At 55.0% G+C, this 56889-nt stretch carries 54 protein-coding genes, 3 tRNA genes, 1 other RNA gene and 1 pseudogene (2 of these 59 running past the window's edge); 24 read left to right on the top strand and 35 right to left on the bottom strand.

What is annotated here, in order from left to right; all coding sequences use genetic code 11:
* The 7 genes from ACERJC_RS12760 to idi all read left to right on the top strand — a co-directional run.
* Positions 1-1015, top strand: the 3' end of a protein-coding gene (locus ACERJC_RS12760; protein ID WP_371895122.1) for a molybdopterin-dependent oxidoreductase Mo/Fe-S-binding subunit. 1856 nt of this gene lie to the left of the window's left edge; 1015 of the gene's 2871 nt are visible here — the last part of the coding sequence; the start codon falls outside the window, past its left edge; it ends in the stop codon at positions 1013-1015.
* A gap of 162 nt (positions 1016-1177) precedes the next feature.
* Positions 1178-2578: a nucleobase:cation symporter-2 family protein gene (locus tag ACERJC_RS12755; RefSeq protein WP_152402161.1), complete on the top strand. Its 1401-nt coding sequence runs from the start codon at positions 1178-1180 to the stop codon at positions 2576-2578.
* Between the two features lie 17 nt (positions 2579-2595).
* Positions 2596-3912: a guanine deaminase gene (guaD, locus tag ACERJC_RS12750; protein WP_373671832.1), complete on the top strand. Its 1317-nt coding sequence runs from the start codon at positions 2596-2598 to the stop codon at positions 3910-3912.
* A 32-nt stretch (positions 3913-3944) separates the two neighbouring features.
* Entirely contained in the window at positions 3945-5312 is a 1368-nt protein-coding gene (ghxQ, locus tag ACERJC_RS12745; RefSeq protein ID WP_152402158.1) for a guanine/hypoxanthine transporter GhxQ, read from the top strand.
* 61 nt (positions 5313-5373) lie between these two features.
* Positions 5374-6822 (top strand): nucleobase:cation symporter-2 family protein, encoded by a 1449-nt coding sequence (locus tag ACERJC_RS12740; protein ID WP_373671831.1) that lies wholly within the window; start codon positions 5374-5376, stop codon positions 6820-6822.
* 1 nt (position 6823) lies between these two features.
* Positions 6824-6949, top strand: coding sequence for a hypothetical protein (locus ACERJC_RS12735; RefSeq protein ID WP_286632275.1), 126 nt, complete (start codon positions 6824-6826; stop codon positions 6947-6949).
* Positions 6950-7082: 133 nt separating this feature from the next.
* Complete coding sequence (gene idi / locus ACERJC_RS12730) at positions 7083-7628, top strand: isopentenyl-diphosphate Delta-isomerase (protein ID WP_152402154.1); 546 nt, start codon at positions 7083-7085, stop codon at positions 7626-7628.
* A 67-nt stretch (positions 7629-7695) separates the two neighbouring features.
* Here the strand turns inward: idi and lysS are convergent, their stop codons facing one another.
* From lysS to xerD, 5 genes are all read right to left on the bottom strand, one after another.
* Entirely contained in the window at positions 7696-9213 is a 1518-nt protein-coding gene (gene lysS / locus ACERJC_RS12725; protein ID WP_046486929.1) for a lysine--tRNA ligase, read from the bottom strand.
* Between the two features lie 9 nt (positions 9214-9222).
* A protein-coding gene (prfB, locus tag ACERJC_RS12720; protein WP_152402150.1) for a peptide chain release factor 2 occupies positions 9223-10321 on the bottom strand; the annotation gives its coding sequence in 2 pieces (ribosomal slippage) (positions 9223-10245 and positions 10247-10321; 1098 coding nt in all).
* 105 nt (positions 10322-10426) lie between these two features.
* Positions 10427-12160 carry a single-stranded-DNA-specific exonuclease RecJ gene (gene recJ / locus ACERJC_RS12715; RefSeq protein WP_373671830.1) on the bottom strand — a complete coding sequence of 578 codons (1734 nt, stop codon included), beginning with the start codon at positions 12158-12160 and terminating at the stop codon, positions 10427-10429.
* A 5-nt stretch (positions 12161-12165) separates the two neighbouring features.
* Positions 12166-12879 carry a bifunctional protein-disulfide isomerase/oxidoreductase DsbC gene (gene dsbC, locus ACERJC_RS12710; protein WP_152402146.1) on the bottom strand — a complete coding sequence of 238 codons (714 nt, stop codon included), beginning with the start codon at positions 12877-12879 and terminating at the stop codon, positions 12166-12168.
* Between the two features lie 23 nt (positions 12880-12902).
* A complete protein-coding gene (xerD, locus tag ACERJC_RS12705; RefSeq protein ID WP_152402144.1) occupies positions 12903-13799 on the bottom strand; it encodes a site-specific tyrosine recombinase XerD in 897 nt (298 codons plus the stop codon).
* 100 nt (positions 13800-13899) lie between these two features.
* Between xerD and fldB the strand changes: the two genes are divergently transcribed.
* Positions 13900-14421, top strand: coding sequence for a flavodoxin FldB (fldB, locus tag ACERJC_RS12700; protein ID WP_102603584.1), 522 nt, complete (start codon positions 13900-13902; stop codon positions 14419-14421).
* 85 nt (positions 14422-14506) lie between these two features.
* Here fldB and ACERJC_RS12695 read toward each other — a convergent pair whose 3' ends face one another.
* Both ACERJC_RS12695 and sdhE read right to left on the bottom strand, forming a co-directional pair.
* Positions 14507-14914 (bottom strand): protein YgfX, encoded by a 408-nt coding sequence (locus ACERJC_RS12695; protein WP_152402141.1) that lies wholly within the window; start codon positions 14912-14914, stop codon positions 14507-14509.
* Entirely contained in the window at positions 14895-15161 is a 267-nt protein-coding gene (gene sdhE, locus ACERJC_RS12690; RefSeq protein ID WP_152402139.1) for an FAD assembly factor SdhE, read from the bottom strand. The genes ACERJC_RS12695 and sdhE overlap by 20 nt, the downstream gene beginning before the upstream one ends.
* Before the next feature lie 256 nt (positions 15162-15417).
* On the opposite strand from sdhE, the gene ygfZ reads away from it, so the two are divergent.
* On the top strand, positions 15418-16398 hold the full coding sequence (gene ygfZ, locus ACERJC_RS12685; RefSeq protein ID WP_373671829.1) for a tRNA-modifying protein YgfZ: 981 nt from the start codon (positions 15418-15420) through the stop codon (positions 16396-16398).
* Between the two features lie 173 nt (positions 16399-16571).
* Here ygfZ and trhA read toward each other — a convergent pair whose 3' ends face one another.
* Both trhA and yqfB read right to left on the bottom strand, forming a co-directional pair.
* The gene (gene trhA, locus ACERJC_RS12680; RefSeq protein WP_046486956.1) at positions 16572-17231 is read right to left on the bottom strand and encodes a PAQR family membrane homeostasis protein TrhA; all 660 of its coding nucleotides are present in this window, start codon (positions 17229-17231) and stop codon (positions 16572-16574) included.
* 162 nt (positions 17232-17393) lie between these two features.
* Positions 17394-17705 (bottom strand): N(4)-acetylcytidine aminohydrolase, encoded by a 312-nt coding sequence (gene yqfB / locus ACERJC_RS12675; protein ID WP_373671828.1) that lies wholly within the window; start codon positions 17703-17705, stop codon positions 17394-17396.
* Positions 17706-17756: 51 nt separating this feature from the next.
* Here yqfB and ACERJC_RS12670 point away from each other — a divergent pair, with 51 nt between their 5' ends.
* A complete protein-coding gene (locus ACERJC_RS12670) occupies positions 17757-18485 on the top strand; it encodes a MurR/RpiR family transcriptional regulator (protein ID WP_152406257.1) in 729 nt (242 codons plus the stop codon).
* A 120-nt stretch (positions 18486-18605) separates the two neighbouring features.
* The gene (gene bglA, locus ACERJC_RS12665; protein WP_373671827.1) at positions 18606-20039 is read left to right on the top strand and encodes a 6-phospho-beta-glucosidase BglA; all 1434 of its coding nucleotides are present in this window, start codon (positions 18606-18608) and stop codon (positions 20037-20039) included.
* A gap of 94 nt (positions 20040-20133) precedes the next feature.
* Here the strand turns inward: bglA and ACERJC_RS12660 are convergent, their stop codons facing one another.
* From ACERJC_RS12660 to gcvT, 4 genes are all read right to left on the bottom strand, one after another.
* Entirely contained in the window at positions 20134-20877 is a 744-nt protein-coding gene (locus ACERJC_RS12660; protein WP_373671826.1) for an SDR family oxidoreductase, read from the bottom strand.
* Positions 20878-20941: 64 nt separating this feature from the next.
* Positions 20942-23815 carry an aminomethyl-transferring glycine dehydrogenase gene (gene gcvP / locus ACERJC_RS12655; protein WP_373671825.1) on the bottom strand — a complete coding sequence of 958 codons (2874 nt, stop codon included), beginning with the start codon at positions 23813-23815 and terminating at the stop codon, positions 20942-20944.
* Between the two features lie 217 nt (positions 23816-24032).
* Complete coding sequence (gene gcvH, locus ACERJC_RS12650; protein WP_152402127.1) at positions 24033-24422, bottom strand: glycine cleavage system protein GcvH; 390 nt, start codon at positions 24420-24422, stop codon at positions 24033-24035.
* Between the two features lie 25 nt (positions 24423-24447).
* Entirely contained in the window at positions 24448-25542 is a 1095-nt protein-coding gene (gcvT, locus tag ACERJC_RS12645; RefSeq protein ID WP_178824757.1) for a glycine cleavage system aminomethyltransferase GcvT, read from the bottom strand.
* 316 nt (positions 25543-25858) lie between these two features.
* On the opposite strand from gcvT, the pseudogene ACERJC_RS25525 reads away from it, so the two are divergent.
* Positions 25859-25918, top strand: a pseudogene (locus tag ACERJC_RS25525) (hypothetical protein); the annotation flags it as partial.
* Positions 25919-25991: 73 nt separating this feature from the next.
* Here ACERJC_RS25525 and ubiI read toward each other — a convergent pair.
* The 4 genes from ubiI to ygfB all read right to left on the bottom strand — a co-directional run bounded on the left by ubiI (position 25992) and on the right by ygfB (position 30384).
* On the bottom strand, positions 25992-27194 hold the full coding sequence (gene ubiI / locus ACERJC_RS12640) for an FAD-dependent 2-octaprenylphenol hydroxylase (protein WP_373671824.1): 1203 nt from the start codon (positions 27192-27194) through the stop codon (positions 25992-25994).
* A gap of 91 nt (positions 27195-27285) precedes the next feature.
* On the bottom strand, positions 27286-28464 hold the full coding sequence (ubiH, locus tag ACERJC_RS12635; RefSeq protein ID WP_152402121.1) for a 2-octaprenyl-6-methoxyphenyl hydroxylase: 1179 nt from the start codon (positions 28462-28464) through the stop codon (positions 27286-27288).
* The gene (pepP, locus tag ACERJC_RS12630; RefSeq protein ID WP_373671823.1) at positions 28464-29777 is read right to left on the bottom strand and encodes a Xaa-Pro aminopeptidase; all 1314 of its coding nucleotides are present in this window, start codon (positions 29775-29777) and stop codon (positions 28464-28466) included. The genes ubiH and pepP overlap by 1 nt, the downstream gene beginning before the upstream one ends.
* Positions 29778-29805: 28 nt before the next feature.
* Positions 29806-30384 (bottom strand): UPF0149 family protein YgfB, encoded by a 579-nt coding sequence (gene ygfB, locus ACERJC_RS12625; protein ID WP_152402116.1) that lies wholly within the window; start codon positions 30382-30384, stop codon positions 29806-29808.
* Positions 30385-30550: 166 nt separating this feature from the next.
* Between ygfB and zapA the strand changes: the two genes are divergently transcribed.
* The 3 genes from zapA to ACERJC_RS12610 all read left to right on the top strand — a co-directional run bounded on the left by zapA (position 30551) and on the right by ACERJC_RS12610 (position 31737).
* Positions 30551-30880, top strand: coding sequence for a cell division protein ZapA (gene zapA / locus ACERJC_RS12620; protein WP_286632283.1), 330 nt, complete (start codon positions 30551-30553; stop codon positions 30878-30880).
* Between the two features lie 41 nt (positions 30881-30921).
* Positions 30922-31105, top strand: a non-coding RNA gene (gene ssrS / locus ACERJC_RS12615) — 6S RNA.
* Positions 31106-31125: 20 nt separating this feature from the next.
* The gene (locus ACERJC_RS12610) at positions 31126-31737 is read left to right on the top strand and encodes a 5-formyltetrahydrofolate cyclo-ligase (RefSeq protein WP_373671822.1); all 612 of its coding nucleotides are present in this window, start codon (positions 31126-31128) and stop codon (positions 31735-31737) included.
* 374 nt (positions 31738-32111) lie between these two features.
* On the opposite strand, the gene serA is transcribed toward ACERJC_RS12610, so the two are convergent.
* Positions 32112-33344, bottom strand: a complete 1233-nt coding sequence (gene serA, locus ACERJC_RS12605; RefSeq protein WP_152402111.1) for a phosphoglycerate dehydrogenase — start codon at positions 33342-33344, stop codon at positions 32112-32114.
* A 267-nt stretch (positions 33345-33611) separates the two neighbouring features.
* Positions 33612-34271, bottom strand: coding sequence for a ribose-5-phosphate isomerase RpiA (gene rpiA / locus ACERJC_RS12600; RefSeq protein ID WP_042322083.1), 660 nt, complete (start codon positions 34269-34271; stop codon positions 33612-33614).
* 160 nt (positions 34272-34431) lie between these two features.
* On the opposite strand from rpiA, the gene argP reads away from it, so the two are divergent.
* On the top strand, positions 34432-35325 hold the full coding sequence (gene argP, locus ACERJC_RS12595) for a DNA-binding transcriptional regulator ArgP (protein WP_061075288.1): 894 nt from the start codon (positions 34432-34434) through the stop codon (positions 35323-35325).
* Positions 35326-35332: 7 nt separating this feature from the next.
* Here the strand turns inward: argP and ACERJC_RS12590 are convergent, their stop codons facing one another.
* Genes ACERJC_RS12590 through serB form a run of 4 tightly spaced genes read right to left on the bottom strand, consistent with a single transcriptional unit; the run spans position 35333 to position 39871 of the window.
* Complete coding sequence (locus tag ACERJC_RS12590; RefSeq protein WP_373671821.1) at positions 35333-36232, bottom strand: LysR family transcriptional regulator; 900 nt, start codon at positions 36230-36232, stop codon at positions 35333-35335.
* Positions 36233-36254: 22 nt separating this feature from the next.
* Positions 36255-37487 carry a multifunctional transcriptional regulator/nicotinamide-nucleotide adenylyltransferase/ribosylnicotinamide kinase NadR gene (gene nadR / locus ACERJC_RS12585; protein WP_373671820.1) on the bottom strand — a complete coding sequence of 411 codons (1233 nt, stop codon included), beginning with the start codon at positions 37485-37487 and terminating at the stop codon, positions 36255-36257.
* A gap of 21 nt (positions 37488-37508) precedes the next feature.
* Positions 37509-38891 carry a DNA repair protein RadA gene (radA, locus tag ACERJC_RS12580; RefSeq protein WP_152402104.1) on the bottom strand — a complete coding sequence of 461 codons (1383 nt, stop codon included), beginning with the start codon at positions 38889-38891 and terminating at the stop codon, positions 37509-37511.
* 11 nt (positions 38892-38902) lie between these two features.
* Positions 38903-39871, bottom strand: coding sequence for a phosphoserine phosphatase (gene serB, locus ACERJC_RS12575; protein ID WP_152402102.1), 969 nt, complete (start codon positions 39869-39871; stop codon positions 38903-38905).
* Between the two features lie 116 nt (positions 39872-39987).
* Here serB and ACERJC_RS12570 point away from each other — a divergent pair, with 116 nt between their 5' ends.
* Entirely contained in the window at positions 39988-40632 is a 645-nt protein-coding gene (locus ACERJC_RS12570; protein ID WP_373671819.1) for a YtjB family periplasmic protein, read from the top strand.
* Between the two features lie 25 nt (positions 40633-40657).
* The gene (lplA, locus tag ACERJC_RS12565; RefSeq protein ID WP_373671818.1) at positions 40658-41674 is read left to right on the top strand and encodes a lipoate--protein ligase; all 1017 of its coding nucleotides are present in this window, start codon (positions 40658-40660) and stop codon (positions 41672-41674) included.
* 99 nt (positions 41675-41773) lie between these two features.
* Here the strand turns inward: lplA and deoD are convergent, their stop codons facing one another.
* The 4 genes from deoD to deoC form a co-directional block, all read right to left on the bottom strand.
* On the bottom strand, positions 41774-42493 hold the full coding sequence (deoD, locus tag ACERJC_RS12560; RefSeq protein WP_061075292.1) for a purine-nucleoside phosphorylase: 720 nt from the start codon (positions 42491-42493) through the stop codon (positions 41774-41776).
* A gap of 105 nt (positions 42494-42598) precedes the next feature.
* Positions 42599-43822: a phosphopentomutase gene (gene deoB / locus ACERJC_RS12555; RefSeq protein WP_046487016.1), complete on the bottom strand. Its 1224-nt coding sequence runs from the start codon at positions 43820-43822 to the stop codon at positions 42599-42601.
* Between the two features lie 51 nt (positions 43823-43873).
* Complete coding sequence (deoA, locus tag ACERJC_RS12550; RefSeq protein ID WP_046487019.1) at positions 43874-45196, bottom strand: thymidine phosphorylase; 1323 nt, start codon at positions 45194-45196, stop codon at positions 43874-43876.
* A gap of 122 nt (positions 45197-45318) precedes the next feature.
* The gene (deoC, locus tag ACERJC_RS12545; protein ID WP_371895111.1) at positions 45319-46098 is read right to left on the bottom strand and encodes a deoxyribose-phosphate aldolase; all 780 of its coding nucleotides are present in this window, start codon (positions 46096-46098) and stop codon (positions 45319-45321) included.
* 261 nt (positions 46099-46359) lie between these two features.
* Here deoC and ACERJC_RS12540 point away from each other — a divergent pair, with 261 nt between their 5' ends.
* Positions 46360-47907, top strand: coding sequence for a YjjI family glycine radical enzyme (locus ACERJC_RS12540; protein WP_373671817.1), 1548 nt, complete (start codon positions 46360-46362; stop codon positions 47905-47907).
* Positions 47882-48745, top strand: coding sequence for a YjjW family glycine radical enzyme activase (locus tag ACERJC_RS12535; RefSeq protein ID WP_373671816.1), 864 nt, complete (start codon positions 47882-47884; stop codon positions 48743-48745). The genes ACERJC_RS12540 and ACERJC_RS12535 overlap by 26 nt, the downstream gene beginning before the upstream one ends.
* Before the next feature lie 127 nt (positions 48746-48872).
* Here ACERJC_RS12535 and ACERJC_RS12530 read toward each other — a convergent pair whose 3' ends face one another.
* The 8 genes from ACERJC_RS12530 to ACERJC_RS12495 form a co-directional block, all read right to left on the bottom strand.
* Entirely contained in the window at positions 48873-49649 is a 777-nt protein-coding gene (locus ACERJC_RS12530; protein WP_373671815.1) for a metal-dependent hydrolase, read from the bottom strand.
* A complete protein-coding gene (locus tag ACERJC_RS12525; RefSeq protein WP_152402084.1) occupies positions 49646-50719 on the bottom strand; it encodes a patatin-like phospholipase family protein in 1074 nt (357 codons plus the stop codon). Before ACERJC_RS12525 ends, ACERJC_RS12530 begins: the two co-directional genes overlap by 4 nt.
* A gap of 121 nt (positions 50720-50840) precedes the next feature.
* Positions 50841-51002, bottom strand: coding sequence for a DUF1328 domain-containing protein (locus tag ACERJC_RS12520; protein ID WP_003019081.1), 162 nt, complete (start codon positions 51000-51002; stop codon positions 50841-50843).
* A 125-nt stretch (positions 51003-51127) separates the two neighbouring features.
* Complete coding sequence (gene osmY / locus ACERJC_RS12515) at positions 51128-51745, bottom strand: molecular chaperone OsmY (RefSeq protein ID WP_178826297.1); 618 nt, start codon at positions 51743-51745, stop codon at positions 51128-51130.
* Between the two features lie 407 nt (positions 51746-52152).
* Positions 52153-53742 (bottom strand): peptide chain release factor 3, encoded by a 1590-nt coding sequence (gene prfC, locus ACERJC_RS12510; protein WP_178825928.1) that lies wholly within the window; start codon positions 53740-53742, stop codon positions 52153-52155.
* Between the two features lie 92 nt (positions 53743-53834).
* Positions 53835-54512 (bottom strand): pyrimidine 5'-nucleotidase, encoded by a 678-nt coding sequence (gene yjjG, locus ACERJC_RS12505; RefSeq protein WP_178825930.1) that lies wholly within the window; start codon positions 54510-54512, stop codon positions 53835-53837.
* A gap of 14 nt (positions 54513-54526) precedes the next feature.
* Positions 54527-54973: a ribosomal protein S18-alanine N-acetyltransferase gene (gene rimI, locus ACERJC_RS12500; RefSeq protein ID WP_152402075.1), complete on the bottom strand. Its 447-nt coding sequence runs from the start codon at positions 54971-54973 to the stop codon at positions 54527-54529.
* Positions 54942-55355 carry a DNA polymerase III subunit psi gene (locus tag ACERJC_RS12495; protein WP_152402073.1) on the bottom strand — a complete coding sequence of 138 codons (414 nt, stop codon included), beginning with the start codon at positions 55353-55355 and terminating at the stop codon, positions 54942-54944. Before ACERJC_RS12495 ends, rimI begins: the two co-directional genes overlap by 32 nt.
* Before the next feature lie 102 nt (positions 55356-55457).
* Here ACERJC_RS12495 and rsmC point away from each other — a divergent pair, with 102 nt between their 5' ends.
* The 4 genes from rsmC to ACERJC_RS12475 all read left to right on the top strand — a co-directional run.
* Entirely contained in the window at positions 55458-56489 is a 1032-nt protein-coding gene (rsmC, locus tag ACERJC_RS12490; protein WP_373671814.1) for a 16S rRNA (guanine(1207)-N(2))-methyltransferase RsmC, read from the top strand.
* Between the two features lie 136 nt (positions 56490-56625).
* Positions 56626-56712 (top strand) — tRNA-Leu (locus tag ACERJC_RS12485).
* A 28-nt stretch (positions 56713-56740) separates the two neighbouring features.
* Positions 56741-56827: transfer RNA gene (locus ACERJC_RS12480), tRNA-Leu, on the top strand.
* A 31-nt stretch (positions 56828-56858) separates the two neighbouring features.
* Positions 56859-56889: transfer RNA gene (locus tag ACERJC_RS12475), tRNA-Leu, on the top strand (it continues 56 nt past the right edge of the window).

Genomic DNA, 56889 nt, shown 5'->3' with positions numbered 1-56889 from the left:
TGCGCTGGAAGAGATCCTGCGCCAGGGGCGGAAGATGATCGACTGGTCTTCCCCCAAACCGCAGGACGGTGACTGGCATACCGGTCGCGGGGTCGCCATTATCATGCAGAAATCAGGGATCCCGGATATCGATCAGGCCAACTGCATGATCAAACTGGAGTCCGATGGCACCTTCATCGTCCATTCCGGCGGGGCGGACATCGGCACCGGACTGGATACCGTGGTCACCAAACTGGCGGCGGAAGTGCTGCACTGCGCGCCAGAGGAAGTGCATGTCATCTCCGGCGATACTGACCATGCGCTCTTCGACAAAGGCGCTTATGCCTCATCCGGCACCTGCTTCTCGGGGAATGCGGCGCGTAAGGCGGCGGAAAACCTGCGCGAGAAAATCCTCTTTCACGGTGCGCAAATGCTGGGCGAACCCGTTTCTGACGTTCAACTGGCAGCCCCTGGCGTCGTGCGCGGCAAGCAGGGAGAAGTGAGTTACGGTGACATCGCGCATAAAGCGGAGACAGGAACCGGTTTTGGCACGCTGGTCGCCACGGCCAGTTACATCACCGCAGACTTCGCATTCCCCTATGGGGCGAACTTCGCCGAAGTCGCGGTGAATACCCGAACCGGCGAAATCCGTCTCGACAAGTTCTACGCGCTGCTGGACTGCGGCACGCCGGTTAACCCGGAACTCGCGCTGGGGCAAATCTACGGGGCATCAATGCGGGCCATCGGTCATAGCCTGAGCGAAGCGATCCTCTATGATGCCGAAGGCCATCCGCTGACCCGCGACCTGCGCAGCTATGGCGCGCCCAAAATTGGCGATATCCCCCGGGATTTTCGTGCCGTGCTGGTGCCGAGCGACGATAAGGTCGGCCCGTTCGGCGCCAAATCAATCTCTGAAATTGGCGTAAATGGCGCGGCGCCTGCCATTGCTACCGCGATTCATGATGCCTGCGGCGTGTGGTTACGCGAATGGCATTTCACACCGGAGAAAATACTGACCGCGCTGGAAAAACTGTAGCGACGCGGGCCGCTCAGGCGGCCCGTGTTCATGACTCAATAATGATTAAATGCCGTCTGCGGAAATGAGATAAGCCGTTCTCAGGGCAACCTGCGCCTCAAATTCGCAGAATTTAATTCTGCTGATTCAGATGATCAAATTTACTTATTAAGGAGTGAAGGGATGTCTGATATATCACGTGCAGGCTCAGATCTGATTTACGAACTGGAGGATCGCCCTCCCTTTCATCAGTCGATTATTGGCGCGATCACCCACCTGCTGGCCATTTTTGTTCCCATGGTTACGCCAGCATTAATTGTCGGCACCGCGCTACAGCTCTCGGCGGAAACCACCGCCTATCTGGTCTCAATGGCGATGATTGCCTCCGGCATCGGCACCTGGCTGCAGGTCAATCGCTATGGCATGGTCGGCTCCGGTTTACTCTCGATTCAGTCGGTGAACTTCTCATTTGTCACGGTGATGATTGCGCTGGGCAGCGGGATGAAAAACGACGGCTTCCATGAAGAGTTGATCATGTCATCGCTGCTCGGCGTTTCCTTTGTCGGGGCATTTCTGGTGGTGGGGTCGTCTTTCATTCTGCCTTACTTGCGCAGAGTCATCACCCCAACCGTCAGCGGCATTGTGGTGCTGATGATTGGCCTGAGCCTGATTAAAGTCGGGATCATCGATTTTGGCGGCGGCTTTGCGGCGAAAAGCAGCGGCACCTACGGGAATTACGAGAACATCGGCGTCGGGTTGCTGGTGCTGGTCGTGGTGATCGGTTTTAACTGCTGTCGCAGTCCGTTATTGAGAATGGGGGGTATCGCGATCGGCCTTTGCGTGGGCTATATCGTCTCTCTGTGCCTTGGCATGGTGGACTTCAGTGGTATACGCAATCTGCCGTGGGTCACCATCCCGACCCCGTTTAAGTACGGTTTCCAGTTCAATTTTCATCACTTCCTGGTCGTCGGGACCATTTATCTGCTCAGCGTGCTGGAAGCGGTAGGCGACATTACCGCGACAGCGATGGTTTCCCGGCGTCCGATTCAGGGAGATGAATATCAGTCGCGCCTGAAGGGTGGAGTGCTGGCCGATGGACTGGTCTCGGTCATTGCCTCTGCGGTGGGTTCACTCCCCTTGACGACCTTTGCGCAAAACAACGGCGTTATCCAGATGACCGGCGTCGCCTCACGCTATATCGGACGCACCATCGCCATCATGCTGGTGTTGCTTGGGCTGTTTCCGATGATTGGCGGCTTCTTCACTACCATTCCCTCGGCGGTGCTGGGGGGCGCGATGACGCTGATGTTCTCGATGATCGCGATCGCCGGGATCCGCATCATCATCACCAACGGGCTTAAGCGCCGTGAAACGCTGATTGTCGCCACCTCGTTGGGGCTGGGTCTGGGCGTCTCCTATGACCCGGAAATTTTCAAAATCCTGCCTGCCTCAATTTATGTGTTGGTGGAAAACCCCATCTGCGCAGGCGGTCTGACCGCCATTCTACTGAATATCATTCTCCCTGGAGGCTACCGGCCTGAAGAAGTGCTGCCGGGCATCGCCTCTGCGGAGGAAACGGATTAACGGTAAAGGAGTTTACGATGTCTGGAGAACACACGTTGAAAGCGGTGCGCGGCAGCTTTATTGATGTCACCCGCACCGCCGAAGACCCGGAAGAAATTGCCTCAGCGCTGCGATTTGTGGAAGACGGATTACTGCTGATTCGCCAGGGAAAAGTCGAATGGTTTGGCGAGTGGGAAGAAGGGAAAAAACGGATCCCCGACGCCATCCGTATCCGCGACTATCGCGGGAAACTGATCGTGCCGGGATTCGTTGATACGCATATCCACTACCCCCAGAGCGAAATGGTCGGCGCCTATGGCGAGCAGTTACTGGAATGGCTGAATAAACACACTTTCCCGACCGAAAAACGCTACGAGGATCTGGAATACGCACGCGAGATGTCGGCTTTTTTCATCAAGCAGCTGTTGCGTAACGGCACCACCAGCGCACTGGTTTTTGGTACGGTCCATCCACAGTCCGTTGACGCGTTGTTCGAAGCCGCAAGCCACATCAATATGCGTATGATCGCCGGCAAAGTGATGATGGATCGTAACGCACCGGATTACCTGCTGGACGACGCCGAAAGCAGCTACCTGCAAAGTAAGGCGTTGATTGAGCGCTGGCATAAAAATGGCCGCCTGCTGTACGCCATCACGCCGCGCTTTGCGCCGACCTCTTCTCCACAGCAGATGGCGATGGCACAGCGTCTGCATGAGGAATATCCCGATACCTGGGTGCATACCCATCTCTGTGAAAACAAAGACGAAATTGCCTGGGTTAAGGAACTCTATCCTGAACATGACGGCTACCTGGATGTGTACCACCAGTACGGGCTGACCGGCAAAAACTGCGTCTTCGCCCACTGCGTACATCTCGAAGAGAAAGAGTGGGATCGCCTGAGTGAAACCCGCTCCAGCATCGCCTTTTGTCCAACCTCTAACCTCTACCTCGGCAGCGGTTTGTTCAATCTGCAAAAAGCCTGGCATAAGAAGATCAGCGTCGGCATGGGAACCGATATCGGTGCGGGCACCACTTTCAACATGCTGCAAACGCTGAACGAAGCCTACAAAGTGGTGCAATTGCAGGGTTACCGCCTCTCGGCATACGAAGCATTTTACCTGGCGACCCTCGGCGGCGCGAAAGCGCTGGGTCTCGACCATCTTATTGGCAACTTTATGCCCGGCAAAGAGGCGGACTTCGTGGTGCTGGAACCGACGGCGACGCCGCTACAGCAACTGCGCTATGACAACTCTACATCCCTGGTCGACAAATTGTTCGTGATGATGACGCTGGGCGACGATCGCTCTATTTACCGCACCTACGTCGATGGGCGTCTGGTGTACGAACGGACCTGACAGAACGCTAACATCCTGCTGAGGACATTATTATGTCTGGAGATATACTGCAAACCCCCGGCGCGTCGAAACCTCGCGGCGCGCTGGATAATTACTTCAAGATTACTGAGCGTGGCAGTACCGTGCGCCAGGAGATACTGGCCGGGTTGACCACCTTTCTGGCGATGGTCTATTCCGTCATTGTCGTGCCCGGAATGCTCGGAAAAGCGGGATTCCCACCCGCCGCCGTCTTTGTCGCCACCTGTCTCGTCGCAGGCTTCGGTTCGCTGTTGATGGGACTCTGGGCCAACCTGCCGATGGCTATCGGCTGCGCAATTTCTCTAACTGCTTTTACCGCATTCAGCCTGGTGCTGGGCCAGCAGATCTCGATTCCTGTCGCCCTCGGCGCGGTTTTCCTGATGGGGGTGATTTTTACCGCCATTTCGGTAACCGGGGTCCGGACCTGGATCCTGCGAAACTTACCCATGGGCATTGCACACGGCACAGGGATCGGTATTGGGCTGTTCTTGTTGCTGATCGCGGCAAACGGTGTCGGCATGGTGATTAAAAATCCGCTGGAAGGACTTCCGGTGGCACTCGGCGCATTTACCTCTTTCCCGGTGCTGATGAGTCTGCTGGGGCTGGCGGTCATCTTCGGGCTGGAGAAATGCCGCGTCCCCGGCGGGATCCTGCTGGTGATTATCGCCATCTCCATTATCGGTTTGATATTTGACCCTGCCGTCAAATATCACGGTCTGGTCGCCATGCCCAGTCTGAGCGGCGAAGATGGTAAGTCTCTGATTTTTAGCCTTGATATTATGGGGGCCTTACAGCCTGCGGTGCTGCCAAGCGTGCTGGCGCTGGTGATGACGGCGGTATTCGATGCCACCGGCACCATCCGCGCCGTCGCCGGACAGGCGAATCTGCTGGATAAGGACAACCAGATCATCAACGGCGGTAAAGCGCTGACCAGCGACTCCATCAGCTCCGTGTTTTCCGGGCTGGTAGGCGCAGCACCGGCTGCCGTCTATATTGAATCCGCTGCTGGAACCGCCGCCGGAGGGAAAACAGGGCTGACCGCCACCATCGTCGGCTGTTTATTCCTGCTTATCCTGTTTTTATCTCCTCTCTCTTACCTGATTCCAGGCTATGCGACTGCCCCTGCGCTGATGTACGTAGGCTTACTGATGCTCAGCAACGTCTCAAAACTGGATTTCGATGATTTTATCGATGCGATGGCCGGTCTGGTCTGCGCGGTCTTTATCGTCCTGACCTGTAACATCGTTACCGGCATTATGCTCGGTTTCGTGACGCTGGTTGTTGGTCGTGTTTTTGCCCGGGAATGGCAGAAGCTGAATATCGGTACCGTCATCATTACCGTCGCGCTGGTCGCGTTCTACGCCGGCGGATGGGCAATTTAAGCGATGCTCCGCGCACGCGCGCGGAGCTGTTCTATCGGCCTCGCCCTTCAGGAGAAAACGCATGAGCGCCATAGATTCCCAACATCCCTCACCTTCGGGGCAAGACCGCGCCACCGATGAGGTAGACCGCCTGTTATCGCCAGGCAAACTGGTCGTACTCGGTTTACAGCATGTGTTGGTCATGTACGCAGGCGCGGTCGCTGTCCCGTTGATGATTGGCGACAGGCTCGGCCTCAGTAAAGAAGCCATCGCGCTGTTAATCCGTTCTGATCTCTTTTGCTGCGGGATCGTTACCCTGCTGCAATGTATTGGCATCGGCCGCTTTATGGGGATTCGCCTGCCCGTGATTATGTCGGTGACGTTTGCCGCCGTGACGCCGATGATTGCGATTGGCATCAATCCGGATATCGGTCTGTTGGGCATTTTTGGCTCAACTATCGCCGCAGGGGTGATAACCACACTCTTAGCGCCGCTTGTCGGTCGCCTGATGCCGTTATTTCCACCGCTGGTGACGGGTGTGGTGATCACCTCAATTGGTCTGAGCATCATTCAGGTGGGCGTTGACTGGGCAGCCGGCGGGAAAGGCAATCCTGAATATGGGAATCCGGTCTATTTAGGGATTTCGTTTGCGGTTTTAATTTTTATTTTATTAATCACCCGGTTTGCCAAAGGCTTCATGTCCAACGTCGCGGTCCTGCTGGGGATCATCTTTGGCTTTGCGCTCTCATGGATGATGAATGAAGTGAACTTGTCAGGCCTGCACGATGCCTCGTGGTTCGCGATTGTCACACCGATGGCCTTCGGTACGCCCGTCTTTGATCCAGTGTCGATTCTGACCATGACGGTCGTGCTGATTATTGTGTTTATTGAATCGATGGGGATGTTCCTGGCGCTCGGTGAAATCGTCGGTCGCAAACTCTCTTCGCAGGATATCATTCGCGGCCTGCGCGTGGATGGCGTCGGGACCATGATTGGCGGACTGTTTAACAGCTTTCCCCATACCTCGTTTTCCCAAAACGTTGGTCTGGTCAGCGTCACGCGCGTGCACAGTCGATGGGTCTGCATCGCCTCTGGCGTCATCTTAATTTTGTTTGGCATGGTGCCGAAAATGGCGGTTCTGGTCGCCTCCATTCCGCAGTTCGTCCTCGGCGGCGCAGGGCTGGTGATGTTTGGCATGGTACTGGCGACCGGGATCCGCATTCTCTCGCGCTGCAATTACACCACGAACCGTTACAACCTCTACATTGTGGCCATCAGCCTGGGCGTCGGCATGACGCCGACGTTATCACATGATTTTTTTTCTCGCCTGCCAGCCGTACTCCAGCCGCTGCTGCACAGCGGCATTATGCTAGCAACTTTCAGCGCGGTGGTATTGAATCTGTTTTTCAATGGTTATCACCATCATACCGGGCTGGTACAGGAATCCATCTCGGATAAAAACCTGAAGGTCAGAACGGTGCGAATGTGGCTGCTGATGCGCAAGCTGAAAAAAAATCAGCAGGATGAGTAGCATGAATCTCTTTTTGCGCTGCCTGATAACCCTGCTGTTGCTTATGCTGATGTCGATCCCCGCCGTTTCAGACGGCATTGCGCTGGGTATCGAAAGTCGCTTCCAGTTTATGCTGCTGTTTTTCTAAAATCGCGCCTGCTCCCGACATCCGTACCGCAAGATACGGATGTCAAATTCCGCCGTTAAACGCTCCCTGAGCTAATCAATACGTCGTGAGATCTCATATACTGGTACGTGCTTAAGAATTACAGTGAGACATTATGCGACAGGAACACGTCATTTTGCTGGATGCACAGGACACCCCTTCCGGCACGCTGGAAAAATACAGCGCCCACACCGCCAACACACCATTGCATCTCGCCTTCTCTTCCTGGCTGTTCAATGCAGAGGGGCAACTTTTGGTGACTCGCCGATCGCTTGCGAAAAAAGCGTGGCCGGGAGTTTGGACGAACTCGGTTTGCGGCCACCCTCAACGGGGTGAAAGCCACGAAGAGGCCGTTATCCGCCGCTGCCGGCATGAGCTTGGCGTAGAGATTGCCAGCCTGACCCCCGTCTACCCTGCATTCCGCTATCGGGCGACCGATCCCAGTGGGATCGTAGAAAATGAGGTTTGTCCGGTCTATGCGGCACGGGTAACCAGTGAACTGCAGGTCAATCACGACGAAGTGATGGATTATCAATGGAGCAGTCTGGAGGATGTTTTACGCGGAACTGACGCGACGCCGTGGGCCTTCAGTCCGTGGATGGTGATGCAGGCTGCTGATGATAATGCGCGCGAGCGACTGCGAGAATATTGCCGACGTTAATTGACGCCGGATGGCGCTACGCTTATCCGGCCTACGGCAAGCGTAACGCTATCCAACATTTCACCGCTTATTTTACCGGGCGCATCGCCGGGAACAGGATCACGTCACGAATAGTGTGGCTGTTGGTGAACAGCATCACCATACGGTCAATCCCAATGCCCAGACCCGCCGTCGGCGGCAGACCGTGCTCCAGCGCGGTGACGTAGTCTTCGTCGTAGAACATCGCTTCGTCGTCACCGGCTTCTTTCGCGTTTACCTGATCCTGGAAGCGCTGCGCCTGATCTTCTGCATCGTTCAGCTCGCTAAAGCCGTTACCGATCTCACGACCGCCGATGAAGAACTCAAAGCGATCGGTGATCTCCGGATTCTCGTCATTACGACGCGCCAGCGGAGACACTTCTGCCGGGTATTCGGTAATGAAGGTCGGTTGAATCAGATGCGCTTCGGCCACTTCTTCGAAGATTTCAGTCACGATACGGCCCAGACCCCAGCTCTTCTCTACCTTGATACCGAGAGATTCGGCGATCGCTTTGGCGGAGTCGAAGTTATCCAGTTCAGCCATTTCCGTTTCCGGACGGTATTTCTTGATAGCTTCGCGCATGGTCAGTTTTTCGAACGGCTTGCCGAAGTCGAACACTTCATCACCGTAAGGGACTTCCGTTTTACCTAACACGTCCTGCGCCAGGGTACGGAACAGAGACTCGGTCAGTTCGATCAGATCTTTGTAGTCCGCATACGCCATGTAGAGTTCCATCATGGTGAACTCTGGGTTATGACGTACGGAGATCCCTTCGTTACGGAAGTTACGGTTGATTTCGAACACGCGCTCGAAACCACCCACCACCAGACGCTTCAGGTACAGTTCCGGCGCAATACGCAGGTACATATCCAGATCCAGCGCATTGTGATGGGTGATAAACGGACGCGCAGAGGCACCGCCTGGGATCACCTGCATCATCGGGGTCTCAACTTCCATAAAGCCGCGACCGACCATGAACTGACGGATGCCCGCCAGGATCTGGGAACGCACCTTAAAGGTGTTACGGGATTCATCGTTAGAGATGAGATCCAGATAGCGCTGACGATAACGGGCTTCCTGATCCTGCAAACCGTGGAATTTATCCGGCAGCGGACGCAGCGCTTTAGTCAGCAGACGCAATTCGGTGCAGTGGATAGACAGTTCGCCCGTTTTGGTCTTGAACAGTTTCCCCTTCGCACCAAGGATGTCGCCGAGGTCCCATTTCTTAAACTGCTCGTTGTAAGTGCCTTCCGGCAGATCGTCACGGGCAACGTACAGCTGAATACGACCACCCACGTCCTGCAACGTAACAAAGGACGCTTTACCCATGATACGACGGGTCATCATGCGGCCTGCAACGGACACCTCGATGTTCAGCGCTTCCAGCTCTTCGTTCTCTTTCGCATCGAAGTCAGCGTGCAGTTGGTCTGAGGTGTGATCGCGACGGAAATCGTTCGGGAAGGCGATACCCTGCTCGCGCAGTCCTGCCAGCTTCTCACGGCGCGTTTTCAGTTCGTTGTTAAGATCGGCTACCGCGTCAGCGCCCTGTGCGTGTTGTTCAGACATGTTGGTTCCTCATAACCCTGCTTTCAAACTTGCTTCGATAAATTGATCCAGGCTGCCGTCCAGCACAGCTTGCGTGTTGCGGGTTTCAACCCCGGTACGCAAGTCTTTAATGCGGGAGTCATCAAGGACGTAAGAACGAATCTGGCTTCCCCAGCCGATGTCGGATTTAGTATCTTCCATCGCCTGCTTCTCGGCGTTCTTCTTCTGCATTTCCAGTTCATAAAGCTTTGCTTTCATCTGCTTCATGGCCTGGTCTTTGTTCTTGTGCTGGGAACGGTCGTTCTGGCACTGCGTCACAATCCCGGTCGGGATGTGAGTAATACGCACCGCTGATTCGGTACGGTTAACGTGCTGACCGCCCGCGCCGGATGCGCGATACACGTCGATACGCAGGTCTGCCGGGTTGATTTCGATATCAATATCGTCATCCACTTCCGGATAAACGAACGCGGAGCTAAACGAGGTATGACGACGACCGCCAGAGTCAAACGGGCTCTTACGTACCAGACGGTGAACGCCAGTTTCCGTACGCAGCCAGCCGTAGGCATATTCGCCAGAAATCTTAATGGTCACGGATTTGATCCCGGCCACTTCCCCTTCTGACTCTTCAATAATTTCGGTCTTGAAGCCGCGCGCTTCTGCCCAGCGCAGATACATACGCTCCAGCATACTTGCCCAGTCCTGCGCTTCAGTCCCGCCGGAACCGGCCTGGATGTCGAGGTAGCAATCGGCGCTGTCATATTCACCGGAGAACATACGACGAAACTCCAGCTGCGCCAGTTTTTCGTCAAGCGTTTCAAGTTCCGCAACGGCTTCGTTAAAGGTTTCTTCGTCGTCGGCTTCTACAGCCAGATCCAGCAGGCCGGAAACATCTTCCAGCCCCTGAGACATTTGGTCGAGGGTGTCGACAATCGCTTCAAGCGAGGAACGTTCTTTGCCCAGCGCCTGCGCGCGTTCGGGTTCGTTCCAGACGTCCGGCTGTTCCAGCTCGGCGTTTACTTCTTCCAGACGCTCTTTCTTGGCATCATAGTCAAAGATACCCCCTAAGAACGTCAGAGCGCTCCGTGAGGTCCTGAATGCGGTTTTTTACCGGATTAATTTCAAACATGGTCTGATTTCTTTTATTGGACTTGTCAAAATGCGGTGATAAGAGCGGGATTGTAACCAATCCACGCTCTTTTTTATAGAGAATAGTGACGGTAAAGTGGTCAGATTACACGGGCCAGATATTATCGATGATTAACTGCAAACTACGGTTGCCGCGAAATTCGTTAATATCCAGTTTGTAGGCCAGTTCAACTTCGCGCACGCCGTTATCCGGCCAGCAGGCGGTATCGACGTTAAAGGCGATGCCGTCCAGCAGCGGTCCTCCGCCAACGGGTTCGACCATCACTTTCAAATGCCGCTCGCCGACCAGACGCTGCTGAAGCAGACGGAAACGCCCGTCAAACAGCGGTTCCGGAAACATCTGCCCCCACGGACCGGCGTCGCGTAGCAACTGCGCGACCTCCATCGTCATCTCCGCCGCGCTCAGCGGGCCATCAGAGACCACTTCCCCCTGTAACAGCGACGGATCCAGCCATTCGGTGACCAGCTCGCCAAAACGCTGCTGGAACAGATCGAATTTCGCCTCTTCCAGCGACAGTCCCGCCGCCATCGCGTGGCCGCCGAATTTAATCATCAGCCCCGGATGCAGCGAATCCAGCCGCTCCAGCGCATCACGCATGTGCAGCCCCTGAATGGAACGCCCGGAGCCTTTCAGCGTGCCGTCACCTGCCGGTGCAAAAGCGATCACCGGGCGGTGAAAACGCTCTTTAATGCGCGAGGCGAGGATCCCAACCACTCCCTGATGCCACTCAGGATGATACATCGCCAGACCGCCAGGCAGCGTCTCGCGGCTGCGCTCCAGCTTCTCGCACAGGGTCAGCGCTTCCGCCTGCATCCCCTGCTCAATCTCTTTACGCGTCTGGTTCAGCGCATCCAGCTCATTGGCCAGTACCCGCGCTTCGCCGATGTTATCGCACAGCAATAGCGCCACACCGACGGACATATCATCCAGCCGACCTGCGGCGTTCAGACGCGGACCGAGGGCGAAACCTAAATCACTGGCGGCAAGCTTTTGCGCATCGCGGTTGGACACTTCCAGCAGCGCTTTGATCCCCGGACGACATTTTCCGGCGCGAATGCGGCTTAAGCCCTGCCAGGTGAGGATCCGGTTGTTGGCATCCAGCGGCACCACGTCCGCCACGGTGCCCAGCGCGACCAGATCGAGCAGATCCGCCAGGTTAGGCGGCGCAATGCCACGTTCGTCAAACCAGCCCTTATCGCGCAGGAAAGTGCGCAGGGCAAGCATCAGATAAAACGCCACGCCCACGCCGGCCAGCGATTTCGACGGGAAATCACAGTCAGTCAGATTTGGGTTGATGATGGCTTCGGCTGCCGGTAATGTCTCGCCCGGCAGGTGGTGATCGGTAACCACCACCGGGATCCCCAGCGCCCTGGCGTGATCCACACCGGCATGGGAAGAGATACCGTTATCGACGGTGACAATCAGCTGCGCGCCACGCGCATGGGCCTGATCGACCACTTCCGGACTTAAACCGTAACCATCCTCAAAACGGTTTGGCACCAGGTAGCTGATGTTATCGCAGCCCAGCGAGCGCATCCCCAGCACGCTCAGGGCGGTACTGGTTGCGCCGTCCGCATCGAAGTCACCGACCACAATGATGCGCGTCCCCTCGCGAAAGGCGTTATAGAGGATTTCGACCGCTTTTTCGACGCCGCTCAGTTGCTGCCAGGGCAGCATGCCTTTTACGCTGCGCTCGAGATCCCGGGCGCTGCGTACACCACGACTGGCGTACAAGCGGCGTAACAGCGGCGAGAGATCGGCAGGCAGTGCTGCCGATTCATCGACTTCCCGCCGACGAAGTTGTATCTGTTGTTTCACGCGAATTACTTACCACTGGTCTGTTTTTGGTGCTCGTCAAGAAACGCTTTCATCTCTTTCGGCCCCTGATAACCTGGTACGACATAGCCGTTGCTCAGCACAATGGCTGGCGTACCACTTACGCCAAACTGCACGCCCAGCGCGTAGTGATCCGCGATGTTCACATCACAGGTTGCCGCTTTCACACCTTTGCCAGCCATCGCGTCATCAAACGCTTTGGCTTTGTCTTTTGCACACCAGATGGACTTCATATCCTGTTCGGCCTGGCTTTCCAGACCCTGGCGCGGGAAGGCGAGGTAGCGGACGGTAATGCCCAGCGCATTGTAGTCCTTCATCTCTTCATGCAGCTTGTGGCAGTAGCCACAGGTGATATCGGTAAAGACGGTGATAACGTGTTTTTCCTGTGGCGCTTTATAGACGATCATTTCATTTTCCAGCGCGTTCAGGTGCTTCATCAGCAGCTGATTGGTCACGTTGACCGGCGTCGCACCGCTGACGTCGTACATTGGCCCCTGAATGATGTGTTTACCGTCTTCCGTCACATACAGCACGCCGCTGTTGGTCAGCACCGTTTTCATCCCGGCAATTGGGGCGGGTTGAATATCCGTGCTCTGCACGCCCAGTTTCGTCAGAGACTGGCGGATCGCGGCGTCGTCGGCGTGTGCCAGGCCGGAAAACGCGGTGGCCAGCAGGGTAAACAGCATTAAACCTTTTTTCATAACCTTTCCTGTTCGCTCAGCATTCACGCTCTTGGGTGATGCTGTTGATGAAGTTGACGCAAGCGCGCTGTCGCAACATGAGTATAAATCTGCGTGGTGGAGAGATCGCTGTGACCCAGCAACATCTGCACCACGCGTAAATCGGCGCCATGATTGAGCAAATGCGTGGCAAATGCGTGGCGTAAAACGTGCGGTGACAGCTTTTCACTGTCGATTCCCGCTAATACGGCATAGTGCTTAATGCGGTGCCAGAAGGTCTGGCGCGTCATCTGCTGGGCGCGTTGACTGGGAAACAGCACGTCAATCGACACGCCGTTCAGCAGCCACGGACGCCCATGCTCCAGGTACGTCTCCACCCAGTACACCGCCTCTTCGCCCAATGGAACGAGTCGCTCTTTATTGCCTTTACCGATCACCCGAACCACACCCTGGCGCAGACTGATGTCACTCATCGTCAACCCGACGAGTTCAGACACACGCAGTCCCGTGGCATACAGGATCTCAAGCATGGCTTTATCGCGTAACTCCAGCGGTTGGTCAACCACTGGCGCCTGTAATAATCTCTCAACTTGCGCTTCACTGAGATCTTTCGGTAAGCGCTGTGGCAATTTAGGCGACGCCAGCGTCGCTGTTGGATCGTCTGAACGGATCTTCTCGCGATAAAGATGCTGGAAAAGCCGCCGCACCGCGCTCAGCAGTCGTGCGGTACTGGTCGCTTTATACCCGCCGTCCATCCGCTCGGCCAGTAATGCCTGCAGATCGTCGCTTTGCGCGGTATCCAGCGACACCTGACGGTGTGCGAGCCACTCCACCAACATGGTCAAATCGCGGCGATAGGCGCTCAGCGTATTTTCCGCCAGATTTTTCTCCAGCCAGAGTGCATCAAGGAATTGTTCGATGCGCGCAAGATCCTGTTCCACATCAGCCTCTTTGATTCTGCAACCCGCCATTATGACTCAATGATACGGGTTTCTGGTACACTACGCGCAAAGTCATAGCAAGTATTGAGACGTTTACGCGATGAATATTGGTCTTTTTTACGGTTCCAGCACCTGCTACACCGAGATGGCGGCAGAGAAAATTCGCGACATCATCGGCCCGGAACTGGTAACACTGCATAATCTGAAAGATGATGCCCCGGCCCTGATGGAGCAGTACGATGTGCTGATCTTAGGCATTCCCACCTGGGATTTCGGTGAAATTCAGGAAGACTGGGAGGCCGTCTGGGATCAACTGGACGAGCTCAACCTCGAAGGCAAAATTGTCGCACTTTACGGTATGGGCGACCAGTTAGGCTACGGCGAGTGGTTCCTTGACGCGCTGGGCATGCTGCATGACAAACTGTCGACCAAAGGGGTCAAATTCGTCGGTTACTGGCCTACCGAAGGCTACGAGTTCACCAGCCCTAAACCGGTCATTGCCGAGGGTCAGCTGTTCGTCGGTCTCGCCCTGGATGAAACCAATCAATACGATCTCAGCGATGAGCGTATTCAGGCATGGTGCGAGCAAATTCTTGGTGAAATGGCCGAGCACTATTCCTGATACCGATTATCTGAGACAAAACCCCTGACCCGTAGGGCTGGCAGTAAAAACCGTCAGCCCTGCCAGCGCATTCCATCCATTACGCCTATCCCAGCGTCGAATTTTGCATCATCAGGCGGCGTAAATCTCGCCATTCAGCTTTATCCATACTGTCTGCCGCGAGCCACAAATGCTGGCGTTTACCGGTTTCTGACCGCAAGCGCAGCATCATGCCGGTTTTAATCATCCACGGCGCACTGACGATAAGCCAGTCCTGCCCCTGCCAGCGGAGCCGTCCATCCATCAGAAGTTTGACCTCCCCCTGACGGGCGTTAATTCGACGCTGGCTACGGACGCAGTCAAACACAACCAGCGAAAGCAGTATCAACCACAACGGCGTGTAGCTCAGCGGCCATGGCATTAATAGAATAGCCGCAGCGACCAGCCCATGCAGAAGCAGCGATAACCACTGTGCGCGCCATGAGACGCGGAGATCAGATTGCCACAGGACCACGATCCCGATTCCGTGTCTGAATGAGTCGAACCATCTGCGCCAGTTCAGCATCTGCCGGTTTACCGTGATTCATCAACCAGTTGAATAAATCCGGGTCATCACACTCCAGCAGACGAATAAAAATACGTTTTTCATCGTCGCTCAACGTGTCGTATTCATGTTCGAAAAACGGCATGATGGAAATATCGAGTTCACGCATACCGCGTCGGCATGCCCAGTGAATACGTGCTTTATTGTTAATATCCATTTTTTTCTTCCTGTCTCACTCAAATGAACTACCCGGCTATTGTAACGTGTTTTTCATCCTGTTTTGCGGGAATATCCGTAATCACAAGCGCGATCGCTAATTAAATCCCCAATAACTCAATGGGTTCATGTTTTCTGGATGCCGCCTCGCAATCTATACGATAAGGCACAAATGGGACTATCAAAGCGCTTGCATTGGGCAATAGCTCTTTTACCATTAGTCATTATCACTGCGTTAAGCAAATCAGGACATTTTTATGGCATTTACTCCATTTCCACCTCGTCAGCCGTCAGCTTCAGCACGTTTGCCCGTGACGTTAATGACGTTAGATGACTGGGCGCTGGCCACGATTACCGGGGCTGACAGCGAGAAGTATATCCAGGGTCAGGTGACTGCTGACGTGAGTCTACTGACTGAGCACCAACACGTACTGGCCGCCCATTGCGACGCTAAAGGAAAAATGTGGAGCAACCTGCGACTGTTCCGCGACGGCGATGGCTTTGCCTGGATTGAGCGTCGTAGCCTGCGTGACGCGCAGGTGACCGAACTGAAAAAATACGCCGTGTTTTCGAAAGTGGCGATTGCCCCGAACGATGAGCGCGTACTGCTGGGCGTAGCGGGTTTCCAGGCGCGTGCCGCACTGACAAATCTGTTTAGCGAACTGCCTGACAGCGAAAAGCCCGTCACGTGTGAAGGAGCAACCACCCTGCTGTGGTTTGAACATCCGGTGGAACGCTTCCTGTTGGTTACTGATGTGACAACAGCGGAAGCCGTGACGGAAAAGCTGCGTGGCGAAGCCGAACTGAATAACAGCCAGCAGTGGCTGGCACTGGATATTGAGGCTGGACTTCCGGTGATCGATTCTGCCAACAGTGCGCAGTTCATTCCGCAGGCGACCAATCTTCAGGCGCTGGGGGGAATCAGCTTTAAGAAAGGCTGCTATACCGGGCAAGAGATGGTGGCGCGAGCGAAATTCCGCGGGGCGAACAAACGTGCATTGTGGTCTCTGGCGGGTAAGGCCAGCCGGGTACCGGAAGCGGGTGACGATCTTGAGATGCAAATGGGTGAGAACTGGCGTCGTACTGGCACCGTCCTCGCGGCAGTGCAGTTGGATGACGGTCAGCTACTGGTACAGGTGGTGATGAACAACGATATGGAAGCCGACAGCGTATTTCGTGTACGCGACGATGCCAACACGTTGCACATCAAACCGCTGCCCTATTCGCTGGAAGAGTAACAAAATAACGCCTGATGGCGCGTCGCTTATCAGGCCTACGAAGATATACCTCTCGCCCTGTAGGCCGGATAAGACGTTTACGTCACCATCCGGCATCTCTCGCCTGATGGCGCGTCGCTTATCAGGGCTGCATAGATGTACCTGTAGGCCTGATAAAACGTCAAACCATCACATCACGCCTGTCCTACGTACAAGTAGATCGCCAGAAAGTGGCACACGCTGCCACCCAGCACGAACCCGTGCCAGATGGCATGGTTGTAGGGAATGCGTTTACTGACGTAGAAAATCACTCCCAGTGAATAGACCACGCCGCCGACGGCCAGTAGCGTTACGCCTCCCGCCGCCAGTTTGATTGCCAGTTGATACACCACAATCAGCGACAGCCAGCCCATCGTCAAATAGGTCACCAGCGACAGCACTTTAAACCGGTGGGCTATCGTCAGTTTGAATAAAATACCGAGCAGCGCCAGGCTCCAGATAACAATCATCAGCCCACGTGCCAATGTTGAATCCAGCCCCACCAGCAGAAACGGCGTATAGGTCCCGGCAATGAGCAGGTAGATAGCACAGTGGTCGAATTTTTTCAGCCAGATCTTCGCCCGTTGATGTGGGATAGCGTGATACAAGGTCGACGCCAGAAACAACAGAATCATACTGCCGCCGTACAGGCTGTAGCTGGTAATCGCCGTCGCGCTGGCGTTCATATCCACCGCCTGCACCAGCAACAGCACCAGACCGACGATACCAAACACCAGCCCAATGCCGTGGCTGATGCTGTTGGCGATTTCCTCTGCCAGTGAATATCCCTGCGCGATTAATGGCTTCTGGACCATAACTTACTCCGGTGAAACGAACACGTTCGTGATTGCGCTTCTAGCGTAACTGAGAATGGTTCCAGTGAACACCTGTTAGCTAACATAAATATCAAATTAAAAATAATCGTTATAAATCATAATATTGAAATGTATTTTTCAACTAACAGTTGTTCATCAAATTCAAAGGCATTTAAAATCAATCACATAAAACTGTGACTGATTCGGGTAAATCTCGCCAATCACCTGCCTGAGTTCCTCCAGCGTCATGTTTTCCTGCTGGGCATGTTTTTCCGTCAGTGTGTCGAGGGTGACGGTTGACGTACCCTGCACCTTGATCGTGCAAAAATAGCCATCGTCCTCGAAACGCCCTACCCGCAGAATGTCACCGGCCTTGAAGTGAGATTCGGACTCATCGCGAATGGTGATCGTTTTACGCCCTGCCAGAATGTCGTCCTGGAAACGCTGAAAAAAAGTGATGTCATTTGGCTGCATGTTATTATTCCCTGTAGATATATCTGATGAGTGAGTATTGCCATTGTGAGTATGTTCTCCCACGCTGCCATCGCCAGTCTCAACAACATTGAGATGTTGGTCTACAACTATGTCATCAGAAACCGTGACAAAGTCATGTATATGACCATTCGGGAACTGGCTGAAGCGGCGGGCGTATCGACGACCACCGTGCTGCGTTTCTGTCGCAAGCTTAACTGTGAAGGCTACTCCGAATTTCGCGTACGCTTTAAATTATATTTAGAGCAGAATGAACCGCAACAGGCTAATTTTGGTGCCAGCGAAATCATCAGTTTCTTTAAAGGGGTCAATAACGATGAATTTGATCAATTGCTCGAAAAGGCGGTAGACATTATTTTATCGTCCGAGCGTATTATATTTGTCGGTGCCGGTACTTCAGGAGCCTTGGCGAAATATGGTGCGCGTTTCTTCTCAAACGTCGGAAAATTCAGTAACCATATTGACGATCCTTATTTCCCGGTCACTAACGACATGGCACGTAATGCGCTGGCGATTGTGTTATCTGTCTCTGGTGAAACCGAAGAGATCCTGCGCTTTGCCAGCCAGTTCAGCCTGCATAACTGCAAAGTGCTCTCGATTACCAGCCATGAACACTCGCGTCTCGCTAAACTGGCGGACTTTAATCTTTCCTGGCATGTGCCACAAACCCGTATTGCCGGTGTGTACGATATCACCACGCAAATTCCCGTTATTTATATTCTCGAATCCCTCGGGCGAAAGCTGGCGAAAAAATTAGCGTAAAAAAAACAGACTGTTTTTTGGCGGTAACAAATTACCGTTTCGCTATTTTGTTATATCGTGACATTTACCTTCCCTTTGTTAGACTCAAATCAGTTTGTATTAATTTGAGATGACGCAACGATGAAAAAACTCACCTTACCGAAAGATTTTCTCTGGGGCGGCGCGGTTGCTGCACATCAGGTTGAAGGCGGCTGGAACAAAGGCGGCAAAGGCCCCAGCATTTGTGATGTTCTGACCGGCGGCGCGCATGGCGTACCCCGTGAAATCACCCAGGAAGTGGAGCCAGGTAAATACTACCCGAACCACGACGCGGTCGATTTTTATGGTCACTACAAAGAAGACATCCAACTGTTTGCCGAAATGGGCTTTAAATGCTTCCGCACGTCCATCGCCTGGACCCGCATCTTCCCGCAAGGTGACGAAACGCAGCCAAATGAAGAAGGGCTGAAATTCTACGACGACATGTTTGACGAGTTGCTCAAGTACAACATCGAGCCGGTTATTACCCTTTCTCACTTTGAAATGCCGCTGCATCTGGTGCAGCAGTATGGCGGCTGGACTAACCGCAAGGTCGTTGATTTCTTTGTTCGTTTTGCCGAAGTGGTGTTTGAACGCTACAAGCATAAGGTCAAATACTGGATGACCTTCAACGAAATCAACAACCAGCGCAACTGGCGCGCGCCGCTGTTTGGCTATTGCTGTTCCGGCGTGGTCTATACCGAGCACGAAAACCCGGAAGAGACCATGTACCAGGTGCTGCACCATCAGTTTGTCGCCAGCGCGTTAGCGGTGAAGGCGGCGCGTCGCATCAACCCGGAGATGAAAGTGGGCTGCATGCTGGCGATGGTCGCGCTGTATCCGTTCTCCTGTAAGCCAGAGGACGTCATGTTCGCCCAGGAATCCATGCGCGAGCGTTATGTATTCACCGACGTTCAACTGCGCGGTTACTATCCTTCCTATGTCCTCAACGAGTGGGAGCGTCGCGGCTTTAACATCAAAATGGAAGATGGCGATGCCGCGATTCTGCGTGAAGGCACCTGCGATTACCTTGGTTTCAGCTACTACATGACCAACGCGGTGAAGGCCGAAGGCGGCAGCGGTGATGCTATTTCGGGTTTCGAAGGCAGCGTACCGAACCCGCACGTCAAGGCCTCCGACTGGGGCTGGCAGATTGACCCGGTGGGCCTGCGCTATTCACTGTGCGAACTGTATGAGCGCTACCAGAAACCGTTGTTCATCGTTGAAAACGGCTTTGGTGCCTTAGATAAAGTAGAAGAAGACGGCAGTATCAACGACGACTACCGCATTGACTATCTGCGCGCCCACATCGAAGAGATGATGAAGGCGGTGACGTATGACGGCGTGGATCTGATGGGCTACACGCCGTGGGGCTGCATCGACTGTGTCTCTTTCACCACCGGCCAGTACAGCAAACGCTACGGCTTTATCTATGTGAACAAGCACGATGATGGCACGGGTGACATGTCGCGTTCCCGTAAGAAGAGCTTCGACTGGTACAAAGCGGTGATCGCCAGCAACGGCGAGGATCTCTAAGGGGTTGCCGGATGGCGCTGCGCTTATCCGGCCGACAGGTTCTGTTACCACAGGCCGGATAAAGCGTTTACGCCGCCATCCGGCATTCCTTATCCTACTTCCCGCCCGCCAGTTCCAGAAAACTGCCCGTGACATACGACGCTTTCTCACTCAGCAGCCAGGCAATGGCTTGCGCCACCTCTTCCGGTTGACCACCGCGCTGCATGGGCAACATTGACTTCACGCGATCCACCCGCCCAGGCTCGCCGCCGGAGGCGTGGATTTCGGTGTAGATAAGCCCCGGACGCACGCCGTTAACCCGGATCCCCTGCGCCGCGACTTCCAGTGCTAAGCCGGTGGTCAGTGAATCTACGGCCCCTTTCGACGCCGCGTAGTCAACATACTCTCCCGGCGCTCCCAGACGCGACGCCGCTGATGACACGTTCACAATCGCCCCGCCGTGACCGCCGTGTTTGTGCGACATGCGCTTTACCGCTTCGCGACAGCAGAGGAAGTACCCCGTCACGTTGGTCGCCAGCACGCGGTTAATCCGCTCGGCAGAAAGATTTTCGATGGTACTTTGTTCAAATAAAATTCCGGCATTATTGACCAGCGCCGCAAGGGGCTCATTTTCACGATCGATAGCTTCAAACATCGCCACGACCTGCGCTTCGTCACTGATATCTGCACGCAGGGTAAACGCGTTTCCCCCGGCGGCGACAATGTTGTTCACCACCTCGGTGGCGGCCCGGATGTTGTGATGAAAGTTGACGGCAACCGTATAACCTTCCTGTGCCAGCAGCAAGGCCGTCGCGCGCCCGATACCGCGACTACCGCCGGTAACTAATGCTATTGCCATGCCATTTTCCCCCAAAAAGAATAAAGGCGCCGAAGCGCCTTTAAAAGATAGTCGAATCAGCAGATTACTGGTATTCGCTCATCGGCACGCAGGAGCAGAACAGATTACGGTCACCGTAAACGTCATCAAGACGCTTCACGGTTGGCCAGTATTTGTTCGCCACGCCCGCCGGGAAGACGGCGACTTCACGGCTGTAACCGTGATTCCACTCCGCCACCAGTTCATTCTGGGTGTGCGGCGCGTTAACCAGTGGGTTATCTTCCAGCGACCAGACACCCGCTTTCACGCTGTCAATTTCTGCACGAATCGCCAGCATGGCGTTGATAAAGCGATCCAGTTCCACTTTGCTTTCAGATTCCGTTGGTTCAACCATCAGCGTACCCGCAACCGGGAACGACATGGTTGGCGCGTGGAAACCGTAGTCGATCAAGCGCTTGGCAATATCCAGTTCACTGATGCCAGTCTCTTCTTTCAGTGGACGAATATCGAGAATACACTCGTGCGCTACGCGACCATCGCGACCGGTATACAGAACCGGGAACGCGTCTTTCAGTCGGCTGGCGATGTAGTTGGCATTCAGAATCGCTACCTGGCTTGCCTGCTTCAGCCCTTCTGCGCCCATCATGCGGATGTACATCCAACTGATCGGCAGAATTGATGCGCTGCCGAACGGTGCGGCAGAGACCGCGCCCTGACGGGTCAGCATCCCTTCAATCTGCACCACGCTGTGTCCCGGCACAAACGGTGCCAGGTGCGATTTCACACCAATGGGTCCCATACCCGGACCGCCGCCGCCGTGCGGAATGCAGAAGGTTTTATGCAGGTTAAGATGTGAAACGTCCGCGCCGATAAAGCCCGGAGAAGTGATGCCCACCTGAGCGTTCATATTTGCGCCGTCGAGATAAACCTGACCACCGAACTGATGCACTATTTCGCACACTTCGCGGATCGTCTCTTCGTAAACACCGTGGGTGGACGGATAGGTCACCATGATGCAGGAAAGGTTCTCGCCCGCCTGACCCGCCTTGTCACGCAGATCGCCAAGATCGATGTTACCGTTCTTATCACAGGCCACGACCACCACCTGCATACCCGCCATCTGTGCCGAAGCCGGGTTAGTCCCGTGTGCAGAGGCCGGGATCAGACAGATATCACGATGCCCTTCATTGCGGCTTTCGTGGTAATGACGAATGGCCAGCAGCCCGGCGTATTCACCCTGTGCACCGGAGTTCGGCTGCATGCAAACCGCGTCGTAACCGGTCAGTTTAACCAGCCAGTCAGAAAGCTGACCGATCATCTGATGGTAGCCTTCCGCCTGTTCTGGCGGGCAGAACGGATGCAGTTCAGCAAATTCTGGCCAGGTAATCGGGATCATCTCCGCTGCCGCGTTCAGCTTCATAGTGCAGGAGCCCAGCGGGATCATCGCCTGATTCAGCGCCAGATCTTTACGCTCAAGCCCGTGCATGTAGCGCATCATTTCGGTTTCGCTGTGATAGCGATTAAATACCGGGTGACTCAGGATAGCGTCATCACGCAGCATACTTTCCTGAATGGAACGACTGTCGTGCGCCACCTCTTTATCCAGCGTGTCGATATTCAGACCATGGCTGTCGCCCAGCAGAACGCTGAACAACTGCACGATATTTTCACGGGTGGTGGTTTCGTCGAGCGTTATACCTACGGCGTTATGGATATCACTGCGCAGGTTGATTTCTGCCGCTTGCGCACGCGCCAGCACCGCCGCCTTGTCCGCCACTTCCACGCACAACGTGTCGAAATAGTGGGCGTGACGCAGTTTCAGCCCTTTCTGTTGCAGGCCTGCCGCCAGAATGTCGGTCAGACGGTGAATACGATTCGCAATGCGTTTCAGGCCAACCGGGCCATGATAAACGGCATACAGACTGGCAATATTTGCCAGCAGCACCTGAGAGGTACAAATGTTGGAGTTCGCTTTCTCGCGGCGAATATGCTGCTCACGAGTCTGCATCGCCATGCGTAGTGCGGTATTGCCCGCCGCATCTTTCGATACACCGATAATACGGCCCGGCATGGAGCGTTTGAATTCATCTTTCGCAGCGAAGAATGCCGCGTGTGGACCGCCGTAGCCCATCGGTACGCCAAAGCGTTGCGCAGAGCCGAAAACAATGTCCGCGCCCTGTTTGCCCGGCGCGGTCAGCAAAACCAGAGCCATAAAGTCGGCAGCAACGCTGACGATCGCTTTGCGCGACTTCAGTTCACTAATCAGCGCGCGGTAGTCGTGGACTTCACCGGTAGTTCCCACCTGCTGTAACAGCACGCCGAACACATCCTGGTGATCCAGTACTTTCGCCGCATCATCCACAATCACTTCAAAACCAAAGGTCTCTGCGCGCGTGCGCACAACATCCAGCGTTTGCGGATGCACATCCGCGGCAACGAAGAAACGGTTCGCGTTTTTCAGTTTGCTGATGCGCTTCGCCATCGCCATCGCTTCTGCAGCCGCAGTGGCTTCATCGAGCAGCGAAGCGGAAGCCATATCCAGACCGGTCAGATCCAGCGTCACCTGCTGGAAGTTCAACAGCGCTTCCAGGCGCCCCTGAGACACTTCCGGCTGATAAGGCGTATAGGCGGTGTACCAGCCTGGGTTTTCCAGCATGTTGCGCAGGATAACCGGTGGCAGCTGCACGGCGGTGTAACCCATACCAATGTATGACGTGAAGCGCTTGTTACGCCCGGCGATGGCCTTTAATTCTGCCAGCGCAGCGTATTCGGTCGCCGCTTCGCCGACCTGCGGCGGGGTCGCGAGCTGAATGTCTTTCGGCACAATCTGGCCGATCAACGCATTTAACGACGCGGCGCCAACCGCATTCAGCATCTCTTGCTGCTGCGCGGCGTCCGGTCCGATGTGGCGTTCAATGAAAGCGCCGCTGTTTTCAAGCTGGCTTAACGTCTGTGTCATGGGCGATGGTTCCTGAAACGTGCAGTGAATCGTGATTGTCTGACTGGTTTGCCCGGTGGCGCTCACGCTTACCGGGCTCATCGACTATGGTCGATACGCAAAATCATTCGCGTTGCAGGAAGGCGGCGACGCAGCAAATCCCCAGGAGCTTACACCAGTAAGTGACTGGGGTGAGCGAGGAAGCCAACACACCTGCAGCGTGAAGGATGACGCGTATTTATTCGTCTTCGAGCAGAGCTTCGTATGCTGTCGCATCCAGCAGCGAGTCCAGTTCGCTCTCATCGCTGGCTTTGATTTTGAAGATCCAGCCACCGGCATACGGCTCGCTGTTCACCAGTTCCGGGGAGTCGCTCAGCGCGTCGTTGACGGCCACGATCTCACCGCTGATCGGCGCATAGATGTCAGAAGCGGCTTTGACCGACTCAGCCACCGCGCAGTCGTCGCCCGCGCTAACGGTCGCGCCAACGTCCGGCAGGTCAACAAAAACCATGTCGCCCAACAGCTCCTGAGCGTGTTCGGTGATACCAACGGTGTAAGAGCCGTCAGCTTCTTTGCGCAGCCATTCGTGTTCTTTGCTGTATTTCAGTTCTGCTGGTACGTTGCTCATCAATCAATCTCCAGAAAAGGATGAATCACGCGACGGCTTTGCCGTTACGCACAAAAACAGGTTTAGTCACTTTTACCGGCATTTCGCGGTTGCGAATCTGCACAATTGCCGTTTCGCCAATGCCCGCCGGCACCCGCGCCAGCGCAATACTGTAGCCCAGCGTCGGTGAGAAGGTACCACTGGTGATAACGCCTTCCAGTTGATTGCCCTGGGCATCAGTGAAGCGTACCGGCAGTTCGTTACGCAGAACGCCTTTCTCGGTCATCACCAGACCAACCAGTTGTTCGTGGCCTTTTTCACGCTGAACTTCCAGCGCTTCACGACCGATAAAGTCGCGGTCAGTCGGTTCCCAGGCGATGGTCCAGCCCATATTGGCCGCCAGCGGCGTGATTCCCTCGTCCATCTCCTGACCATACAGGTTCATACCCGCTTCCAGGCGCAGCGTATCGCGCGCGCCCAGGCCACATGGCTTCACGCCCGCTTCCACCAGCGCACGCCAGAAATCCGCCGCCTTTTCATTCGGCATCGCAATTTCATAGCCCGCCTCACCGGTGTAACCGGTCGTGGCGATAAACAGGTCACCCGTTTGCACGCCGAAGAACGGTTTCATGCCTTCGACGGCTTTGCGCTGCTCGTCAGTAAACAGGGATGCCGCCTTCGCCTGCGCGTTTGGTCCCTGCACGGCAATCAGCGACAGGTCATCACGCACGGTAATGTCGATGGCATAAGGTTCAGCGTGTTGGGTAATCCAGGAAAGGTCTTTTTCGCGGGTGGCGGAGTTTACAACGAGGCGGAAGAAGTCTTCGGTAAAGTAATAGACAATCAGGTCATCTATTACGCCGCCCGAGGCGTTGAGCATACCGGAATAAAGGGCTTTGCCGGTTTTCGTTAGCTTTGCCACGTCGTTCGCCAGCAGATAACGCAAAAACTCCCGGGTGCGACTGCCGCGCAGATCGACGATGGTCATGTGCGACACATCAAACATCCCGGCATTAGTGCGGACCGCATGGTGCTCATCAAGCTGAGAACCATAATGCAGTGGCATCATCCAGCCGTGAAAATCGACCATGCGAGCACCGCATAGCGTGTGTTGTTCGTACAAAGGAGTCTGTTGAGCCATCTTGTCCTCATTGAATAAGCGGGGCTGACCACCCTTTCGCGGCGAAATTATCGCCACGAAACCCGGCATCGACGCCACTGCAGGGCCCCGACGCAAACGTTCTCTTTGCCCCTGAACTTACCACCGAAACCCACGCTAAACCATAAAACAAAATTAACCATCACATTAGCTTATGGCCAAAACTCACCGAAACGCCGTCAGTATAAAAAACCACAACAAAAGCAAGCTACGCAGATAAATAACTACAATTCGCGCTTCACAGGCGAACATAACCACATTAAACGCTAAAAAAATGTCAAAACTGGCGTTATGAAAAAATCGCGACATTAGAAAATATAATGCGAAAAGAACAGTGAAATTAGTTTATTTCAAATGAGAGATGCCCCCCGGCGAAGTCGCCGGGAGGAGGAAATGTGACGGGTTTCAAATTCTTTAAAAGAGGTGAATACTTAGCGAAGCCACTCAGGCAGATCGTTGAGTCCCATTGCCTGACGGAGAAGTTGCGGTTTAACACCCGGAAGGGTATCAGCCAGTTTCAGCCCCATATCACGCAGCAGTTTTTTTGCCGGATGTGTCCCCGCAAACAGCTCGCGGAACCCCTGCATGCCCGCCAGCATCATCGCCGCGCTGTGCTTACGGCTGCGCTCATAACGACGCAAATAGAGGTACTGCCCAATGTCTTTACCCTGACGATGCAGACGTTTGAGTTCATCCACCAGTTCTGCTGCATCCATAAACCCGAGGTTCACGCCCTGCCCGGCCAGTGGATGGATGGTATGCGCGGCGTCGCCGACCAGCGCCAGACGATGTGCGGCGAACTGACGCGCATAGCGTCCCGTCAGCGGAAACACCTGGCGTTCGCTCTCCACGCTGCACAGCCCCAGACGATTATCAAACGCGATATTCAGCGCCTGATTAAACTGCTCATCGCTTGCCTGCTGCATCCGTTCAGCCTCTTGCGGCGCAAGCGACCAGACGATGGAGCACAAATGCGGATCGCTAAGCGGCAGGAACGCCAGAATGCCTTCGCCATGAAACGCCTGACGGGCAACGGCACCATGGGCTTCTTCGGTACGAATGGTCGCGACCAGCGCATGATGGCGATAATCCCAGAAGGTCAATGGAATGTCCGCTTTATTGCGTAGCCACGAGTTTGCCCCATCGGCGCCAATCACCAGACGCGCCGTGAGCATGGCGCCATCTTTCAGCGTCAGGAAGGCGTCGTTTTCGCCCCACGCCACCTGCTGTAATTCGGCAGGCGCCACCAGCGTGATATCGGAGGATTGCTGCGCTTTTTGCCACAGCGCGTAATGGATAACCGCGTTTTCCACGATATGGCCCAGATGGCTGTAGCCCATGCTTTGGTCATCAAATTTGATACGACCAAAGCTGTCTTTGTCCCACACTTCCATCCCGTGATAGCAACTGGCGCGACGAGCCACAATGTCTGACCAGACGCCCAGTCGGGTAAGCAGTTTTTCACTGGCGGCATTGATCGCCGACACGCGAAGCGCGGGAGCGGCATCTGCCGCCAGCGGTTGCGGTTCGCGCTGTTCAAGCACAGCGACACGTAAACCGCTGCCCTGCAGTCCACACGCGACAGCCAGGCCAACCATGCCTCCGCCCACGATTGCTACATCAACACTTTGCACTGTTTACTCCTGAAAATCGGAAACCGCCATCGGGCGTCATATACGTAAAAATGCCGGATCGCGCTTCGCCTGTCCGGTCTGGAGGTGATGTTTACCGCGCCACCCAACCTAACGTCCGCTGCGCAAACGCATCGCGGGCGGGAGGGCATAATTCCATGGTCATCAGACCCACGTTGCGCCCGACAACCAGCGGCGCCCAGCGGTTGGCAAACAGATGAACCAGACTGTCCGTCACGCCGACCGTGGCCTGGCGATCCCCCTGACGACGATGTTGATAGTGCGCGAGCACGGCGTAGTCGCCGACGTCCCTGCCTATCGCCTGAGCTGTTGTGAGCGTTTCGGCGAGGCTCATAACATCACGCAGTCCAAGGTTAAACCCCTGCCCCGCAATCGGGTGCAGCGTCTGCGCGGCGTTGCCCACCAGCACGGTGCGGTGCGTAAACGCCTTCGCCGCCGTAGTGAGAGAAAGCGGATACGCGCTGCGTTTGCCCGCGTGGGTGATTTTCCCCAACCGCCAGCCGAAAGCCGTCTGAAGTTCACGGCAGAAGCGTTCATCTGACCAACTCAGAATTTCCTCACGCTGTTCCAGCGGATGGCACCACACCAGCGAACAGCGCCCTTCAGACATCGGCAGCATCGCCAGGGGGCCATGCGCCGTAAACCGTTCAAACGCGCGGCCGTTATGGGCAACCGCAGTTGAGACGTTAGCGATCACCGCCAGCTGCTCATAAGGTTCCTGCTGCCAGTCAACGCCGCAGGCGGTTGCCAACGCAGAACGCGTCCCATCTGCCGCCACCAGAACGCGTCCGACGATCGTTTCGCCCGTTTCCAGCGTGACATTCACCTGTTCCTGGGTGCGCGACACGCTGGCAACCCGGTCCGGGCAGTGCAGCGTGACGCCTGGCGCTTTTCGCAGCAGGGAAAACAAGCGCAGCCCCACGTCGTGCAGTTCAACCACCTGCCCCAGCGCCGGAATGCGATAATCATCAGCGTTGAGCGTCACAAATCCGGCATGGCCTCGATCGCTGACGTGAACCGTATGGATCGCGGTGGCACAATCGGCAATCGCCTGCCAGACACCGATTCGCGCCAGTTGTTGGCAGGTTCCCGCCGCAAGCGCAATCGCCCGGGCATCAAACCCAGGATGACTGTCTGCTTCAGGGGCGGTCGCTTCAATCAGATGAACCGGCAGTGTTCCCTGACTTAACCGGGAAATGGCCAGCGCCAGCGTCGCGCCCACCATGCCACCGCCAACAATGATCACGCTCATTACGCTCTCGCCGCCGCCATTAACGCTTCAATCTCATCCGCCTTTTTGACGACGCCAGCGGTCAGATTTTCGTTACCGTTTTCCGTAATCAGGATGTCATCCTCAATGCGGATCCCGATCCCACGATAAGCTTCTGGTACATCAGCATCGGGGGCGATGTACAGTCCCGGCTCAACGGTGATCACCATTCCCGGTTTCAGAATGCGGGAACGATCCTGCTCATATTCACCGACATCGTGAACATCCAGCCCGAGCCAATGGCTCAGACCGTGCATGAAAAACGGTCGATGCGCGTTATCGGCGATCAGTTGATCCACTTCGCCTTTCAAAATACCCAGCTTCACCAGCCCGGTAATCATAATGCGCACGACTTCACCGGTGACCTCCTGAATCGAAGTACCAGGACGGTACAGACGCAGGCTGGTTTCCAGCGATTCCAGCACGATGTCGTAGATCTCACGCTGCGCCGGGGTAAATTTGCCATTCACCGGGAAGGTTCGCGTGATATCGCCCGCATACCCTTTGTATTCACAGCCAGCATCAATCAACACCAGGGCGCCGTCGCGCAGTTCACTTTCGTTTTCGGTGTAATGCAGAATGCAGCCGTTTTCACCGCTGCCCACAATGGTGTTGTAGGACGGATAGCGCGCGCCGTGGCGTGTAAACTCGTGATGAATTTCGCCTTCCAGTTGATACTCAAACATCCCCGGACGGCATTTTTCCATCGCCCGGGTATGCGCCAGTGCCGTAATTTCTCCAGCGCGACGCATCACCGCAATCTCTTCAGGCGACTTAAACAGGCGCATTTCATGCACTATCGGCCGCCAGTCAATCATGGTTGACGGCGATTTCAGGTTCTGGCGCGAACCTTTGCGCAGTTTTTCCAGCGCGGTGAAGACGACCTCATCCGCATACGCATATTCGCCCTGCGCGTGGTAGACCACGTCCAGACCGTTAAGCAACTGAAAAAGCTGTTGATTGATTTCGCTAAAGGCCAGCGCACGATCCACCGCCAGTTTTTCCGGCGCGGCATCTTGTCCCAGACGACGACCAAACCAGATTTCCGCAGTCAGATCGCGAACGCGATTGAACAACACGCTGTGGTTATGGGTATCGTCGCTTTTAATCAGTACCAGAACGGCTTCCGGTTCGTTAAAACCGGTGAAATACCAGAAATCGCTGCTCTGGCGATACGGGTATTCACTGTCCGCGCTGCGCGTAACTTCCGGCGCGGCAAAAATCAGCGCGGCGCTGCCTGGCTGCATTTGCGCAAGCAGTGCCTGGCGACGACGTTGGTATTCCTGCGGTGTCATGACGTGGCCTCCATTATCGTTTTACTTTTTAGTGTAGGGTCGGTTTACGCACTTCCGGTGCGGTCGGCGATTGACGGGTAAAGGTGTCGTGGCACAGCAGCGCGGCGACACGCACATACTCGATGATCTCTTCGAGCGACATCTCCAGCTCTTCCTGATCTTCATCTTCGTCATAGCCGAGCTGCGCGATGTTGCGCAAATCGTCGATGGCTTCACCCGTCTCGCCGGTCACTTTATCGAGCTTAGGCTGCGTGACGCCAAGACCAAGCAGGAAGTGATTGACCCATCCCGCCAGTGCATCGGCGCGATCAAAGACGCTCACGTCATCGCCTTCAGGCAGATAAAGCTGAAAAAGGAAACCGTCATCTTCCAGCGCGTCGCTGGTCGCGGAGTGCATTTTACGCAGCGCCTGAGCCAGTTCATGACCGAAGGCCAGCCCTTCATTCGTCAGGTCGTGAAGCAGCGGCTGCCAGGAGCTGTCGTTATTGCCACCGCAAATCATCCCGCTGATCAAACCATGCATTTCCGCCGGGGTCAGTCCGGCCCCTTGTTGGTTCAAATACTGGTTCATTTCACTGTAACCAGGCATTTCGTTCTGTATAGACATAAGCATTCGTCATCAAAGGGAGGATATTCATGGTATGCTACCACTTTGGACCCTGGTGAACCAGAATAGGGCTTGTATCTTCACATCAGGGTAGCTATAGTGTCGCCCCTTCGCGGACCCAGGGTCTGGAGACGAAGGCAGCACAGTCAATCAGCAGGAAGGTGGCATGTCTGCACAACCCGTCGATATCCAAATTTTTGGCCGTTCACTGCGAGTGAATTGCCCGCCTGAACAAAGGGATGCGTTGAATCAGGCAGCGGACGATCTGAATCAGCGGTTGCAAGATCTGAAAGTTCGCACTAGAGTCACAAATACTGAGCAACTGGTATTCATTGCTGCACTGAATATTAGCTACGAACTGACTCAGGAAAAAGCGAAGACCCGTGACTACGCGGCGAGCATGGAACAACGTATTCGGATGCTACAACAGACCATTGAAGAGGCACTGCTTGATCAGGGTCGCATAACCGAAAAAACGAGCCAAAACTTTGAATAACACTTTTCGGTTTACTATGGTAGAGTGACCGTGAAGACAAAATTTCTCTGAGATGTTTGCAAGCGGGCCAGTCCCCTGAGCCGATATTTCATACCACAAGAATGTGGCGATCCATGGTTGGTGAGCATGCTCGGTCCGCCCGAGAAGCCTTAAGACTGTGACGACGCATTCACCTTGAACCAAGGGTTCAAGGGTTACAGCCTGCGGCGGCATCTCGGAGATTCTCCTTCTACCTGGCGACAGCCATGACATTACTTTCTGAACTCCCTTTATCACGACAAACCCTTCGCCAGATGATCAGGCAACGTCGTCGTGCACTCACGCTTTCGCAACAAATCGCCTTCGGTCAACAGGCCGCGACACGCATGCTTGCGTATCCGCCCGTCGTGATGGCACAGACGGTCGCTGTGTTTCTGTCATTTGATGGCGAACTTGATACCCAGCCGCTGATTGAACAACTCTGGCGGGCGGGAAAGCGGGTCTATCTTCCGGTTCTGCATCCGTTCAGCCCCGGTAATTTGCTATTTCTGCACTATCACCCACACAGTGAGCTGGTCACCAATCGGCTGAAGATTCAGGAGCCTAAACTGAACGTTCGTGATGTCCTGCCGCTTTCGCAACTGGACGTGCTGGTCACGCCTTTAGTCGCGTTTGATGAACAGGGCCAGCGTTTGGGGATGGGCGGCGGATTCTACGATCGCACCTTACAAAACTGGCAACAGTATGGGTTGATACCCGTAGGGTACGCCCACGACTGTCAGCGCGTGGAGAAACTGCCGGTAGAAGAGTGGGATGTTCCCTTACCGGCCGTTGTGACACCATCAAAAGTATGGGAGTGCCAGGCGCTTCTTTGTTGATTGACACCGCCGTTTTTTTGACCTAGATTCCTCGGTAAGGGTGAGGGAGGCGAACCTCCCTCCTGCGTTTTCGCTGTTAATATGCTGGCCAGGCGATGATTAACAGGATAAGCAGCATGATGACATGACTCATCATCGTCCCTTTCCTTCTAAGAGCCCCTGCTTCCCCAGGGGCTTTCCCGTTTCAGCGTTGTGCTGCGCCTCTATCGTAATTTCCTTTTGTTGATGTACAACGCGCAGTGAAGCCTTTAATCATCAATTGCGGCAAGGCTCGAAAACAGGATGTATGCGTTACCGAAGGGGATGAAGGGAAAACGAAGGAAGAAAGGAAGAAATGACGGGCAGACTCCACGCCTGCCCGCACAGGTGAGATATTAGTACAACAGACGCGCGCGAATGGTGCCCGGAATAGCCTTCATCGCCAACAGCGCTTTCTCGGCGACATCTTCATCCGCTTCAATATCAATAACGACATAGCCCATTTGTGCCGACGTTTGCAGATACTGCGCGGCGATATTGACGCCCTGCTCAGCAAAAATCTGGTTCAGAGACGTCAGCACGCCGGGACGGTTTTCGTGGATGTGCATCAGACGACGCCCGCCGTGCAGCGGCAGCGACACTTCCGGGAAGTTAACCGCAGAAAGCGTAGAGCCGTTATCGGAATACTTCGCCAGCTTACCCGCGACTTCCAGACCGATGTTCTCCTGTGCTTCCTGGGTGGATCCCCCAATATGCGGCGTCAGAATCACGTTATCAAAGTCGCACAGCGGTGAGGTAAACGGATCGCTGTTCGTTGCCGGTTCAGTCGGGAATACATCGATTGCCGCCCCAGCCAGATGTTTGGTTGCCAGAGCATCACACAGTGCGGGAATATCCACCACCGTGCCACGTGCGGCGTTGATCAACAGCGAGCCTGGCTTCATCAGGGCAATCTCTTTCGCGCCCATCATGTTCTTCGTTGAGGCATTTTCCGGCACGTGCAGACTGACCACGTCGCTCATGTTAAGCAGTTCGGAAAGATGCTGAACCTGGGTAGCATTACCCAGCGGCAGTTTGTTCTCAATATCGTAGAAGTAAACGTGCATCCCCAGCGATTCCGCCAGAATACCTAACTGAGTCCCGATGTGGCCGTAACCAATAATGCCCAGTCTTTTACCGCGCGCTTCAAACGAACCGGCGGCCAGTTTATTCCACACGCCACGGTGTGCTTTGGCGTTTGCTTCCGGTACGCCGCGCAGCAGCAGCAGCAGTTCGCCAATCACCAGTTCCGCCACGGAACGGGTGTTGGAAAACGGCGCGTTAAACACCGGAATACCGCGTTTTGCCGCCGCCGCCAGATCAACCTGGTTGGTGCCGATGCAGAAACAGCCGACGGCGACCAGTTTTTCCGCCGCGCTGATCACCTCTTCTGTCAGATGGGTACGGGATCGCAGGCCAATGAAGTGGGCATCACGGATGGACTCTTTCAGCTGTTCAGCATCCAGCGCCCCTTTGTGAAATTCGATGTTGGTATAACCTGCCGCCCGAAGGCTATCCAGCGCCTTTTGATGCACGCCTTCAACCAGCAGAAACTTAATCTTGTCTTTCTCCAGCGATACCTTTGCCATTTCCCGACCCTGTCTTTTTATGCAATCTGATGTTGTGTGTGTGGATTTGCATCCGCCTTTCAACATATCAAAAATAAGGATTGCGGCAATATGAACGTTTGCGTCGTACTGTTGAGGAGCGTTCATTCAGGGGCAAATGGTAGAGGAAAATGCTGGGGATAAGTTTTTCTTTGGAGAAATCAGCAGGGCAAGATTCAAAACGTGATACATGTCACCAAATTTGCCCCACAAAAAAATTTTAACCGGGGAAGCGCTCCCCCGGTAAGATCATTTCACGATGGTTTTGACGCCGTCAGCGGTCCCGATTAACGCCACATCCGCGCCACGGTTGGCAAACAGACCGACGGTAACCACGCCAGGAATGGCGTTAATGGCATTTTCCATCGCCACCGGATCGAGGATCTCCATTCCGTGCACATCGAGGATCACGTTGCCGTTGTCAGTGACCACGCCCTGACGGTATTCCGGACGCCCCCCCAGCTTAACCAACTGGCGAGCCACTGCGCTACGCGCCATTGGGATCACCTCAACCGGCAGCGGGAAGTTACCCAGGATATCGACTTCTTTGGAAGCATCAGCGATACAGATAAATTTCTTCGCCACGGAGGCAATGATCTTTTCACGGGTCAGCGCCGCGCCGCCGCCTTTAATCATCTGCATGTGACCGTTAATCTCGTCCGCACCGTCAACGTAGACGCCAAGGCTGTCCACTTCGTTGAGATCAAACACAGGGATGCCGAGGCTTTTGAGTTTTTCGGTTGAAGCATCCGAACTGGAAACGGCACCTTCAATCTGGCCTTTCATGGTGCCCAGCGCGTCAATAAAGTGCGCGGCTGTTGAACCGGTACCTACTCCTACAATGGTTCCGGGCTGTACATACTGAAGTGCCGCCCATCCAACTGCTTTTTTCAGTTCATCCTGCGTCATGATCGTCTCGCCTTTGTGGAGAAAAATTCACGCGCATTATAGACCATTGCGCGGAAAAATCTTCCCGACCCGCTCCCAGGCTACGGATTTCGTCTTTACCCAATGCAAATTTATGTCATAGTGCAGGACAAACAAAAAATTTCAGGAGTGTGTCAGAGCAATGAAACGTCCGGACTACAGAACACTACAAGCACTGGATGCCGTCATACGAGAACGCGGGTTTGAACGCGCGGCGCAGAAGCTGTGCATCACCCAATCTGCCGTTTCGCAACGCATCAAGCAGCTTGAGAATATGTTCGGACAACCGCTGCTGGTCCGTACCGTTCCGCCGCGTCCGACGGAGCAAGGACAAAAGCTGCTGGCGCTGCTTCGTCAGGTGGAGTTGTTGGAAGATGAATGGCTGGGCGATGAGCAAACCGGCTCCACGCCGCTGCTGCTGTCGCTGGCGGTCAACGCCGACAGTCTGGCAACCTGGCTGCTGCCGGCCCTGGCGCCGGTACTGGCCGACTCCCCTATTCGCCTCAACTTGCAGGTGGAAGATGAAACCCGCACCCAGGAACGCCTGCGTCGCGGTGAAGTGGTTGGGGCGGTGAGTATTCAGCATCAGGCGCTGCCCAGCTGTCTGGTGGATAAACTCGGCGCGCTCGACTATCTGTTTGTTGGCTCCAAAGCGTTCGCGGAACGCTACTTCCCGAACGGCGTCACCCGTTCCGCGCTGCTGAAAGCGCCTGCGGTGGCGTTTGACCATCTGGACGACATGCACCAGGCCTTCCTGCAGCAGAACTTCGATCTGCCGCCGGGCAGCGTCCCGTGTCACATCGTCAACTCTTCTGAAGCCTTTGTGCAACTGGCGCGTCAGGGCACCACCTGCTGTATGATCCCGCACCTGCAGATTGAAAAAGAACTGCAAAGCGGTGAGCTTATCGATCTCACGCCGGGCCTGTTCCAGCGCCGGATGCTCTACTGGCATCGGTTTGCGCCAGAAAGCCGTATGATGCGCAACGTCACCGACGCGCTACTGGCCTACGGTCACAAGGTGCTACGCCAGGACTGAGCCGCTCTTACTCTGCGCTGTAGAAGTGTCTGAGCTCATCGAACTGCATGGCAAATTCGATGTAGCTCATGAGCGCAGGAGAGTTCAGCTTACGGCTGGGATAAACCAGCCACAGATCGTTTCCCGCCACCGTCCATTCCGGCAACACCGGTATCAGGTCGCCCTTTTCGATTTTATCTTCCAGCATGAATGCCGGCAACAGCGTGATCCCTGCCCCTGCGATGGCGCTTTCGCGGGCATACACCAGATTATCCGTCAGATGCACACGGTCAGGCAGGTGCTGGTAATCTTCATCGTCCCGATGGAATAACCATTCAGACCAGGCCTTGTGTGCAATGCAATGGTGTTCAACCAGTTGACGGGGGTGGCTCAGCGGCGCAAAACGTGACAGGTAATCGGGCGAGGCCAGCAGATAGCGCGGACAATGGCCAATCATACGTCCAATCAGCGAGGAATCCTGCGGCTTACCGGTGCGCAACGCGACGTCAAAACCGCTGTCCACCAAATCCAGCATCTCATCGGAAATACTGACATCCAGATAAACATCGGGGTAGCGCTGCTGGAACTGCGTGTTCAGGCGCGCTAACAGCGTCGCGCCAATGCCTGCTGGCGAGGTGATGCGCAATCGTCCGCTGGGGTTGTCGCGCAGTCGCTGAACCGCATATTCTGCGCGTTCGCTGGCAGCGAGAATTTCCCGGCAGTGCACCAGATAGTGTTCACCGGCGTAGGTCAGGTTCAGTTTGCGAGTGGTGCGGTTGATCAGCCGAATGCCGACGTGCTGCTCAAGCTGACTGATGCGCTGGCTGACGCTCGACTTCGGCAGCCCTGCCTTCTTCGCGGCAACGGTAAAGCTGCCGTGTTCGGCGACCAGGGCAAACAGCGCCATATCCTGCAAGTGCTTAAACATCGCGTTCACCCTGCGGCGTGGGTCACCCCTGCTCGCCCATCATCTCTTTGACCAGTTCAACGCAGCGCAGGAAACGGCCATCGTAATCCGCCTCTTCAACATGCACGAAGTCGATATTATTTTCGCGCAACATCTCCACCAGCAGCGTCTGAAATTCTTTACGATCCACGGAACTGCCGAGGCTGCGTAAACCGTCCGCCACCCATGGCGTGTTATTTTCCAGCAGAATCACCAGGTCAAAGCGATATTCATCGATCAATGCCTGTACAAATGGATGCTCCCGCCCTTCGTACTTTTTGCAGAAAGCCTGCGTGGTCACGAAGTCGGTGTCGATAAACGCCACTTTATTGGCATACTTCACTGCAAAATCAATATATTGTGCGTGACCCAGCGCGATTTTATCGTAGTCAGAATATTGCAGCGCCATCTCATCACCACCGAGGTGCGAGAAGACATAGTCGCGGCCATATTCCCACGCACTGGTGGTATTGAAGATATTCGCGAGCTTGTTGACCAGCGTCGACTTCCCGCTCGACTCTCCGCCCAGCACCGCCACCGTACGTACGAAGAACGGCTTCACTTCGGTAGGAATGTATTCCCAGTAGCGGAACGGGTTTTCACGGATTTGCGCGCCGCTGATGCTCATAAAGGTACGTTTGGGATCGACGAGCACCGTTTCGATGCCCAGATGTTCCAGGTACTGTGGCGCATCGGCTTCCTCTGAGGTATAGATCCAGTTCGGCGCGATCCCCTTCTCTGCCATGAACGCCTTAGTGCCTTTGCTCCAGACGTCCCAGCCGTGCGGATACGGCTCCATTCCCTCTTCGTTGAAGGCATGAATGCGGATATTTTTCTGATACTTGAACGTTTGTAACAGCCAGCGCAGGCGATCGGAAACGGTAGGCTGTTGAGACATCGCGCTGTCTTCAAACAGCGCGCGGTCACGGGTATCGTCATAGCCCATGATGATATGCAGTTCGTCCACCTGGCTACAGGCGCGCTGAATCAAATAAATATGACCGGTGTGCAGCGGATAAAATTTGCCAAACACCACGCCGATATTTTTCTGCTGGCGGGGAAACTCCAGCCCAAGGAAACGATGTAGCGCCTCCAGCTTTTGCGCGCTGGGACTTTTGATCTTGGCATTGAGGAGCTGGCTGAGATAGCCCTTGGTCATTCCACTGGCATCCGCCACTTGTTGCAGGGTACAGCCCTTTTGCTTAATCGCGGTTTTCAGATATTCAAATGACGACATGGGTAACCTCCGTTTCACTCATTATAAGTCGTCAAATACGTTTAACGCATCCGTCAGCTTCTTGACGCCGAAAACCTGCATCCCTTCTGGCGGTTTTTTCGGCACGTTGGCCGCCGGCACAATCGCGCGACGAAAACCGTGTTTTGCCGCTTCCGAAATACGCTCCTGACCGCTGGGCACCGGGCGAATCTCTCCTGCCAGCCCCACTTCGCCAAACACCACCAGATCCTGGGGTAACGGTCTGTCGCGCAGACTGGAGACCATCGCCAGCAGCAGCGCCAGATCCGCACTGGTTTCTGTGACTTTGACGCCGCCGACCACGTTAACGAACACATCCTGATCCGCCATTTGCAGACCGCCATGACGGTGCAGCACCGCCAGCAGAATCGCCAGACGGTTCTGCTCCAGACCCACTGCTACCCGCCGCGGGTTCGCCATCATGGAATGATCGACCAGCGCCTGAATCTCCACCAGCAATGGCCGCGTCCCTTCCCAGACCACCATCACCGAACTGCCGGAGGTGACCTCATCGCCACGGCTCAGGAAGATCGCCGAAGGGTTACTCACTTCGCGCAGGCCCTGCTCGGTCATCGCGAAGACGCCTAACTCATTCACCGCGCCAAAACGGTTTTTGTGGCTACGCAGAGTGCGAAAACGAGAGTCGGCATCGCCATCCAGCAATACCGAGCAGTCGATGCAGTGCTCAAGGACTTTTGGCCCAGCCAGCGAGCCGTCTTTAGTGACGTGACCCACCATGACAATCGCCACGCCGCGCGTTTTGGCAAAGCGTGTCAGGTAGGCTGCCGTTTCACGCACCTGCGCCACGCTGCCGGGCGATGACTGGATATCCGCCATGTGCATCACCTGAATGGAGTCGATCACCATCAGCTTTGGCTGCTCTTCTTCCGCAATCAGGCAAATCTGCTCAATGCTGGTTTCCGAAAGCATGTTGAGATTGCTGGTCGGCAGACCAAGACGGTGCGCACGCATTGCCACCTGCTGTAGCGACTCTTCCCCGGTGACGTACAGGGTTTTCATCTGCTCCGCGAGCTTACACAGCGTCTGCAATAACAGCGTGGATTTACCCGCACCGGGGTTACCGCCGATCAGAATCGCGCTGCCTGGGACGACGCCGCCGCCCAGCACACGGTCGAATTCTTTAAAGCCGGTGGAAAAACGCGGCAGCTCTTCCAGGCTGATGTCGGAAAGCTTCTGGACTTTTGCGACGCCCGCGCTCCCGGCATAACCACTGAGTCGCTCATTACGCGCCACCGTCGGCGACGCGGCCAGGCGCACCTCTGTGATGGTGTTCCAGGCATGACAAGCGCTACATTGCCCCTGCCAGCGCGGATAATCCGCCCCGCATTCATTACACACAAAGGCACGTTTTGGAGCTTTTGCCACGTTTTACCTCGTTATTTCTGGTTCATGCTGCCGGAGAGAATGCAGAACACCCCCATCAGATCGGCGTGACGGATAGTAATCTCCGTCTTTTCATTCACTTTCGGCTTGGCATGGTACGCGATCCCCAGACCCGCCGTTTTGATCATTGGCAGATCGTTAGCGCCATCGCCAATCGCCACCGTCTGCGCGATCGGGATTTCATACTCCTGCGCCAGTCGGGTCAGCGTTTTGGCCTTATACTGCGCGTCGACGATGTCGCCAGTCACGTTGCCGGTGAATTTACCGTCCATGATCTCCAGTTCGTTCGCCACCGCCGCCGTCAGTCGCAGTTTCTCACGCAGATACTCAGCAAAGAAGGTAAAGCCGCCGGAGGCGATCGCCACCTTCCAGCCCAACGTTTCCAGCTTCAGCACCAGCTGTGTCAGCCCCGGCATCAGCGGCAGATTTTCACGCACCTGATGCAGAATGTTGGCATCCGCGCCTTTAAGCGTCGCCACGCGGCTACGCAGGCTGGCGGTGAAGTCGAGTTCGCCGCGCATCGCGCGTTCGGTCACTTCCGCTACCCTTTCGCCGGTACCGGCCAGTTTGGCTATCTCATCAATACACTCAATCTGAATCGCGGTCGAATCCATGTCCATCACCAGCAGGCCTGGGGTGCGCAAATGCGGGATTTTCCCCAGCGGCGCAACGTCCAGTTGCGCATCATGCGCCAGTTTCGTGGCGCGAGGCGTGAGCGACCCGGCCAGGCGAATGACCTGATAGTCCTCGACGCACCACGCCGCGACAATCACCATCGCCGCCCCCAGTTTACTCTGGTACTGGGTCAGACGTTGTTTATCCAGCCCGCGTCCGTACAGCAGCCAGCCGCTACGTCCAGCGTGGTAATCCAGTGGCATCACCTCGTCACCACTCAAAGAAAGGGGCAAACCTGGCCATAAAGAGACATCTTCAGGCAAATCGCACCAGGTAATGTTAGGCATTAAAGCTCCTGTAAAATCATTCGGGCCGGAAAGGTTCTGGGGAAAATAACGCATGAGGCTACCTTGTAACCATCGCTTCTGGCAACATTAAGCCTCAAATTTTCAACAGGTGGAATATGGCTCGCGCAAAACTAAAATTCCGACTTCATCGTGCAGTGATTGTATTGTTCTGTCTCGCACTGCTTGTTGCGCTCATGCAGGGCGCGTCCTGGTTCAGCCAAAATCACCAGCGACAGCGAAATCCGCAGCTTGAAGAGCTGGCCCGCACGCTGGCACATCAGGTGACCCTGAACATCGCGCCGCTGATGCGAACCGAAACGCCCGACGAAAAACGCATCAAGACCCTTTTGCAGCAGTTGACGAAGGAAAGCCGTATTCTCGATGCCGGGGTTTATGATAATCAAGGCGATATGATCGCCCGGGCAGGCGAAAGCGTAAATGTGCGCGACCGTCTGGCGCTGGACGGTAAAAAAGCAGGCGGCTACTTCAACCAGCAGATTGTCGAACCCATTCAGGGAAAAAATGGTCCGCTGGGCTATCTGCGCCTGACGCTGGATACCCATACCTTAGCCACCGAAGCAAAACAGGTCGATAACACCACCAACATTCTACGCCTGATGCTGCTGCTTTCACTGGCCATCGGCGTGGTGCTAACCCGCACCCTGCTGCAAGGTAAACGTACCCGCTGGCAGCAATCGCCTTTCCTGCTAACCGCCAACAAGTCGGTGCCGGAAGAGGAAGAGAGCGAGAAAAAAGAGTAACTCATTACAGGAAAGGAAAACTGACATGTCGACACTTCGCCTGCTTATTTCTGACTCTTATGACCCCTGGTTTAACCTGGCGGTTGAAGAGTGTATTTTCCGTCAAATGCCCGCCACGCAGCGCGTGCTGTTTTTGTGGCGCAATGCCGATACGGTCGTCATTGGTCGGGCGCAAAACCCGTGGAAAGAGTGTAATACCCGGCGGATGGAAGAGGACAACGTGCGTCTGGCGCGTCGCAGCAGCGGCGGTGGCGCGGTGTTCCACGATCTCGGCAATACCTGTTTCACCTTTATGGCCGGGAAGCCGGAATACGACAAGACCATTTCAACGGCAATTGTCCTGAACGCGCTTAACGCGCTGGGCGTTGCGGCAGAAGCCTCCGGGCGTAACGATCTGGTGGTGAAAACGGCGGATGGCGACCGTAAGGTTTCCGGCTCTGCCTATCGCGAAACCAAAGATCGTGGTTTTCATCACGGTACGCTGTTGCTGAATGCGGATCTCAGCCGTCTGGCAAATTACCTGAATCCGGATAAAAAGAAACTGGCGGCCAAAGGGATTACCTCCGTTCGTTCGCGAGTCGCGAATCTCACCGAACTGCTGCCGGGGATCACGCATGAACAGGTTTGCGCAGCGGTGACCGAGGCCTTTTTCACGTATTACGGTGAGCGCGTTACGCCTGAGATTATTTCTCCGGACAACACGCCAGATCTGCCGAACTTCGCCGAAACCTTTGCCCGCCAGAGCAGTTGGGAATGGAACTTCGGTCAGGCACCGGCCTTTTCACATCTGCTGGATGAACGTTTTGCCTGGGGAGGCGTTGAACTGCACTTTGACGTTGAGAAAGGACACATCACCCGAGCCCAGGTCTTTACCGACAGTCTCAATCCGGCACCGTTAGAGGCGCTGGCGGGACGTTTGCAGGGCTGTTTGTATCGTGCGGATAGGTTGCAACAGGAGTGCGAGGCGCTGCTGGCCGATTTCCCGGAACAGGAAAAAGAGCTGCGGGAATTGTCGGCGTGGATTATGAAAGCGGTTCGATAATATCAATGCGGTTTGTAGGCCGGGTAAGGCGAAGCCGCCACCCGGCTTTTTTGCCCGGTGGCGCTACGCTTACCGGGCCTACACTGTCCTGAACGAAAATTACGCTTTATCGCCCAGCAGAACGGATTCCAGCGCGATTTTGATCATGTCGTTGAACGTGGTTTGACGCTCAGCCGCCGTGGTCTGCTCGTGAGTACGGATGTGGTCAGACACGGTGCAGATAGTCAGCGCTTTCGCACCGAATTCTGCCGCCACGCCGTAGATACCCGCCGCTTCCATTTCCACGCCCAGGATGCCGTACTTTTCCATGACGTCGAACATTTCGCCGTCTGGAGAGTAGAACAGATCCGCAGAGAACAGGTTGCCGACGCGCGCGTCCACACCCAGTGCTTTCGCCGCTTCAACCGCGTCACGCACCATGCCGAAATCAGCAATCGCGGCAAAATCATGGTCTTTGAAACGAATACGGTTCACTTTGGAATCGGTGCAGGCCCCCATACCAATCACCACGTCACGCAGTTTCACATCGGCACGCACGGCACCACAGGATCCTACGCGAATGATTTTCTTCACGCCGAAATCGGTGATCAGTTCTTTGGTGTAGATGGAGCAGGACGGGATACCCATACCGTGACCCATCACGGAAATCTTACGACCTTTGTACGTCCCGGTGAAACCTAACATGCCGCGAACATTGTTTACTTCGCGCACATCTTCAAGGAAAGTTTCCGCAATGTGCTTTGCGCGCAGCGGGTCGCCCGGCATCAAAACAACATCTGCGAAATCGCCCATTTCTGCATTAATATGTGGGGTAGCCATCTTCAGTTCCCTTTTAATTTGAGTTTCTTTACCCGGCGGCGCTTCGCTTACCGGGCCTACGGTTTTGTAGGCCGGGTCAGGCGCAGCCGCCACCCGGCAATGACCTTAGAACATGGCTTTGCCATATTCCATGTCGGACGTACCAAAGTATTTCGCCAGCGTCTGACCGATATCCGCAAAGGTTTCACGGTGACCTAACGAGCCCGGTTTCACTTTCGGGCCGTACACCAGCACCGGAATGTGTTCACGGGTATGGTCAGTACCGGTCCAGCTCGGGTCGCAGCCGTGATCGGCGGTCAGGATCAGAATGTCATCTTCACCCACCAGCTCCATCAGTTCCGGCAGACGGCGGTCGAACAACTCCAGACCGGCGGCATAACCGGCGATATCGCGGCGGTGGCCCCAGGAGGAGTCGAAGTCCACGAAGTTGGTGAAGACAATCGTCTTGTCACCGGCTTCTTTCATCTCTTTGACGGTGGCGTCAAACAGCGCGTCCAGCCCCGTGGCTTTCACTTTTTTAGTGATGCCGCAGTTGGCGTAGATGTCCGCGATTTTACCGACGGAAACCACGTGGCCGTCTTTCTCTTCGACCAGTTTCTGCAACACGGTCGGCGCAGGCGGTTCAACGGCCAGATCGTGACGGTTACCGGTACGCTGGAAGTTACCTGCTTTGTCGCCGATAAACGGACGCGCGATAACGCGACCGATGTTATAGCCACCTTCGGTCAGCTCTTCACGGGCGATTTCACACAGCTCGTAAAGTTTATCCAGGCCAAAGGTCTCTTCGTGACAGGCAATCTGGAACACGGAGTCAGCGGAGGTATAGAAAATCGGTTTGCCGGTTTTCATGTGCTCTTCGCCCAACTGGTCCAGAATCACCGTACCGGAAGAGTGGCAGTTACCGAGATAGCCCGGCAGGTTCGCACGTTTGACCAGCTTATCCAGCAGTTCCTGCGGGAAGCTGTTTTCGTGATCGCTGAAATAACCCCAGTCGAACAGCACCGGCACACCGGCAATTTCCCAGTGGCCAGACGGCGTATCTTTACCGGAAGAGAGCTCATGCGCCCAGGCGTATGCGCCAATCACTTCCGCGTTAGCGTCCATACCGGCTGCGATTTTGCCGGTAGACCCTTCATGCGCTTTTACCAGACCCAGGCGGGTAAGGTTTGGCAGATTCAGTGGGCCTTTACGACCTTTGTCAGCCTCGCCTTTGGCACAGGCTTCAGCGATGTGCCCCATGGTGTCGGAACCGACGTCGCCAAAGCGATCCGCGTCTTCCGTCGCACCAATACCAAAGGAGTCCAGCACCATAATAAATGCACGTTTCATCTTGTTCTCCATTCATCTGCGCTGCAAAAAAGCGATCAGATCAGTATATCGCTATTCGGTAATGCGACGATAGACCGTTGGTGTGCTTTCCGGCGCTTTATCGTCAAGGATTATTGCCGCTTTGACGGCTTTCGCCGCCTCCTGCCAGCTGGCTTCATCTTTCGCGTGGATCACCGCCAGCGGACGCTGTCCGTCAACGCTGTCGCCCAGACGGGCCATATCGGTAAAGCCGACGCTGTAATCAATGGTATCCGAAGCCTGGCGACGACCGCCGCCCATCGACACTACCGCCATGCCCAGTGCACGGGTATCCATCGCACTGACGAACCCTTCACTATCAGCATAAACCGCTTTACTGAGCATTGCCGTCGGCAGGTATTTCGCGTAGTTCTCAACGAAGTCGGTCGGGCCTTTCTGGGCGGCAACCATACGTCCAAAGACATCAGCCGCTTTACCGTTATCCAGCACCGCCTGCAGTTTCGCCCGCGCGTCGGCATCGTCTTTCGCCAGGTTGCCGGAAATCAGCATTTCAACACACAGCGCCATCGTCACATCGAACAGGCGTGGATTGCGGTATTCGCCGGTCAGGAACTGCACCGCTTCGCGCACTTCCACGGCGTTACCCGCACTGGATGCCAGTACCTGGTTCATGTCGGTTAGCAGTGCGGTTGTGCGCACGCCCGCGCCGTTGGCCACACCAACGATCGCTTCCGCCAGCGCTTCAGAGAGTTCATAGGTCGGCATAAACGCGCCGCTGCCGACTTTTACGTCCATGACCAGCGCATCCAGCCCTTCCGCCAGTTTTTTCGCCAGAATGGAGCCGGTGATAAGCGGAATAGAATCCACCGTCGCGGTGATATCGCGGGTGGCATAAAAACGTTTGTCCGCCGGTGCGAGCGAGCTGGTTTGCCCGATGATCGCCACACCCACGTCCTTAATGATTTCGCGGAAGCGGTTGTCGTCCGGGAAGATATCAAAGCCCGGGATCGCTTCCAGTTTATCGAGCGTACCGCCGGTATGACCCAGCCCGCGGCCCGAGATCATCGGAATGTAGCCGCCGCAGGCTGCTACCATTGGGCCAAGCATCAGCGACGTCACATCGCCCACGCCGCCGGTGGAGTGTTTATCCACGATCGGTCCGTTCAGATTCAGGCTCTTCCAGTCCAGGACAGTTCCTGAATCCCGCATTGCCATGGTCAGCGAAACGCGTTCTGGCATAGTCATATCGTGGAAGAAAATGGTCATCGCCAGGGCGGCAATCTGCCCCTCAGAGACTGTGTTGTCACGAATACCGTTGATAAAGAAACGAATTTCTTCATCGCTCAGCGCATGACCATCACGTTTTTTACGAATAATTTCTTGTGCGAGAAACAAGGGAACCTCCATGGGGAAAAGAGTTTGCAGGCGGTTTTGCCGGATGGCGGCTAACGCCTTATACGGCCTACGGTGATATGTCGTAGGCCTGATAAGCGAAGCGCCATCAAACACTTAGCACCTTAGTAGCTGCTTGCGCTTTTACCGTCGCCGTGACCCAGCGCTTTCAACAGGCTTGCCAGCAGACTGGATGCGCCAAAACGGTAGTGACGGGAATCCGCCCAGTCAGCGCCAAACAGTTCGTCAGCAATAGCGAGGAACTGCTGAGCGTCTTCTGCACTACGCACGCCGCCTGCCGGTTTGAAACCCACGGTTTTGGATACGCCCATATCGCGGATCACTTCCATCATGATGCGTGCACTTTCCGGCGTGGCGTTCACTGGCACTTTACCGGTAGAGGTTTTGATGAAATCCGCACCGGCTTTAATCGCAATTTCTGATGCTTTACGAATAAGTCGCTCTTCTTTCAGCTCACCGGTTTCGATGATCACTTTAAGCAGTACGTTTGCCGCCGCACAGGCGTCTTTACAGGCTTTCACCAGATCGAAACCGACCTGTTCGTTACCGGCGATCAGCGCGCGGTACGGGAATACCACGTCCACTTCGTCCGCCCCGTAGGCAATCGCCGCACGGGTTTCCGCCAGCGCGATCTCAATGTCGTCGTTGCCATGCGGGAAGTTGGTAACGGTTGCAATACGGATATCCGGGGTGCCCTGCTCTTTCAGCGTTTTACGTGCAATCGGGATAAAACGCGGATAGATGCAGACTGCTGCAGTGTTGCCGACCGGGGTTTTCGCCTGATGACACAGCGCGATCACTTTTTCATTGGTGTCGTCGTCATTCAGGGTGGTCAGGTCCATCAGTTTCAGTGCGCGCAGGCTGCTTGCAGTTAAATCGCTCATAACATTCTCCAACGGCGTCGCCGTATAAAATTTTCACCTTGCGAGTCTGTTAGTATTCTAACATCCACTCGCTATTACACTTCGATATACATCACAGTTAATGAAAACTACGTACAAATTTGCATTACTGTAATGAGATCAACTTCAAATAATCTCCCTTTTCTGTCGCTTTCTTCTCCACTCAGGCGCATCAGGATCAAAGTGCTGACAGCACATCTTTCTACAATGACATGATGATCTTCGCCCGATAAAGGAATCACGATGCCCACGCCCCATGAAACCGCGCTGCAACAACGTTGTCAGCAAATCGTCACCAGTTCACACCTCAGTCCAGAACAGAAACACCATTTTCTCGCGCTGGAAGCAGAGAACAACCTGCCTTATCCCGCACTGCCCGCCGGGGCCCGTCAGGCGCTGGACGACGGGGTTATCTGCGATATGTTCGAAGGTCACGCGCCGTATAAACCGCGCTATGTACTTCCCGATTACGCCCGTTTTCTGGCCAACGGTTCAGCCTGGCTGGAACTGGAAGGGGCGAAAGATCTGGACGATGCGCTGTCCCTGCTGACCATTCTGTATCACCACGTGCCTTCCGTGACATCGATGCCGGTTTACCTGGGGCAACTGGATACGCTGCTGCAACCGTATGTTAGAATTCTAACACAAGAAGCGATCGATATTCGAATAAAACGTTTCTGGCGTTATCTCGACAGAACGCTGCCTGACGCATTCATGCATGCGAATATTGGCCCCGCCGATACCCCCATCACTCGAGCCATTTTACGCGCCGACGCAGAGTTAAAGCAGGTTGCGCCTAACCTGACGTTCATCTACGACCCGGAGATAACACCCGATGATCTCCTGCTGGAAGTGGCGAAAAACATTTGTGAATGCAGCAAGCCACATATTTCCAACGGGCCGATAAATGATAAAATTTTCACAAATGGCCACTATGGCATCGTCAGCTGTTACAACTCTCTGCCCCTTGCCGGCGGCGGCAGCACGCTGGTTCGTCTCAATCTGAAAGCCATTGCCGAGCGCAGTACCTCTGTCTATGACTTCTTTAACCGCACGCTGCCGTACTATTGCCAGCAGCAAATCGCCATCATCGATGCGCGATGTGAGTTCCTTTATGAAAAATCACATTTCTTTGAGAATAGCTTCCTGGTGCAGGAAGGACTTATCGATCCACAACGTTTTGTACCGATGTTCGGTATGTATGGTCTGGCAGAGGCGGTTAATCTGCTGTGCGAAAAAGCGGGCATGAACGCGCGCTACGGCAAAGATGAGACGGCGAACGATCTGGGCTATCGCATCAGCGCCCAGCTTGCTGATTTTGTTGAAAACACGCCGGTGAAATACGGCTGGCAGCAGCGCGCCATGCTGCACGCTCAGTCGGGGATCAGTTCGGATATCGGTACCACCCCAGGCGCGCGTTTACCCTATGGTGATGAACCGGATCCGATCACCCACCTACAGACCGTCGCGCCGCATCATGCCTATTATCAGTCCGGTATCAGCGACATTCTGACGCTCGATGAAACCATCAAGCGCAACCCACAGGCGCTGGTACAACTCTGTCTGGGCGCGTTCAAAGCGGGAATGCGAGAGTTTACCGCCAACGTTAGCGGCAACGATCTGGTCCGCGTCACGGGGTATATGGTGCGCCTGTCCGATCTGGAAAAATACCGCGCCGAAGGCTCGCGGACCAATACCACCTGGCTGGGTGAAGAGGCCGCGCGTAATACGCATATTCTGGAACGCCAACCTCGTGTCGTGAGTCATGAACAGCAGATGCGCTTTCGTTAGTAAGGTTATTCCTTTCTCCTGTGTGGACGGGCCGGGCAGTCGTCTGGCCCTGTTTCTGCAAGGGTGTAATCTGCGCTGTAAGAATTGCCACAACCCGTGGACGATGGGACGCTGCAATGACTGCGGTGAGTGCGTCCCGCGGTGTCCGCATCAGGCGCTGAGTTTCAATGCCGGTAACGTTGTCTGGCAGGCTGAGGTTTGCGAACAGTGTGACACCTGTTTGCAAATGTGCCCGCAACAGGCGACGCCGATGGCACAGACGATGAGCATTGACGACGTGCTGCGCCAGATCCGCAAAGCTTCACTGTTCATTGAGGGGATCACCGTCAGCGGCGGCGAAGCCACGACGCAACTGCCTTTCGTTGTGGATTTATTTACGGCGATTAAGGCCGATCCGCAGCTACAGTCACTTACCTGTCTGGTCGACAGCAATGGATTGTTGAGCGAAACCGGCTGGGAGAAATTGCTGCCGGTTTGCGATGGCGCGATGCTCGATCTCAAAGCCTGGGATAGCGCACGCCACATTGCCCTCACCGGTCGGGATAACGCGCAGATCAAGCGCAGCATTACGCTGCTGGCACAGCGGGGAAAACTGGCGGAACTGCGTCTGCTGGTGATTCCTGGACAGGTGGATTATATGCAGCACATTGATTCGCTTGCGGTCTTTATTTCGCAATTGGGCAATGTGCCAGTGCGGTTAAATGCGTTTCATGCGCATGGGGTCTTTGGAGAAGCAAGTGAATGGGCGAGCGCTACACCGAACGACGTGCAGCAACTGGCAACGGCATTACAGCAACGCGGCGTGGATAATCTGATCTTTCCGGCGTTGTATTTATGACCTGCCGGATGGCGGCTGACGCCTTATCCGGCCTACAAAAGCTACATATGCCGACCGTAGGCCTGATAAGCGAAGCGCCATCAGGCATGCAACTACTGGATGGTGGGCCAATCAATCGTATGATCGCTTATACATCAAACAATGTGGTCGTATTGCGATACAGTGCGTCAGCAATCAGCTCCGCGGGTTCCGGACGTAATTCGCACAACACCCCGAACACTCTCGCCGCCTGCTCCGGACGATTTGGCTGCCCCTGAAAACCATTCAGCGGCATATCCGGCGCGTCGGTCTCCAGCAGTAGCGCCTCCAGCGGCAGTCGCGCCATCACATCGCGGGTTTTACTGGCGCGCGGATAGGTGATCGTTCCCCCCACCCCAATCTTATAGCCCAGTTGCACAAAACGCTCCGCCTGCTGCAGGCTACCAGCGAAACCGTGCACTACGCCGGTTCGCGGCAGATCCTGACGCTTAAGATGCATAGCCAGCCTGTCATGCGTGCGCCGGGAATGCAGGATTACGGGTAAATCGTAGCGTCTGGCAAGCTGCAGCTGTGCTTCGAGAAACCGTTCCTGCTTCGCGAACTGCGGATCGTCGCGATACAGATCCAGACCGATCTCACCAATAGCAATCACCTTTGCCGGACGCGTCTCCAGCGCATGTTGCAGACGCGCAAGATCCTCATCAGTATGTTGCTCAATCACAATGGGATGCAGTCCCAGTGCGGCATACAGCGGGGAAAAACGTTCCGCCAGCGCCCGCACGCGGGCAAAGTTTTCCGCTGCGGTGGCCGGAATAATGATCTTCTCAACGCCCGCTTCGCCGGCGAGTTGCAGGCTGTGGGCTTCATCCCCCGTGAAAGGAGGGAAGTCAAAGTGACAGTGGGTGTCGATAAAGCGAAAACTCACGCCAGATCCTCATTACTGAATGTCGTATCGTTAGCCTGCGGCGCATCGCTCAGCGCCGCCACATGGGCATCGTTGGCGACCGGTGCCGGCGGAACCACCACCGGCGTCGGCGTGACGGTCGGCAGCAGGTGGCGCGATAACGGCGGCTCAGCTGCCAGCAGTTTTCCCACGGTCGCCAGGAAGTAGCGTCCGCACAGTCGTCCAATTTTATAGTCTTCCCGCAGCGCCGGAATACGACTTCCCAGCGCCATACTTTTCAGCGGCTTCGGCGGGTAAATTTCAAAGATCTTCAGCTTGCCCGGTGGTTTTTCAATGAATCGCTGAATTTCCGTATAACTGGCTTCGTGGTGCTGGACCAGATTGACCAGCGGCTGCAGGCTGCTTTCGCCCAACCAGCGCTCCATCCGCTTGAACCACTGCGGGGTGTAATACATTTGCGAAGGCACCGTGCGGATCACCACCAGCGTTTTCGCCCCCTGCTTCACGGCCTCGCGAACCGGAATTGCATCGCTGATCCCGCCATCGAGATAATTGATCCCCTCCAGCGACACGCCGCTACGATAGAACCCCGGGATCGCACTGGACGCCCGGATCAGATCGAGCCAGTTTTGATTGTTGGGAGAGAAATAGTTCGGCGTGTAGTCATCACCCCGACAGGCACACATGTAGAACGATTTCCCCGTTTCGAACAGGCGCGAGGCGGTATCCATCTGCAATGGCATCTGAGTCGCCGTGGACTCCACCAGCCAGTCGAGATCGATCAGATTCCCGCCACGCACAAAACGTACCGGGTCAAAGAATTCACGTTTGGTGGTATAGCGCATGATGACTTTGCGCCCATAGCCGGGCTGGTTGCACAGATAGGCCGACAAATTTTGCGCCCCCGCTGAAGTGCCGTAATAGAGATCGAACGGATTAAACTGCGCGCGCATGAACTCATCCAGTACACCTGCGGTAAAGATGCCACGCTGCCCGCCCCCCTCGCAGACCAACGCCAGGCGACCCGGTTTAAACGTTCTTAATGACAACGGCGCAATATTGCCGAGCGTGACGGGTATACGCTGCCCCACCTCTGCCTTCCTGTTTTTTATTGTGTAAAGTGCCAAAGTAACGCAAATAGGCGGCGGCTAAAACCGAAAAAGCCAGTCCACCGGACTGGCTTAACAACAAAATCATGGTGTGGTTCAGGCGCTAGGGTCGCTTACGCCCTGTAAACAGGCTGACCAGGAAGAGAATAATCCCGACAACGAAGACAATTTTCGCCGCACCCGCTGCGGTGCCGGCCAGTCCACCAAATCCCAAAGCGGCGGCAATTAACGCGATAACCAGAAATATAATGCCCCAACGAAACATACGCTTCTCCTTTACCATAGTTAATATCGACCGCTTGATATGAGCGCTCAGGCCACTCATTCACGCTATTGTTTGTGTCGTGCCCATGACGTCCTCCGACCCAGGTCGGAGGAGAAAACGAAGACTTACTGCGCTTTCAGATCGTTTTTGACGCTTTTTACGCCATCAACGGCTTTTGCAATGCTCTCAGCACGCTCAATTTGCGCCTGAGAATCGACGGTGCCGGAAAGTTGGACCACGCCATCGGTCGTTTCAACTTTCACTTTGCGGGAAGGAACGATGTCATCCGCCAGCAGTTTCGCTTTGATCTCGCTGGTCGTTGCCGTATCGCCGGCATAGCCTTTCACGGAGTCTGATTTGCTGTCGCGAACGTGGAGTTTGTCGCTGACGGACGTGACGCCTTCAACGCCTTTCGCCACATTCACGGCCTCTTCCGCCTGCGCCTGGCTTTCAACGAAGCCGCTCAGCGTCACCACTTTCTGATCGGTTTTGACGGAAATATCGGTGCTCTTAATGCTTTCATGATCCACCAGTGCCGCTTTCACTTTCGCAGTAATGGCGCTGTCATCCATGAAATTACCGACTTTATTCATAGAGCTATCGACTTTCTGCCCTGCACTTTCTACACCGGATTGCGCTTTATCCATTGTGGTGTTTTCTGCATACGCAGAACCCGTTGCCACAGCGGAGGTCAACATCACGGCCAGCAGAGTTTTAGAAATCTTCAGTCTTGTCATAGTCATCGATTAATTCCTGTATGGTTTGCTCATAATTTGAGCTCAGGCAACATAAGGTTGCATTGCTGAATGTGGTGAAAAATTCACCCAGCTCAGAAGTCAATGGCAGCGGTCACAATCACAAAAGGTGATGATGATGCGCTGACAGGTGGCTCTCTGAGTCAGTTATTAATATCGTGACTACAATAGACATTAGCTTTAAGCACTTAGATTCACGCATTGAACGGTATTTAAAGCCAATATTTATGTCATCACTTTGTTAAATATAGATCACAATTTTGAAAAAGCGCGGCGAAGTGCGCAAAAAACAGGCAGTCATAAGCAAAACAGAGGGATTTAAGAACATTCCGCAACGGGCTAATAAGGCAGGAAAAGTCGCAGGGCGCAGCGGCTGCCACGCCCTGAAGGGGAGATTAGTGTTCGCGCGTCTTGCGGAACTGAACGTCAGGATAACGCTCTTGCGTCAGATTAAGGTTCACCATCGTTGGTGCGATGTAGGTCAGGTTATCGCCGCCATCGAGCGCCAGTTGAACTTCGTTCTTACGTTTGAACTCTTCGAATTTCTTCGCGTCAGCACATTCCACCCAGCGAGCGGTCGCCACGTTGACGGACTCATAAATGGCCTCAACGTTGTATTCGCTCTTCAGACGGGCAACCACCACGTCGAACTGCAGCACACCGACCGCGCCCACGATCAGATCGTTGTTGGCGATTGGGCGGAAGACCTGCACCGCGCCCTCTTCGGAGAGCTGGACCAGACCTTTCAGCAACTGTTTCTGCTTCAGCGGATCTTTCAGGCGAATACGACGGAACAGTTCCGGCGCGAAGTTCGGAATACCGGTGAACTTCATCATTTCACCCTGAGTGAACGTATCGCCAATCTGGATAGTACCGTGGTTGTGCAGACCGAGAATATCGCCCGGATAAGCCTCTTCCACATGCGAACGGTCACCAGCCATAAAAGTCAGCGCATCAGAGATCACCACGTCTTTGCCAATACGGACCTGACGCAGCTTCATGCCTTTTTCGTACTTACCGGAAACGACGCGCATAAATGCTACGCGGTCACGGTGTTTCGGATCCATGTTGGCCTGAATTTTAAAGACGAAGCCGGTGAACTTCTCTTCTTCCGCTTCCACCACGCGAGTATCGGTCTTGCGCGGCATTGGCGCAGGCGCCCACTCCACCAAACCGTCCAGCATGTGATCAACGCCGAAGTTACCCAGCGCGGTACCAAAGAAGACCGGGGTAATTTCGCCCGCCAGGAACAGTTCTTTATCAAACTCGTTAGAGGCGCCCTTCACCAGTTCCAGTTCGTCGCGCAGCTGCTGCGCTAAGTCTTCCCCAACGGCCGCGTCGAGATCCGGGTTATCCAGACCTTTAACAATGCGTACTTCCTGGATGGTATGACCTTTACCCGTCTGATACAGATAGGTTTCATCTTTATAAAGGTGATAAACCCCTTTGAACAACTTACCGCAGCCGATCGGCCAGGTGATCGGCGCACAGCCGATTTTCAGTTCGTTCTCTACTTCGTCCAGCAACTCCATCGGGTCACGGATATCACGGTCGAGTTTGTTCATAAAGGTCAGGATCGGCGTATCGCGCAGACGGGTGACTTCCATCAGTTTACGGGTACGATCCTCGACGCCTTTTGCAGCGTCGATCACCATCAGGCAGCAGTCCACCGCCGTCAAAGTACGATAGGTATCTTCGGAGAAGTCTTCATGCCCCGGGGTGTCCAGCAGATTGACCAGACAGTTATGATACGGAAACTGCATGACGGAGGTGGTAATGGAGATCCCACGCTGCTTTTCCATTTCCATCCAGTCCGATTTCGCATGCTGACTGGAACCACGGCCTTTTACCGTACCGGCAGTCTGGATCGCCTGTCCGAACAGCAACACCTTCTCTGTGATGGTCGTTTTACCGGCATCCGGGTGAGAAATAATGGCAAAAGTGCGGCGCTTGGCCACCTCCTGCAAATAAGGAGACAACGTCATAGTTCATTCTTCTTGAGTAAACGCGGTGTCGCACCGCGCATGTTGAATACGAAAAATTGCGGCTATTTTACCCATCAGCGGGGGGGAGGCAATCAGTGTTTACACAGGAGCTGCTCCAGTTCGTGTAATGACGATACGGTCCACGTCGGCTCGATGCCTTCCGGCTGCTCACGATGATGCGCATTCAGCCAGCAGGTAGAAAGCCCGGCGTTGATGCCGCCGAGAATATCGGACGCAGCGGTATCCCCCACCATCAGCACCCGAGCGCGATCGGGATTGCCCGCCTGCGCCAGGGCGTAATCAAAAATCTTCGGATCCGGCTTTGCCACGCCAACTTCTTCGGAAATGACCAGCAAATCAAAGTAGTCGCGAAGTCCTGTACGTTCCAGGCGGATCTGTTGTAAAGAGGTGAACCCATTAGTAATAATGCCTATTTTGGCTTTGCCGCGAATCGCATTGAGCAGCGAAACGGCTCCCGGCAGCGGCGCACAAATTTCAGCCATCGCATTCATAAAGGCATCATTCAGCGAGCCGGGCTCGACCTTTAACCGTTCAGCCCAGCTCTGGAAGCGGGCATGCTGAAGCTGTAATGACGTGATCGCGCCGTTCTGATAATCCACCCACAGCGGTTTATTTACGGCCTGGTAGTCCTGAAAATCTTCAGCGGTAAAGGTGATGCTGTAATCGAGAAACATCCGCTGTAAGCCAGTAAACGAGTCAAATGTGAACAGCGTTTCGTCGGCATCAAAGAAAATCCAGTCCCACTTCATCATTACACCTTCTTTTACATACTGATTGGCAGTGCCATTATGATGGCGTCCTCACGACCGTCAGCGGTCGGATAATAATTGCGGCGAATCGTTGCCTCGTTAAAGCCTAAGCTTTCATACAATGCGATGGCGGCAACGTTGGAGGCGCGAACCTCCAGCCACAGCGTCAGGACGCCGCGTTTTTCTAACTCATCAATGAGATGTTCCAGCAGCGCTTTCCCGAATCCCCGGCGCTGAAAATCGGGATCAACGGCAATGTTGAACAGCGTAGCTTCATCCAGCACAACCTGCGTAATCGCAAACGCCGCCATTCTCCCTTCTACCGTCAATTGATAGTTGAGATAGCGCTCCCCCTGATTACTGGCAAAAGTGTGTTCGCTCCAGGGAAACGCATGGGCGCGTTTTTCAATCTGAAACGCGGCGGGTAAATCACTCTGACTGAGGGAAGAAATCGTGTTCATGTGTGCAGATTTGTTGCCATAGCGCGGCGCGTGCCGCTGGGTTTGCCCGCAATTCATCAAAAGCCGGCGTTGCAACCTGCGCACCTTCCAGTGACAGCGGCGCTTCTGTGCCCAGCCGCCAACTGTTGCAGCGGCTGCCCTGCGGCAGCATCGCAACGCGTTCCGGCGTCACCTGCAAAACCTGATCGGGGCTCAGGGTTAACGCGCGCAGAATATCGCTTACCAGAGGTTCAGTCAGCGGCGGCAGTATTTCACCTACCATCACCAGACGGACGTGCGCAGGAATGGAAATCGCGATCTCTCCCTGCAACGCGCCGGGGCGACGCAGCGACCACTGGGTAATGCCCAGTTGCTGTAACTGCCAGTCTCGTCGGGTTGTCATAGCGAATCGCTCCTGTATTCAGGGGCGCAAATATAGCAAATTAGTCGAATAGACGCCATCAAACGTCTATAATCGCCCGCTGTATGAATTAAGGAGTTTTCCATGTCTGCTTTAACCCCGGCAAGTGAAGTCTTGCTGCGCCACAGTGATGATTTCGAACAAAGCCGTATTCTGTTTGCCGGAGATTTGCAGGATGACCTGCCCGCACGTTTTGAATGCGCCGCCAGCCGCGTACATACGCAGCAGTTTCACCACTGGCAGGTGCTGAGCCGCCAGATGGGCGACAACGCGCGCTTTAGCCTTGTTGCACAAGCGCAAGACGTTGCCGACTGCGACACTTTTATCTACTACTGGCCGAAAAACAAACCGGAAGCCCAGTTCCAGTTGATGAATATTCTGTCACTACTTCCCGTTGGCACTGACATTTTTGTGGTCGGCGAAAACCGCAGCGGCGTGCGCAGCGCTGAGCAAATGCTGGCCGAATATGCCTCGCTGAACAAAATCGACAGCGCGCGCCGCTGCGGGCTGTATCATGGTCGTCTGGACAAACAGCCAACGTTTGACGCAGAAAAATTCTGGGGCGAATACAACGTTGAGGGGTTGACGATAAAAACCCTGCCGGGCGTATTCAGTCGCGATGGTCTGGATGTTGGTAGTCAGTTGCTGCTGTCCACCCTGACGCCGCATACCAAAGGGAAAGTGCTGGACGTCGGCTGCGGCGCAGGCGTACTTTCCGCAGCACTTGCCAGCCACTCGCCGAAAGTACGTTTAACCCTCTGCGACGTTGCGGCGCCGGCGGTTGAAGCCAGTCGCGCCACGCTGGCTGCAAACGGCATTGAGGGAGAGGTCTTCGCCAGTAACGTCTTCTCCGAAGTGACGGGCCGGTTTGATATGATAATCTCCAACCCGCCGTTCCATGACGGTATGCAAACCAGCCTGGATGCCGCGCAAACTCTGATTCGCGGTGCCGTACGTCACCTAAACAGCGGCGGCGAACTGCGCATTGTCGCTAACGCTTTCCTGCCGTATCCGCAGATACTGGATGAGACCTTTGGCTTCCACGACGTCATCGCCCAGACCGGACGCTTCAAAGTGTATCGCACGGTCATGACTCGCCAGGCGAAGAAAGCGTGATATCACAATGACGGCCATGCGAATGGCCGTTTTTGCAGCAATCACCGCTGCCCCGCGTAATTAACTATTGACGAATAGCTGAAAACCACTAGAATGCGCCTCCGTGGTAGTGATTCTTTTTAAGAATCGATGGTATGCGAAGGTGGCGGAATTGGTAGACGCGCTAGCTTCAGGTGTTAGTGTCCTTACGGACGTGGGGGTTCAAGTCCCCCCCCTCGCACCATAAACCACGTTGATATTGCTCGCACTGGGCGAAGGTGGCGGAATTGGTAGACGCGCTAGCTTCAGGTGTTAGTGTTCTTACGGACGTGGGGGTTCAAGTCCCCCCCCTCGCACCAACGAGGCGATATCAAAAAGTAAGATGACTGTGCGAAGGTGGCGGAATTGGTAGACGCGCTAG

It is taken from the genome of Citrobacter telavivensis (assembly GCF_041807075.1).
Lineage (GTDB): Bacteria > Pseudomonadota > Gammaproteobacteria > Enterobacterales > Enterobacteriaceae > Citrobacter_A > Citrobacter_A telavivensis.
This window is presented reverse-complemented; position numbering and strand designations above follow the sequence as displayed.

What these genes read in the sequence shown, in the direction of transcription:
- pepP (WP_373671823.1), bottom strand. Translation starts at nt 29,777, where the DNA reads ATGACACCGCAGGAATACCAACGTCGTCGCCAGGCACTGCTTGCGCAA.
- gcvT (WP_178824757.1), bottom strand. Translation starts at nt 25,542, where the DNA reads ATGGCTCAACAGACTCCTTTGTACGAACAACACACGCTATGCGGTGCT.
- deoD (WP_061075292.1), bottom strand. Translation starts at nt 42,493, where the DNA reads ATGGCTACCCCACATATTAATGCAGAAATGGGCGATTTCGCAGATGTT.
- ACERJC_RS12740 (WP_373671831.1), top strand. Translation starts at nt 5,374, where the DNA reads ATGAGCGCCATAGATTCCCAACATCCCTCACCTTCGGGGCAAGACCGC.
- lysS (WP_046486929.1), bottom strand. Translation starts at nt 9,213, where the DNA reads ATGTCTGAACAACACGCACAGGGCGCTGACGCGGTAGCCGATCTTAAC.
- ACERJC_RS12535 (WP_373671816.1), top strand. Translation starts at nt 47,882, where the DNA reads ATGAACAGCAGATGCGCTTTCGTTAGTAAGGTTATTCCTTTCTCCTGT.
- yjjG (WP_178825930.1), bottom strand. Translation starts at nt 54,512, where the DNA reads ATGAAGTGGGACTGGATTTTCTTTGATGCCGACGAAACGCTGTTCACA.
- rimI (WP_152402075.1), bottom strand. Translation starts at nt 54,973, where the DNA reads ATGAACACGATTTCTTCCCTCAGTCAGAGTGATTTACCCGCCGCGTTT.
- yqfB (WP_373671828.1), bottom strand. Translation starts at nt 17,705, where the DNA reads ATGCAGCCAAATGACATCACTTTTTTTCAGCGTTTCCAGGACGACATT.
- ACERJC_RS12495 (WP_152402073.1), bottom strand. Translation starts at nt 55,355, where the DNA reads ATGACAACCCGACGAGACTGGCAGTTACAGCAACTGGGCATTACCCAG.
- serA (WP_152402111.1), bottom strand. Translation starts at nt 33,344, where the DNA reads ATGGCAAAGGTATCGCTGGAGAAAGACAAGATTAAGTTTCTGCTGGTT.
- ACERJC_RS12735 (WP_286632275.1), top strand. Translation starts at nt 6,824, where the DNA reads ATGAATCTCTTTTTGCGCTGCCTGATAACCCTGCTGTTGCTTATGCTG.
- ygfZ (WP_373671829.1), top strand. Translation starts at nt 15,418, where the DNA reads ATGGCATTTACTCCATTTCCACCTCGTCAGCCGTCAGCTTCAGCACGT.
- ACERJC_RS12590 (WP_373671821.1), bottom strand. Translation starts at nt 36,232, where the DNA reads ATGTTTAAGCACTTGCAGGATATGGCGCTGTTTGCCCTGGTCGCCGAA.
- gcvH (WP_152402127.1), bottom strand. Translation starts at nt 24,422, where the DNA reads ATGAGCAACGTACCAGCAGAACTGAAATACAGCAAAGAACACGAATGG.
- ACERJC_RS12540 (WP_373671817.1), top strand. Translation starts at nt 46,360, where the DNA reads ATGCCCACGCCCCATGAAACCGCGCTGCAACAACGTTGTCAGCAAATC.
- idi (WP_152402154.1), top strand. Translation starts at nt 7,083, where the DNA reads ATGCGACAGGAACACGTCATTTTGCTGGATGCACAGGACACCCCTTCC.
- ghxQ (WP_152402158.1), top strand. Translation starts at nt 3,945, where the DNA reads ATGTCTGGAGATATACTGCAAACCCCCGGCGCGTCGAAACCTCGCGGC.
- guaD (WP_373671832.1), top strand. Translation starts at nt 2,596, where the DNA reads ATGTCTGGAGAACACACGTTGAAAGCGGTGCGCGGCAGCTTTATTGAT.
- ACERJC_RS12610 (WP_373671822.1), top strand. Translation starts at nt 31,126, where the DNA reads ATGACATTACTTTCTGAACTCCCTTTATCACGACAAACCCTTCGCCAG.
- serB (WP_152402102.1), bottom strand. Translation starts at nt 39,871, where the DNA reads ATGCCTAACATTACCTGGTGCGATTTGCCTGAAGATGTCTCTTTATGG.
- gcvP (WP_373671825.1), bottom strand. Translation starts at nt 23,815, where the DNA reads ATGACACAGACGTTAAGCCAGCTTGAAAACAGCGGCGCTTTCATTGAA.
- fldB (WP_102603584.1), top strand. Translation starts at nt 13,900, where the DNA reads ATGAATATTGGTCTTTTTTACGGTTCCAGCACCTGCTACACCGAGATG.
- osmY (WP_178826297.1), bottom strand. Translation starts at nt 51,745, where the DNA reads ATGACTATGACAAGACTGAAGATTTCTAAAACTCTGCTGGCCGTGATG.
- trhA (WP_046486956.1), bottom strand. Translation starts at nt 17,231, where the DNA reads ATGGTCCAGAAGCCATTAATCGCGCAGGGATATTCACTGGCAGAGGAA.
- ACERJC_RS12570 (WP_373671819.1), top strand. Translation starts at nt 39,988, where the DNA reads ATGGCTCGCGCAAAACTAAAATTCCGACTTCATCGTGCAGTGATTGTA.
- ACERJC_RS12755 (WP_152402161.1), top strand. Translation starts at nt 1,178, where the DNA reads ATGTCTGATATATCACGTGCAGGCTCAGATCTGATTTACGAACTGGAG.
- ACERJC_RS12520 (WP_003019081.1), bottom strand. Translation starts at nt 51,002, where the DNA reads ATGTTTCGTTGGGGCATTATATTTCTGGTTATCGCGTTAATTGCCGCC.
- sdhE (WP_152402139.1), bottom strand. Translation starts at nt 15,161, where the DNA reads ATGGATATTAACAATAAAGCACGTATTCACTGGGCATGCCGACGCGGT.
- nadR (WP_373671820.1), bottom strand. Translation starts at nt 37,487, where the DNA reads ATGTCGTCATTTGAATATCTGAAAACCGCGATTAAGCAAAAGGGCTGT.
- argP (WP_061075288.1), top strand. Translation starts at nt 34,432, where the DNA reads ATGAAACGTCCGGACTACAGAACACTACAAGCACTGGATGCCGTCATA.
- rsmC (WP_373671814.1), top strand. Translation starts at nt 55,458, where the DNA reads ATGTCTGCTTTAACCCCGGCAAGTGAAGTCTTGCTGCGCCACAGTGAT.
- lplA (WP_373671818.1), top strand. Translation starts at nt 40,658, where the DNA reads ATGTCGACACTTCGCCTGCTTATTTCTGACTCTTATGACCCCTGGTTT.
- deoC (WP_371895111.1), bottom strand. Translation starts at nt 46,098, where the DNA reads ATGAGCGATTTAACTGCAAGCAGCCTGCGCGCACTGAAACTGATGGAC.
- zapA (WP_286632283.1), top strand. Translation starts at nt 30,551, where the DNA reads ATGTCTGCACAACCCGTCGATATCCAAATTTTTGGCCGTTCACTGCGA.
- prfC (WP_178825928.1), bottom strand. Translation starts at nt 53,742, where the DNA reads ATGACGTTGTCTCCTTATTTGCAGGAGGTGGCCAAGCGCCGCACTTTT.
- ubiH (WP_152402121.1), bottom strand. Translation starts at nt 28,464, where the DNA reads ATGAGCGTGATCATTGTTGGCGGTGGCATGGTGGGCGCGACGCTGGCG.
- deoB (WP_046487016.1), bottom strand. Translation starts at nt 43,822, where the DNA reads ATGAAACGTGCATTTATTATGGTGCTGGACTCCTTTGGTATTGGTGCG.
- ACERJC_RS12660 (WP_373671826.1), bottom strand. Translation starts at nt 20,877, where the DNA reads ATGGCAATAGCATTAGTTACCGGCGGTAGTCGCGGTATCGGGCGCGCG.
- ygfB (WP_152402116.1), bottom strand. Translation starts at nt 30,384, where the DNA reads ATGTCTATACAGAACGAAATGCCTGGTTACAGTGAAATGAACCAGTAT.
- bglA (WP_373671827.1), top strand. Translation starts at nt 18,606, where the DNA reads ATGAAAAAACTCACCTTACCGAAAGATTTTCTCTGGGGCGGCGCGGTT.
- dsbC (WP_152402146.1), bottom strand. Translation starts at nt 12,879, where the DNA reads ATGAAAAAAGGTTTAATGCTGTTTACCCTGCTGGCCACCGCGTTTTCC.
- rpiA (WP_042322083.1), bottom strand. Translation starts at nt 34,271, where the DNA reads ATGACGCAGGATGAACTGAAAAAAGCAGTTGGATGGGCGGCACTTCAG.
- ACERJC_RS12670 (WP_152406257.1), top strand. Translation starts at nt 17,757, where the DNA reads ATGTTCTCCCACGCTGCCATCGCCAGTCTCAACAACATTGAGATGTTG.